50 protein-coding genes and 1 riboswitch are annotated in these 57671 nt (G+C 67.8%); of the genes, 24 read left to right on the forward strand and 26 right to left on the reverse strand.

Features of this window, described 5'->3' with window-relative positions; all coding sequences use genetic code 11:
* Positions 1-145, reverse strand: a 145-nt coding sequence (locus tag GVY64_RS15155) for a helix-turn-helix domain-containing protein (RefSeq protein ID WP_201298023.1), incomplete at its 3' end; no start/stop codon positions are given.
* Positions 146-943: 798 nt separating this feature from the next.
* Here GVY64_RS15155 and GVY64_RS15160 point away from each other — a divergent pair.
* On the forward strand, positions 944-1423 hold the full coding sequence (locus tag GVY64_RS15160) for a hypothetical protein (RefSeq protein ID WP_159841827.1): 480 nt from the start codon (positions 944-946) through the stop codon (positions 1421-1423).
* 594 nt (positions 1424-2017) lie between these two features.
* On the forward strand, positions 2018-2542 hold the full coding sequence (locus tag GVY64_RS15165; protein WP_159841829.1) for a hypothetical protein: 525 nt from the start codon (positions 2018-2020) through the stop codon (positions 2540-2542).
* Between the two features lie 391 nt (positions 2543-2933).
* On the opposite strand, the gene GVY64_RS15170 is transcribed toward GVY64_RS15165, so the two are convergent.
* From GVY64_RS15170 to GVY64_RS15180, 3 genes are all read right to left on the reverse strand, one after another.
* The gene (locus tag GVY64_RS15170; protein WP_159841831.1) at positions 2934-3356 is read right to left on the reverse strand and encodes a very short patch repair endonuclease; all 423 of its coding nucleotides are present in this window, start codon (positions 3354-3356) and stop codon (positions 2934-2936) included.
* A 134-nt stretch (positions 3357-3490) separates the two neighbouring features.
* Positions 3491-4168, reverse strand: a complete 678-nt coding sequence (locus tag GVY64_RS15175; RefSeq protein ID WP_236566851.1) for a GIY-YIG nuclease family protein — start codon at positions 4166-4168, stop codon at positions 3491-3493.
* A gap of 148 nt (positions 4169-4316) precedes the next feature.
* Entirely contained in the window at positions 4317-5507 is a 1191-nt protein-coding gene (locus GVY64_RS15180; RefSeq protein WP_236566852.1) for a DNA cytosine methyltransferase, read from the reverse strand.
* A gap of 664 nt (positions 5508-6171) precedes the next feature.
* On the opposite strand from GVY64_RS15180, the gene GVY64_RS15185 reads away from it, so the two are divergent.
* From GVY64_RS15185 to sigJ, 3 genes are all read left to right on the forward strand, one after another.
* Entirely contained in the window at positions 6172-6330 is a 159-nt protein-coding gene (locus GVY64_RS15185) for a hypothetical protein (RefSeq protein ID WP_159841835.1), read from the forward strand.
* 605 nt (positions 6331-6935) lie between these two features.
* Positions 6936-8129, forward strand: a complete 1194-nt coding sequence (locus tag GVY64_RS15190) for an NAD(P)/FAD-dependent oxidoreductase (RefSeq protein WP_159841837.1) — start codon at positions 6936-6938, stop codon at positions 8127-8129.
* Positions 8126-9046, forward strand: a complete 921-nt coding sequence (gene sigJ, locus GVY64_RS15195; RefSeq protein WP_159841839.1) for an RNA polymerase sigma factor SigJ — start codon at positions 8126-8128, stop codon at positions 9044-9046. Before GVY64_RS15190 ends, sigJ begins: the two co-directional genes overlap by 4 nt.
* A 42-nt stretch (positions 9047-9088) precedes the next feature.
* On the opposite strand, the gene GVY64_RS15200 is transcribed toward sigJ, so the two are convergent.
* Both GVY64_RS15200 and GVY64_RS15205 read right to left on the reverse strand, forming a co-directional pair.
* A complete protein-coding gene (locus GVY64_RS15200; protein ID WP_159841841.1) occupies positions 9089-9487 on the reverse strand; it encodes a PPOX class F420-dependent oxidoreductase in 399 nt (132 codons plus the stop codon).
* A gap of 93 nt (positions 9488-9580) precedes the next feature.
* Complete coding sequence (locus GVY64_RS15205; protein WP_159841843.1) at positions 9581-10057, reverse strand: DUF1772 domain-containing protein; 477 nt, start codon at positions 10055-10057, stop codon at positions 9581-9583.
* A 456-nt stretch (positions 10058-10513) separates the two neighbouring features.
* Here GVY64_RS15205 and GVY64_RS15210 point away from each other — a divergent pair, with 456 nt between their 5' ends.
* Positions 10514-11086 (forward strand): TetR/AcrR family transcriptional regulator, encoded by a 573-nt coding sequence (locus GVY64_RS15210; protein WP_159841845.1) that lies wholly within the window; start codon positions 10514-10516, stop codon positions 11084-11086.
* Between the two features lie 72 nt (positions 11087-11158).
* On the opposite strand, the gene GVY64_RS15215 is transcribed toward GVY64_RS15210, so the two are convergent.
* Positions 11159-11590: a MarR family winged helix-turn-helix transcriptional regulator gene (locus GVY64_RS15215; RefSeq protein WP_159841847.1), complete on the reverse strand. Its 432-nt coding sequence runs from the start codon at positions 11588-11590 to the stop codon at positions 11159-11161.
* A gap of 98 nt (positions 11591-11688) precedes the next feature.
* On the opposite strand from GVY64_RS15215, the gene GVY64_RS15220 reads away from it, so the two are divergent.
* The gene (locus GVY64_RS15220; RefSeq protein ID WP_159841849.1) at positions 11689-12111 is read left to right on the forward strand and encodes a GlcG/HbpS family heme-binding protein; all 423 of its coding nucleotides are present in this window, start codon (positions 11689-11691) and stop codon (positions 12109-12111) included.
* A 26-nt stretch (positions 12112-12137) separates the two neighbouring features.
* Here GVY64_RS15220 and GVY64_RS15225 read toward each other — a convergent pair whose 3' ends face one another.
* Entirely contained in the window at positions 12138-13052 is a 915-nt protein-coding gene (locus tag GVY64_RS15225; RefSeq protein ID WP_159841851.1) for an SDR family NAD(P)-dependent oxidoreductase, read from the reverse strand.
* 238 nt (positions 13053-13290) lie between these two features.
* Positions 13291-15744: an FHA domain-containing protein gene (locus GVY64_RS15230; RefSeq protein WP_159841853.1), complete on the reverse strand. Its 2454-nt coding sequence runs from the start codon at positions 15742-15744 to the stop codon at positions 13291-13293.
* Between the two features lie 469 nt (positions 15745-16213).
* On the opposite strand from GVY64_RS15230, the gene GVY64_RS15235 reads away from it, so the two are divergent.
* From GVY64_RS15235 to GVY64_RS15250, 4 genes are all read left to right on the forward strand, one after another.
* Complete coding sequence (locus GVY64_RS15235; protein ID WP_159841855.1) at positions 16214-17023, forward strand: alpha/beta fold hydrolase; 810 nt, start codon at positions 16214-16216, stop codon at positions 17021-17023.
* Positions 17020-18279 carry a PP2C family protein-serine/threonine phosphatase gene (locus GVY64_RS15240; protein ID WP_159841856.1) on the forward strand — a complete coding sequence of 420 codons (1260 nt, stop codon included), beginning with the start codon at positions 17020-17022 and terminating at the stop codon, positions 18277-18279. Before GVY64_RS15235 ends, GVY64_RS15240 begins: the two co-directional genes overlap by 4 nt.
* 350 nt (positions 18280-18629) lie before the next feature.
* The gene (locus GVY64_RS15245; RefSeq protein WP_236566853.1) at positions 18630-20213 is read left to right on the forward strand and encodes an MFS transporter; all 1584 of its coding nucleotides are present in this window, start codon (positions 18630-18632) and stop codon (positions 20211-20213) included.
* Between the two features lie 65 nt (positions 20214-20278).
* The gene (locus GVY64_RS15250; RefSeq protein WP_159841858.1) at positions 20279-20899 is read left to right on the forward strand and encodes a hypothetical protein; all 621 of its coding nucleotides are present in this window, start codon (positions 20279-20281) and stop codon (positions 20897-20899) included.
* A gap of 58 nt (positions 20900-20957) precedes the next feature.
* Here GVY64_RS15250 and GVY64_RS15255 read toward each other — a convergent pair whose 3' ends face one another.
* From GVY64_RS15255 to GVY64_RS15265, 3 genes are all read right to left on the reverse strand, one after another.
* Positions 20958-21380, reverse strand: a complete 423-nt coding sequence (locus GVY64_RS15255; RefSeq protein ID WP_159841860.1) for a PPOX class F420-dependent oxidoreductase — start codon at positions 21378-21380, stop codon at positions 20958-20960.
* Positions 21381-21504: 124 nt separating this feature from the next.
* Positions 21505-21960: a hypothetical protein gene (locus GVY64_RS15260; protein ID WP_159841862.1), complete on the reverse strand. Its 456-nt coding sequence runs from the start codon at positions 21958-21960 to the stop codon at positions 21505-21507.
* Positions 21961-22229: 269 nt separating this feature from the next.
* Complete coding sequence (locus GVY64_RS15265; protein ID WP_159841864.1) at positions 22230-23282, reverse strand: alpha/beta fold hydrolase; 1053 nt, start codon at positions 23280-23282, stop codon at positions 22230-22232.
* A gap of 241 nt (positions 23283-23523) precedes the next feature.
* Here GVY64_RS15265 and GVY64_RS15270 point away from each other — a divergent pair, with 241 nt between their 5' ends.
* Both GVY64_RS15270 and GVY64_RS15275 read left to right on the forward strand, forming a co-directional pair.
* On the forward strand, positions 23524-23982 hold the full coding sequence (locus tag GVY64_RS15270; protein WP_236566854.1) for a DUF2752 domain-containing protein: 459 nt from the start codon (positions 23524-23526) through the stop codon (positions 23980-23982).
* A 27-nt stretch (positions 23983-24009) separates the two neighbouring features.
* On the forward strand, positions 24010-24195 hold the full coding sequence (locus GVY64_RS15275; RefSeq protein WP_159841866.1) for a hypothetical protein: 186 nt from the start codon (positions 24010-24012) through the stop codon (positions 24193-24195).
* Here GVY64_RS15275 and GVY64_RS15280 read toward each other — a convergent pair whose 3' ends face one another.
* A complete protein-coding gene (locus GVY64_RS15280) occupies positions 24196-25542 on the reverse strand; it encodes a M1 family metallopeptidase (RefSeq protein ID WP_159841868.1) in 1347 nt (448 codons plus the stop codon). It lies immediately after the preceding gene.
* On the reverse strand, positions 25542-29450 hold the full coding sequence (locus GVY64_RS15285) for a Pls/PosA family non-ribosomal peptide synthetase (protein ID WP_159841870.1): 3909 nt from the start codon (positions 29448-29450) through the stop codon (positions 25542-25544). The genes GVY64_RS15280 and GVY64_RS15285 overlap by 1 nt, the downstream gene beginning before the upstream one ends.
* A 673-nt stretch (positions 29451-30123) precedes the next feature.
* Positions 30124-30237: riboswitch (SAM riboswitch) on the forward strand.
* A gap of 47 nt (positions 30238-30284) precedes the next feature.
* Here GVY64_RS15285 and GVY64_RS15290 point away from each other — a divergent pair.
* Positions 30285-31604 carry an aminotransferase class V-fold PLP-dependent enzyme gene (locus tag GVY64_RS15290; RefSeq protein WP_159841872.1) on the forward strand — a complete coding sequence of 440 codons (1320 nt, stop codon included), beginning with the start codon at positions 30285-30287 and terminating at the stop codon, positions 31602-31604.
* 21 nt (positions 31605-31625) lie between these two features.
* On the opposite strand, the gene GVY64_RS15295 is transcribed toward GVY64_RS15290, so the two are convergent.
* The 3 genes from GVY64_RS15295 to GVY64_RS15305 all read right to left on the reverse strand — a co-directional run bounded on the left by GVY64_RS15295 (position 31626) and on the right by GVY64_RS15305 (position 33156).
* Complete coding sequence (locus tag GVY64_RS15295; protein WP_442939589.1) at positions 31626-32177, reverse strand: flavin reductase family protein; 552 nt, start codon at positions 32175-32177, stop codon at positions 31626-31628.
* Positions 32178-32304: 127 nt separating this feature from the next.
* Positions 32305-32781 (reverse strand): YbaK/EbsC family protein, encoded by a 477-nt coding sequence (locus tag GVY64_RS15300; protein ID WP_159841874.1) that lies wholly within the window; start codon positions 32779-32781, stop codon positions 32305-32307.
* 54 nt (positions 32782-32835) lie between these two features.
* Positions 32836-33156, reverse strand: coding sequence for a 2-oxo-4-hydroxy-4-carboxy-5-ureidoimidazoline decarboxylase (locus GVY64_RS15305; RefSeq protein ID WP_159841876.1), 321 nt, complete (start codon positions 33154-33156; stop codon positions 32836-32838).
* Between the two features lie 193 nt (positions 33157-33349).
* On the opposite strand from GVY64_RS15305, the gene GVY64_RS15310 reads away from it, so the two are divergent.
* Complete coding sequence (locus GVY64_RS15310; RefSeq protein ID WP_159841878.1) at positions 33350-34171, forward strand: crotonase/enoyl-CoA hydratase family protein; 822 nt, start codon at positions 33350-33352, stop codon at positions 34169-34171.
* Between the two features lie 188 nt (positions 34172-34359).
* Complete coding sequence (locus GVY64_RS15315; protein WP_159841880.1) at positions 34360-34602, forward strand: hypothetical protein; 243 nt, start codon at positions 34360-34362, stop codon at positions 34600-34602.
* Positions 34603-34727: 125 nt separating this feature from the next.
* On the opposite strand, the gene GVY64_RS15320 is transcribed toward GVY64_RS15315, so the two are convergent.
* Positions 34728-35219, reverse strand: a complete 492-nt coding sequence (locus GVY64_RS15320; RefSeq protein ID WP_067469153.1) for an inorganic diphosphatase — start codon at positions 35217-35219, stop codon at positions 34728-34730.
* A gap of 217 nt (positions 35220-35436) precedes the next feature.
* On the opposite strand from GVY64_RS15320, the gene GVY64_RS15325 reads away from it, so the two are divergent.
* From GVY64_RS15325 to hpt, 4 genes are read left to right on the forward strand one after another with little or no spacing between them, the layout of a single operon-like run.
* Positions 35437-36876, forward strand: a complete 1440-nt coding sequence (locus GVY64_RS15325; protein WP_159842268.1) for a D-alanyl-D-alanine carboxypeptidase/D-alanyl-D-alanine-endopeptidase — start codon at positions 35437-35439, stop codon at positions 36874-36876.
* A 13-nt stretch (positions 36877-36889) separates the two neighbouring features.
* Positions 36890-37996 carry a zinc-dependent metalloprotease gene (locus GVY64_RS15330; RefSeq protein WP_159841882.1) on the forward strand — a complete coding sequence of 369 codons (1107 nt, stop codon included), beginning with the start codon at positions 36890-36892 and terminating at the stop codon, positions 37994-37996.
* A gap of 57 nt (positions 37997-38053) precedes the next feature.
* Positions 38054-39181 (forward strand): tRNA lysidine(34) synthetase TilS, encoded by a 1128-nt coding sequence (tilS, locus tag GVY64_RS15335; RefSeq protein WP_159841884.1) that lies wholly within the window; start codon positions 38054-38056, stop codon positions 39179-39181.
* A 1-nt stretch (position 39182) separates the two neighbouring features.
* Positions 39183-39737, forward strand: coding sequence for a hypoxanthine phosphoribosyltransferase (gene hpt / locus GVY64_RS15340; protein ID WP_040864524.1), 555 nt, complete (start codon positions 39183-39185; stop codon positions 39735-39737).
* A gap of 4 nt (positions 39738-39741) precedes the next feature.
* On the opposite strand, the gene GVY64_RS15345 is transcribed toward hpt, so the two are convergent.
* From GVY64_RS15345 to GVY64_RS15355, 3 genes are read right to left on the reverse strand one after another with little or no spacing between them, the layout of a single operon-like run.
* Positions 39742-40458: a cyclase family protein gene (locus GVY64_RS15345; protein WP_159841886.1), complete on the reverse strand. Its 717-nt coding sequence runs from the start codon at positions 40456-40458 to the stop codon at positions 39742-39744.
* A complete protein-coding gene (locus GVY64_RS15350) occupies positions 40455-43229 on the reverse strand; it encodes a protein kinase domain-containing protein (RefSeq protein ID WP_159841888.1) in 2775 nt (924 codons plus the stop codon). The genes GVY64_RS15345 and GVY64_RS15350 overlap by 4 nt, the downstream gene beginning before the upstream one ends.
* Positions 43226-45775, reverse strand: coding sequence for a serine/threonine-protein kinase (locus GVY64_RS15355; RefSeq protein WP_159841890.1), 2550 nt, complete (start codon positions 45773-45775; stop codon positions 43226-43228). Before GVY64_RS15355 ends, GVY64_RS15350 begins: the two co-directional genes overlap by 4 nt.
* Positions 45776-46004: 229 nt before the next feature.
* Between GVY64_RS15355 and GVY64_RS15360 the strand changes: the two genes are divergently transcribed.
* Positions 46005-47393 (forward strand): amidase family protein, encoded by a 1389-nt coding sequence (locus GVY64_RS15360; protein ID WP_236566855.1) that lies wholly within the window; start codon positions 46005-46007, stop codon positions 47391-47393.
* On the opposite strand, the gene GVY64_RS15365 is transcribed toward GVY64_RS15360, so the two are convergent.
* The 3 genes from GVY64_RS15365 to GVY64_RS15375 all read right to left on the reverse strand — a co-directional run bounded on the left by GVY64_RS15365 (position 47383) and on the right by GVY64_RS15375 (position 51128).
* A complete protein-coding gene (locus GVY64_RS15365) occupies positions 47383-48270 on the reverse strand; it encodes a LysR family transcriptional regulator (protein ID WP_159841894.1) in 888 nt (295 codons plus the stop codon). The genes GVY64_RS15360 and GVY64_RS15365 overlap by 11 nt on opposite strands.
* A gap of 423 nt (positions 48271-48693) precedes the next feature.
* Complete coding sequence (locus tag GVY64_RS15370) at positions 48694-49527, reverse strand: SDR family oxidoreductase (protein ID WP_159841896.1); 834 nt, start codon at positions 49525-49527, stop codon at positions 48694-48696.
* A complete protein-coding gene (locus tag GVY64_RS15375) occupies positions 49524-51128 on the reverse strand; it encodes an aldehyde dehydrogenase family protein (protein WP_159841898.1) in 1605 nt (534 codons plus the stop codon). The genes GVY64_RS15370 and GVY64_RS15375 overlap by 4 nt, the downstream gene beginning before the upstream one ends.
* 173 nt (positions 51129-51301) lie before the next feature.
* Between GVY64_RS15375 and GVY64_RS15380 the strand changes: the two genes are divergently transcribed.
* Positions 51302-52615 (forward strand): PucR family transcriptional regulator, encoded by a 1314-nt coding sequence (locus tag GVY64_RS15380; protein ID WP_159841900.1) that lies wholly within the window; start codon positions 51302-51304, stop codon positions 52613-52615.
* A gap of 15 nt (positions 52616-52630) precedes the next feature.
* Here the strand turns inward: GVY64_RS15380 and GVY64_RS15385 are convergent, their stop codons facing one another.
* A complete protein-coding gene (locus GVY64_RS15385) occupies positions 52631-52897 on the reverse strand; it encodes a DUF2277 domain-containing protein (RefSeq protein ID WP_063022195.1) in 267 nt (88 codons plus the stop codon).
* Between the two features lie 166 nt (positions 52898-53063).
* Here GVY64_RS15385 and GVY64_RS15390 point away from each other — a divergent pair, with 166 nt between their 5' ends.
* Entirely contained in the window at positions 53064-53897 is an 834-nt protein-coding gene (locus tag GVY64_RS15390) for a DUF1266 domain-containing protein (RefSeq protein WP_159841902.1), read from the forward strand.
* Here the strand turns inward: GVY64_RS15390 and GVY64_RS15395 are convergent.
* The gene (locus GVY64_RS15395; protein ID WP_159841904.1) at positions 53877-54821 is read right to left on the reverse strand and encodes a hypothetical protein; all 945 of its coding nucleotides are present in this window, start codon (positions 54819-54821) and stop codon (positions 53877-53879) included. The two genes, GVY64_RS15390 and GVY64_RS15395, sit on opposite strands and share 21 nt — an antisense overlap.
* Before the next feature lie 360 nt (positions 54822-55181).
* Here GVY64_RS15395 and ftsH point away from each other — a divergent pair, with 360 nt between their 5' ends.
* The gene (ftsH, locus tag GVY64_RS15400) at positions 55182-57569 is read left to right on the forward strand and encodes an ATP-dependent zinc metalloprotease FtsH (RefSeq protein ID WP_159841906.1); all 2388 of its coding nucleotides are present in this window, start codon (positions 55182-55184) and stop codon (positions 57567-57569) included.
* The last annotated feature ends 102 nt before the right edge of the window (positions 57570-57671 follow it).

Consider the following 57671-nt stretch of genomic DNA (forward strand, 5'->3'; position numbering starts at 1 on the left):
TCTCGTACCGGGTGATCCATTTGTGCACGCAGGTGCGGGATATACCCATCGCCGCAGCGATATGCGCCCTCGGCCATCCAGCGCGATAGCGCGCCACGATCAGCCTTTTGCCGTGAACAGTGGTGCGGGCATTACCGTGAGACACGAGAACCTCCGGGTCCGTGGGCGTGACCTTCGACAAGCCACACCCCACCCGGAGGTTCTCGCCATATCAACCCGACACGCTGTCACCAACGTCCTGACCGGGTACACCTAGATCCTTCAAGAAGGCTTCAACCGAAGAGGTGGTGACTTCCAGGAGCGAGCGCGCGAACCCGGACGGTCGAGCGCTACGACTTGGGGTGGGGCGCCGCGCCGTCGCTCGCAAGCGTGATGGTTGGTCCGCGACGCTCCCAATGCACCACAGGGAAGCGCGCCACGTGCCGGGGCACCCAAAAGGGGAAGGCTGCGCGGACGGAACTCCATCGGTGTGCCCAACCGAACCGGCCCGCCAGCCTTCCCCCCAAACCCCGAATTTGTGGCGCCGCAGCAACATCAAACCAGGGTGATCCCTTCACGGAAGGTCCCCATGCAGCCCGACACAGCCGAACCGCACGGCATGACATCACCCCTGCCGCACCAACCCGACGTGCACCTGATCGTGCGAATGCGCGGCCACACCCTGCACTACGCGGCATGCTTGGCTGCGGCCCTGGTGTTCCTGCAAGACGAGAGTGTCCGCCGTTGCACCGACGCCGTAGCCGTCGCCAGCGGCGCAACCGATCGGCTGCCCCGGATGCCATGCGAACGGCTATACGTCGAGAGATGACGGTTCCGGCCGAGCATCCGCGACTGCGACACTTACGCCTGTGTCCGCTGTTTGCCCGGTGACTTGCATGGGCGCAACACTGTAGTGCTCGATTCCGCGACCCCAGAGAGTCAGTACGAGGGAAAGGCCCAGCTTGTGGACGACGAACAGATCGGTTTCGATATGGAATTCGATGACAAAACCCAAGCATTCCTCGATTGGGTTGCGCCCGAACGCATGGAATCCGGGGTGCGCGCATTCCTCGCCGCCGCAATCCCGGATATCGCGGTTGATGCGGCCTGGTGGAAGCCGCCGCTTTCGACCCGGGTCATGGAAGCGGCGCAACAGCTGTTCGGCGAGGCCGGATTGACTGCTCCCGAAAACCGCGGACTCGCGGACGGGTTCGTCCGATTCCTGGGCGAATGTTATGTGCGGCGTGGCGGATTGCAATGGACGAATCGCCCCGAGTGGGGTCCGCCGCTGTACGCCGATTTCGGCCCGGCTGTGCAGGGGGACGGCACTCGAAGCATGGTGTCGATAGCGGAATATTTGTCCGATAGTGACGGTCCTCGATTGATCGAACACAACATCTCTGAGGCTGTGCGCGACGTCCGGAAATCTCGGACTACCAGATAACGCTCTGCCTCGCTCAATGTAAACGGGGTGGGCGCAGCCGTGCCCGACGAATACGATGCCGTCCGTAGAAGACTGGCCAATTACGAGAAAGGGCTGTATTTCGAACTCGGCAGGGCACACGAACTAGGGGAAACGCCAGAAAAAGGTTGGGTTCACCAGTTCAGGATGGAAACCAAACACGGTCCTCGCGTTCTGGATTCAGCACGAACACAAGGCCGAGGCGTTCAAGGTGTCGAACGGAAATCGGGCCGAGTCAACGAGGTCGATGCTCGCGCTCAGCTACGAAAGGACCGGGACGGACTCAATTCCGGCCGGATTACTCATGCGCGATGGGAACGGTGGCGGGTGAGAAGATTCCCGACAAAGTCCGCGAAGACCTGCGAGACATGGCACGTGATTTCGGTGACAAATTCCAGCACGTGATCATTTCCCGCGCTGACGCTCTGCGCGCTATGCAACTCGGCCGATCGCTGGCATCCAAGCAATTGGAACTGATCCGGCCGTACGAGCTGCAACGGGCCGATCGGGCGCGGGAACGGCTGGCGAAGATCCGCGAGATCGTGCGCGCAAGAGCGAGCCGAAAAATTTCGGAAGATGCAGCAGTTCCGGGAAGCCGCTGCCCGTGGCCGGGCGGATGCGCCGCAGCAAGTCGAACGCGACCGGCAAGCCCGCGCGGAGGCCGAGCGGGCCAGGCAAGCACGCCAGACACCGGAGCCCGAGCGGGCACGGATCGAACGGGAAGCCGCCGAACGGGTGGCGCAGGAGTTTCCGGTGCCGAGCCAGTATCAGGAACACGAAACCTCCGACACCGGAGAACATGCGGCGCGAGAGGCGGCCGACGCCGCCAGCGTGGAGCGCAAAGCGGCCGAGGCGCGCGCGGCGGCAGCCGAGAAGGAACGGGAGGCGGCGTTCAAGGCGCTGGACGAGGCTCGGAACGCGGCGTTCAAGGAGCTGGACGAGAAGGGCCGTCTGTCGGAGGTCGAACGACTTCTGTGGTTGGGACAGGCGCAGCACCCGCAAGCGGCGGTGCGGCAGCCGCCCGGTCACGCGCCGGGCGTGGCGCGTGGCGGCACCGGGCACGGGCAGGACCGCGCACGCGGAATAACTCGCGACCGATGATCATCCACAGCCGATCGGCTCGAGCGTGGTCGGCTCTGGTTAGGGGTGGGGTTCGGGTCGCACGCTGGGTTGTGCGGCAGCAGTGCCGCGCCCTCGCGTCCGCTCGTCCTACGGTGCAAGGGAGCATTCGCGGGTGAGTGGGTGCGGGATGTTTTCGAGATTCGTTGTAGCGCAGGGAGAGAAGTTGGCGCGTCCTACTGGGGAGAAGAAAAAGAGAAGGGAAGTAGGAAACCTCCAACAGAATTTGCCTAATTTCCCTCTACAGAATCAAGAACGGCGCGGCTACGCCGCGCCGCGCCAGGCACCCCGTCCTCGCTCCGCTGCGGGCGGGGCGCTGCTGGCGCGCAACCAGGGTGGGACATGAACCCCTCCCGGCCCCGTCGAGGCCGAGTCACCGTGAAGTACGTTCCCCTATGGTTTTGGCAATAGTCGCCGCAACAAGCGACGGGTCCTCGTGTTCCCAAAATCGAAGACTCCGCCAGCCGGCTGACTTGAGCATGGAGTCAGTACGCATATCGCGGTCCTGGTTACGCTCTATCTTCTTAAGCCAGTAATCTTGGTTCTGTCGCGGTAGTCGGTGATGGAGAGGACAACCATGCCAGTAACATCCGTCGATGAACACTGCCACCCTAGCCCTAGTAAAAACTAGATCCGCCGTGAAGCGTTGATCGAGGAGCGGCCGGGCTGCAACGCGATAACGTAATCCCATGGCGTGAACTGCGCGTCGAACCAACATCTCAGGCTTCGTGTCGCGCGACCGGTTCGACTGCATCGATGCGCGGACTGCCGCGCTGCTCGCCCAGCTCTCAACCACAACCCAACTGTAGCCTTTGGCGTGGTCGACCCCAAGTGGCGCGGGTCAATCCCACGTGCTCATCCGACGGGCACGCTGCCCTCAAAATGTTAGAAAAGGCTTGTCAGGATACCTTCAAGCGGAAGTGTCCATTATCAAAATTCCAGCTCTGCTGCCTCGCCGTCTGCGTCTTCGGGAGAGGATTCGTGCAGAACCGATCCCACCAGCCCCTCGATTGATATCGCTTCTGGGCGTGGAGTCGGACGGCCCTCCACGTACGCAAGTCGAACAGCTGAAAGGTAGGCAAGGCGAACTGCTTGAATGACTAGCACGCGGCGAAGTCCATCCGAGACCTCACCGCGTTCGTGGGCGACAGCAGCCAATCGCGCTATCGTTTCCGCACGTCGAGCAATGCGTACATCAGGATGTCCTCGCTCAGCGCGCGTTTCCTCGGTGATAAGGGAGAATCTGTAAGAATTAGGCAAATCTATGGAAGGGGAAATGGGTGGTATTTTCTCGTTGAGAATCGCCTTGAACTTACTAGCTTCGATAGCATTGAGGTAAGCGGTGTACTCGGCGGCATCAAGATATTCTTGCGCTTCTTTGAATGCGGCGGTCTTCTCTGGGTTTCGCTTATCTGCTCTAGTGGGTGCGTCGGCAAGTTCCCACAATGGCCACAATTCTATCTCCGCGACTTCGAAAGTGTCGAGGATCCTCATCGCCACGGCATCTGTGCGCTGGTTTGTGAGATGTCTACGAACACGGTAGCCGAGGGCTTCTTTGGTTTGGCCAACGTAGATGGGCTCTCCGTCGTAGTCGTAGAACGCATACACGCCCCAGGTGCTTTGCCCGTGTGATCGTCCCAAATGGTCGGTTGATGTAAGGGCTTTTTCAAGAAGGGATCTAAAGTCTTGGACTTGCTTTGCGGGAAGAGATTTTTTTATAGGCTTCGTACGTTTTGTGACGCTTGCCTTACTTCGACTAGACACTCAGCCCCTCCAGGGCAAGGTAAAGCTCGGGAGAAGTCATGCTTCCCTTGGCGAGCGGAATCAAGTAGTTCTTTGCAAGCCATGCAACCGCTGGAACGCACACTGCGTCGCCGAATCCAAAGAGCGCCTGATTGGTTCGAGCTGCGTCCAACTTATAGTTTTCGGCTCCCATTAGGCGTGCATATTCCCGCGGCGTCATCCACCGAACCTTCACGGACCCCCTGCCCATACGCACAACGGCTTGCTTGCTCGAGCCGCCGCGAGCTGTTCGCAGGCATCCCGAAATATCGTCAGATCTGATTTCCCATCGCGGGATTCCCTGTCGGGTGCGACGGTAGGCGGTACGATAACTCACGGTTTTGGCGTACTGCATCTGGCGAAGCCGCTCAGTTTGTGTATCCGAGAGCGACTCAATAAATGCGTCCACGCGCAAATCGTCCCACCAGTCGCACCCTTGCCGCTGCACAAGCTTGCTTAATCCCTCGGTCAACGGCGGCGGGGGGGCTTGTAGCGCCGCACGGTGGGTCTTAAGAGTCGGGTCGCCAAATGGGGCTTGCAGCCAATCCGGACGCAGCTCGCTATTTGGATCATGCACGTCCTCAGGTGCTTCGAGGCTGGCTACGAGAAACATCCGCGGGCGCGATTGGGCAACGAACCGGCGCGCATCGAGGGAGAGGACATCCACCGAGTAGCCGAGGCGGTTCAACTCGCGAATAGCCTCCGCGAGATCCTCGCCAGCGTGGGAAGTAGCGAACCCGACCACGTTTTCAACGGCAACTACACGGGGCTTTCGTTTCCCCATCTCACCAAGGATCCTTGTGAACTCCCAGAATGTGGATGAGTGGGTGCCGCGCAATCCTTTTCTGTTACCTGCGAGCGACAGGTCGATGCACGGGAAGGACGCCCACGCAATGTCGACAGCGGGCACGTCGCCGCCTCGTACCTTACCGATGTCTCCATGGACCAGGTGATCTACTTTGTCCTCGAAGTGCGACCTGTAGAGGTCTACCTTGTCGGCGTCGAAGTCGTTGGCCCACACCACGGTGGCACCAGCTTCCTCCAGACCAAGACGCGCAAGACCGATACCAGCAAAGAACTCCGCAACCGTTACCTGTTTGGTCTTGCTGCTGCTTCCATCCACAACATGAAGATGGGAACGCTTGTTCGAACTCCTGGCTGCCACGTCCCTCATCGTAGGGCACATAGGCATGCTCCTCTCAGAGGCGCAGCGTAGTGACGCCGTCTCCAACGCGTCGCCTCGATCTGTCGCCGCCGGGGGCGACTGTCAAGCCACTACTGCCGCTAGTGGCGCGCGTCAGAGGCTATGGGTTTGGCGGATGCACCGAGTTTGTCTTTGAGGCAGCGAGGGTTTCGGCTCAGCACGTCTCGTTGAGCGGCACGTGACCTCAACAGGTGACGCGAGGCCTGTGCCCGTCGTTGGCGTCTAACTAACGTCGGTGCTGCCGCGCCCCTCCGGGGCTTGCCACCCAATGCGACCGCTGCTGTACGGCCACACAGCGGCGGTCGCAAACTTCCCTGGTCGTTCTCCTGTGCTGCCTATACGCGCTGTGGGACGATCAGCAGGTTGCGCAACAGAGGTCGGGAGCTGGCGAAGGCGAGTAGCGGCCGGACGTTGGTTAGCACTTCCTCCCCTATGGGATGGCCCAGCCTTGGGCGGGCCTCGGCACAACGCGCCGCTACTGCTTCAGGCTCGCGTCAGGCTTTGCCGACGCGGGAGTCGGAACGTGAGGCTATGCCCACGTGGCCGATGGCAACCCAACTCAAACCATCAGGCGACTGGGCATCCGGCTGTTGGGTTGGTTCCTGGCCGCCGCAATCAGGGAGGCATGAGCATGGGCAAGGACGGCACACCCATGGATCACGAGGCCGCCGACCGCATCGCGGAAGCCGCGGAACGCGATCCGGACAGCCCGACCGCCACGAGCGGTTTCGCGGACCGTGCAGAGGCAGCCGCCGACCGCAACGACGAGGACGACGACTGCTAGTAGGCCCAGTTACCGGGGTCGGAACCTTCGACCCCGGCAACTCAAGATCGCCACCGATTTGCCACAGGATCTAACTGCTCGGCGTGTCGTACGTTCGACACGCCGCTGTCGTGTGTGCTCCGACCCCCAACTTAATCCCAACTAATTCCACGCCCGTCCCGGGCATCGAACGCATATTCGGTAGTCGACAGTCCCTGACAGTAGTTGTTTCTGCTGGTCACATCGGTGAGGCTGGCATCGTTGACAGTCACCGGTCGTCCGTGGTAGCCGTGTCGACCTGTAATGAAAAGGTCGGGGGTTCGATTCCCCCAGGCGGCTCAAACAAAAGACCAGGTCAACATACATCTCGATGCCCTGGAACGGGCATGGTGTCCTGACTCGATCTCGAGGTGACGTGTCTTCCGGCAGCCGTAGGATTCACCGCGGCCCCCGGACTCCACTTGCGGCGCCGCCTCCTCGTAGTACCGCGACACCCACGCAAGCGTCGAGAGTGCTCGATGAACTTCCAGCACTGCTGTTCCCGCTGGTCGAGCCCGGCCTGGCCCAGCGACTGTGATATGGGTCACTTCATGTCGGATTCGGGTGGTGGCGTGTGTCTGAAGGGCATGACTGATTTCAACACCATCATCAAAGTTGTCGTTCTCGGCGGCGGTTATGCCGGTGCGGTGGCGGCCAATCGGCTGCGGCTGCGTCGCGACGTCGAGATCACGCTGGTCAACCCGCGACCTGAGTTCGTCGAGCGGATGCGGCTACATCAGTTCGTGGCTGGTACCCACGAGGCCGGTATCGGCTACGACACGCTGCTCGGCCCGGGCGTGCGGCTGGTTGTCGACCGAGCCGTCCGTATCGATACCGCTGCCCGCACCGTGGAGTTGGGCTCGGGTCGCGAACTCGACTACGACTACCTCGTCTACGCGGTCGGTAGTACCGCGGCGATGCCGGCGTCGATTCCCGGTGCGGCCGAGTATGGATACCCCATCGCCGAACTGGAGCACGCGCAACGGCTGCGCGACGCTATCGGCGAAGTGCCCGCGGATGCGCCGATCGTCGTTGTCGGCGGTGGGCTCACCGGCATCGAGACGGCCGCCGAACTGGTCGAGCAGGGCCACACCGTCACATTGGTGAGCGGAGGTAGATTGGCTGCGAGCTTCTCTGACCCGGCTCGGCGCTCGGTCGCGAAGTGGCTGGCCGAGAACGGAGTCGAGGTGCTCGAGAACGCACGGGTAGCTGAAGTGCGGCGTGATGCCGTGGTGCTGTCCGATGGCAGTGCGCTGCCCAGTGCAGTCACGATCTGGACCGCGGGATTCGGTGTGCCCGATCTGGCTTCGCGTAGCGGCCTGCGCACCGACGCGCTAGGCCGGTTGCTCACCGACGAGACGTTGACCAGCATTGATGACGACCGTATCGTCGCCGCCGGTGACGCAGCCGCTCCGTCGGGTCGCCCGCTGCGGATGAGCTGCTATGCCGCGCAACCCTTGGGCGCCCAAGCCGCCGACAATGTGCTGTCCCGCATCGCGGGCGTCGAGCCCGCCGTGCTGGATGTGGCTTTTGTGGCCTGCACAGTGGGATTGGGTCGCCGCGCCGGCGCGATGCAGTTCAGCCGTCGCGACGACACTCCGGTGAATCTGTACATCAGTGGGCGTGTGGCGGGGTTGATCAAGGAAAAGGTGGGTCTGGCGGGTCCGGTGGGAACCATCCGTAAGGAGGCGCGCAAACCGGGCGCGATCCCCTCCTTCATGGGCCTGGGCAGGCGGAAGGATATTCGAGGAGCCGAGCCGGAGGCGGTGTCGCACTCATGACCGGGACCGACGAGCACACCGAGCGTTTCCTGCATTTGCGACCACTGCTGTTCACCATCGTGTACGAGATCCTCGGCTCCGCGACCGAGTCCGACGATGTGCTGCAGGACAGTTATCTGCGGTGGAGAAGCGTGGATCTGGCAACTGTCCGCGACACCAAGTCGTATCTGGCGCAACTGGTCACCCGGCAGGCCCTCAATGCGTTGCGGGTCAGTGCCAGTCGCCGCGAGGAGTACATCGGCCCGTGGTTGCCCGAGCCGCTGCTGCTCGCCGACGGTGACGCTTCCGCCGATGTCGTGCTCACCGAATCGGTGTCGATGGGAATGCTGGTGGTATTGGAAACGCTCACTCCCGCGGAGCGGGCAGTATTCGTACTGCGCGATGTCTTCGGCTTCGACTACGCCGAAATCGCCTCGGCCACGGGCCAATCCGTCGACGCCGTGCACCAGATGGCCCGTCGTGCCCGCAACCACGTCCAGGCGCGGCGCAAGCGGTTCGGTCCTGTCGACACCACCAGAACCGCCGCGGTCACCGAACGATTCATGACCGCCGCCACCACAGGTGACATGGAGGGCCTGCTGTCGATCCTCGCCCCCGATATCACCTGGACCACCGACAGCGGCGGCAAGGTGACCGCACTCCGAGAGTTGGTCATGGTCGGCGCCGAGCGAGTGGGCGCCGTACTGATGGCGGTCTTCCGGTACGCGCAGCGTCGCCCGGACGTCCGGATCGAGGCGGTGAACTGTAACGGCCAGCCCGCACTGGCCTGCTCTATCGGCGACAACCTGGAAGCAGTGCTGGTGTTCGAAATCGCCGACGGCAAGATCATCAACGGCTACGGCATCCGCAACCCCGACAAACTGGCAGCCCTCGACATCCCCCGTGTCATCAGCCGTACCGCCACGCCGCGACCCTGACCGCGCACAGCTTCCGACGTCGGGATCGCCCACCATGCCTGACTATTCGGCGCGGCGACTGGTGAAGTCGAAGGATCCGCCGTCGATACCCCAGGAGATGATCCGGTCGGGATGGATCCGAATGATCGAGCGTTCTTGGGGAGGGAACGGCGGTTCCTGATCCTCGAGCGCCTCGGCCGTGCCTCGTATTTCGATGCCGCGAATCACGTACGGCTCGAGTGAGACCTGCTGATCGACAACGAAAGACACTCGACTGCCCGCTTCGACGTTGCGGTACTTGCGGCTGGTGCGCATGCGCATACCGCCTATGTCGATCGTGCCGTCGGCATTCACCCGATAACTGGTCGGGTTGTTCTGTACGACGCCGTCGGGCGACACCGTGGCCAGCCGACCGATCCCGGCTTCCGCGAGAAACCGCTGTTCGTTACTGGTGAAGGTCATGTCAGTACTCCTCGGTGAATTCGATGTCCGGCGATCAGCCGGAGGTTGTCTGATATGGGAAACGCAAGCTGTCGCCTGCCGGGTGCTGTGAGATCAGAACAGGATCAGCGCTGCGCACAGGCCGGCAATGGCGATGAACTGCAGGCTGACCCGGTACTTCAGAATGCTGTCCCACTTGTCCTGCAGTGCACGGGCATCGGCCGGAATGATGCCGCTCTGCGCAGCGGCGGTCTGCTGGGAATTGATCGGCTTGGCGATGCGGACGTAGAACGCGAGCCAGGTGAGTAGTGCCGCCACCGTGATCCCCGCCGCCACGGCGGCGCCGATCTGCCCGGCCCACAGCGCGATCAGCAGTGTCAGCACCGCGGTGACCACATCGACCGCCCCGACGACCGGCATGCGCTTGTCGCCGTAGTAGTGACCCCATCCCGCGCTGACGGTCACGGTCGCGTCATCGAGCTTGCGGTACACGGACCGGGTGATCACGGCCACGGAGACATCGGTGCCATAGACGATGGCGTTGGAGAGAACGGCTGCGGCGGCGATGAGCTGGCCGGTGACTAGGAGCATTCTCGACTTCCCTCCAAAATTCTAGCGTCGTTAGGAACTGGAGCAACGGTAACATCCGGTCGCTATATTGTCTAGCCTTGCTAGTTTTCAGAACGCCGCCATGGGGTCCGCGCTCAGATCGGTCGGCCGGGCATGGGGTCCGGCCGAGCGGACGCTGTCGCCCGGCAAGCCGGACGTCGAACGTCGGTAGATCTTCGGTCTGCTGGATTCGCTGGTCCTGGGCTCATTACGGTCCCGTTCTCGTCGTCGCGTCCCGGGCAGCTGACCGCGTCGGGGTCGGCGATCGACGGCGCCTCGCGACCCCCTATCTCGACGCCGGTGGCCTGACCTACTGCCCGCTGATACCGCCGCGGCTCGGTCGCGGTACTACTGGCACGCCGCGGCCGGCCGCGAAAACGGAAAGTTGCGTCCAAATCTAGTGACACTAGATTGTCAAGCGATGCTAAAGTCGCCTTCATGGGGATCCAGACGCGACGAGAGCGGGAACGCGCCGAACGGCACCGCCTGATCATCGACACCGCTCGGGAGTTGGCCGAGTCGCAGGGCTGGGACGCGGTAACTGTGCGCAGGCTGGCGGAACGGATCGAATACAGCCAGCCCGTGCTGTATTCGCACTTCGCGGGCAAGGACGAGATCGTCACGGCGGTCGCCGAGGAGGGCATCGCGGAGATGGCCGCTTGGAGCCGCGCGGCATTGGAGTCCGCGGGTGGCGAGCCGCGCGCAGCGTTGGCGGCGGTGGCGCGGTCCTACCTCGACTTCGCTACCGCGCGGCCCGCGCTCTACGACGCGATGTTCCTGATGAAGGTGAACCTCACGTTCGGCGAGAATGCCTCGCAGCCGCTGCGGGACGCGTTCGCCGTCATGTTCGCCGCCTTCTCGCCGTTCGCGGGCGAGCACGATCCGGAGACATTCACGGAGGTCGGTTGGAGCGCCCTGCACGGCCTGGCGACCCTGGACCGCGGCGGACGTCTGCGGCCGGCTCAACGGGACGCTCGCCTGGCGGTGTTGGTCGACCAGTGGACCCGGTAGACCTCTGTCGTACCAGTCACTGTGCCACCGGCGGCGAGGCCCGTATACGGCGCACGGACCTGAGCGCAAGATTCAATGGAGCATGCGGAGGAGTAGGGCGGCGAGGTGGTTCCGGTCGGTAGCCGATAAGGCGTTGAGCAAGTCGTCCTGAACCGCCGAGAGTGCCGAGTCGAGTTCTTCGAGCCTCCGTTTTCCCGTCCGGGTCAAGGTGATCAGGTTGCGGCGTCGGTCGCGGGGATCCGAGGTGCGTGTGACATGACCCTGCTCGGTCAGTTCCGCGAGCATGGTGTGCATATCGCTCTGGTCGATTCCGCACCGTTGACCGATCCGTACCTGACTGTCCGGACCGAACTCGTCGAGCGCGGCGAGGATCGCGAAATGGTAGGCGCGCCCGCCGACCGTGGCCGTCGCCTCGCCGATGAGCCGGTGCGCGCGTGCCGCGGCCTTGCTGATCAGCCAGCTCGGTTTGCTGCGCAGGCGGGTAGGGGTTTCCTCCAGCTCCATGCGCGGAAGCTTAGCCAATTCCTTGGGTTGCCCCACGGAATCGAGTATTCTTGGGCAGACCAAGCTTGGTGGACCCAAGGAACATGGAAGGTGAAGCGATGTCACTCACTTCGGAGCATGCGCGGGCTGTGAGTGCCCGAGTGCGCGAGCATGCCGCGGGACTCGGAGCGCGGGTCTCGGTTGCGATCGTCGATGGCGGTGGGCACCTGCTGGTTCTCGATCGCATGGACGGCGCGCCACCGTTGTCGGCTCGTGTGGCGCCGGCGAAAGCGTCCAGTGTGGCGCTGTTTCACCGCGACGGCAGCGAGTTGGCGCGACTGCAACAGGCGTGGCCCGCACTGTTCTCGCAGATGGATCAGGTGGCGGGGATACCTGTCATCGCGGGCGCGGGTGCACGGTTGATACGTCGCGGCGATGCCGTGGTCGGTGCGATCGCAGTCAGCGGCGGCTTGCCCGAGCACGACGACGAGTGCGCCGAGGTCGGGATAGCCTGGCTCTCGGCCGCACGGGCCGTTCGCTGACCGACCACGGCCGCGGGAGGCAGCGATCAGACGGGAAAGGTGACTCCCGTCAATTCCTCCGAAACCTTCCACAAGCGTTGCTGGATCGCCGTGTCATGCGATTGCGAACTGGATTCGACGATCTTCGGATAGCCGCGGGTCTCCAGGAATCCGCCCGGTCCGTAGTACTGACCGCCGAGCACGCCGGGATCGGTGGCTGCGCGGAGTATCGGCAAGGCGCCCATCGCCGGCGTCTGTGTGACGATGGGCGCGACAACAGGCACGAGCGCACGCAGCGCGGCGGGCATGTTGCGCATCAAGTCGGTGTTCGCGGCGCCGGGGTGGGCCGCGACCGCGATCGTGGTACCGGTACCGGACAGGCGGCGTTGCAGTTCGTAGGTGAACATCAGGTTCGCCAGCTTGGACCGGCCGTAGGCCGCCACCCGGTTGTAGGAGCGTTCCGCTTGGAGATCATCGAAGTCGATTCGCGCCCGGATCCGATGGCCGACACTGCTGACCGTGACCACCCGTGAGCCCGGCATCGGCAGCATGTGGTCGAGCAGCAGGCCGGTGAGCGCGAAATGTCCCAAATGATTCGTGCCGAATTGCAGCTCGAATCCATCGCTGGTGGTCTGCCTCGGCGGGTACATCACCCCGGCGTTGTTGATCAGGAGGTCGATCGCGGCATGGGCGGATTTCAGCTGTTCGGCAGCGGTCCGCACGGATGCCAGCGAGGTCAGATCGAGCTGTTGGACGGTGGTGTCCGCGCCGGGAACCGCGTCGGCGATACGGTCCGCGGCATGTTTGCCCTTGTCCACATCCCGCACCGCCAACACCACCGCCGCGCCGTGCGCGGCGAGCGCCCGGGCTGCCTCGAACCCGAGTCCGCTGTTGGCGCCGGTGACGACCGCGAGCCGTCCCTTCTGGTCCGGTATGTCTTGCTCGGTCCACCTGTTCGCCATTTTTCCTCCCGAAGATGGTCGGTCCGTTGGTTCCTCCGACGAGCCCGGCGGGGGTGGGACCCACACTCACACCGTCGCGCGCCCGGTGCGGTTGCGCAAGGGCGGCGTCCCCACGTTTCGGGCTGACGTCATGGACGCCCCGGTCACATGAATATCTTCACGCGTCGGTCAGGCAGGAGACCGAGGCCGATGTCGGTCGTGATCGACGCCGTTGACCGGCCGAGATCGGCGCACGGCGTCAAAGGCTCGGGCGGCGGGCGCCGCGGCGCCGCGGGCGCAGCTGGTAGAGGCGGTACCAGGCCAACGCGAGGAAGATGGCGCCCAGCCCGGCGACGACTCCCATGTCCAGTAGCCACGTGCCGAGGGTGTGTTTCCACAGTGGGTCGGGCGCGCCTTCGTGCGGGGAGAGCGTGTCCAGGTCGACGGTGGCGGCTCCCGCGCCGAAGCCCCACCGTGACGGCGACAGGTAGGACAGTTGCTCCAGAACGGGTGTGCCGGGTAGCCGCACAAGACCGCCGGTGAGCACCAGCTGCGCCATCGACAGCACGATCAGCAGGGGCAGCGTCTTCTCCGACGTGTTCACCATCACCGACACCAGCAAGCCCAGCGCCAGCGATGCGATGCCGAGCATCGCCATCGCCAGGATCAGCTCCAGCTCGGCCGAGGTGAACAGACCTTTCGCCGGCATGCTCACACCGATGGTGCCGATCACGAACAACACCGCCGCCTGCAAGGTGGTGATCACACCCAGGACCAGGAATTTCGACATCAGATAGACCCCGCTCGACAGGCCGGCCGCGCGTTCTCTGCGGTAGATCGTCTGTTCCTTGACGATCTCGCGAATCGCGTTGCCGGTGCCGACGAAGCAGGCGCCGAATGCCAGGATCATGAGCTTGGTCGGGGCATCGACATTGCTGCCCGGCGCTCCGGCGAAACCCTCGCCCGAGGGCACCGCGGCGATCAAACCACCGAGAATCAGCGGCATCACGCCGAGCAGCGCCAGATAACTTCGGTCCGAGGCGATTACCGCCAGATAGCGCCTGCACAGGGTGCTGAGCTGACTGAGTTTGGACTGCGGCGCGGGCGGCGGCGCCGGTGGCCGCACTTCCGCCGGACCGACATCGTCGGTCAGCCCGACCGCCACGTAATCCTGGAAGCGGGACGAAGTCTGGAATTCTCCGGCCCAGTCGCGGTCCTCGTCGCGGTCGAATGCCTGGAACACCTCGGCCCAGCTGCGCTGCCCGAAATGCTGCAATCCCTCCGCGGGGGGCCCGTAGTAGGCGAGCCTGCCGCCGGGCACCAGAACCAGCAAGCGGTCGCAGGCATCGAGATTCGCGACGCTGTGCGTGACGACGATGACGGTGCGTCCGTCGTGCGCCAGCTCGGCCAGCATTTCCATGACCGTCTTGTCCAGGCCGGGATCGAGGCCGGAGGTCGGTTCGTCGAGGAACAACAAGGACGGTTTGGTCAGCAACTCCAGCGCGACGCTGACGCGTTTGCGCTGCCCGCCCGAGAGCCTGTCGATGCGGGTGTCGGCGTGCCGTGCCAGACCGAGTTCGTCGAGGACCTCGTCGACCCGCTGCTCCCGCTCCTCGCTCTGGGTGTCACCGGGGAAGCGCAGTTCGGCCGCGTACAGCAGGGCGCGCCGCGTCGCGAGCTGGCTGTGCAGGATGTCCTCCTGCGGAACCAGCCCGATCCGGTGCCGGAGCTCGTCGTAGTCGGTGTACAAGTCGCGTCCGTCGTAGCGGACCGTCCCCTCCGTCGCGGGCCGCAATCCGGTGACCGCGCCGAGCAGCGTGGACTTGCCCGCCCCACTGGGGCCGATGACGCCCACGAGCGAGCGCTCCGGGATCGGGAAACTCACCTCATCGAGCAGCACCTTGCCTTCCGCGGTCCGCACCACCAGGTTCTGCACCGAGACCGACACGTCGCCGGTGTCGACGAATTCGCGCAACTCGTCGCCGACCAGCCGGAAGGTGGTGTGTCCCATGCCGATCAGATCGGACTCGGACAGTTCCACGGACTGGACCCGGGAGCCGTTGACGTAGGTTCCGTTGTGGCTGTCCAGGTCGACGATCCGGTACCGGCCCGGGCCGATCACCTGCAGTTCGGCGTGCCGGCGGGAGACCATGAGATCGGGCACGACGATGTCGTTGTCGGCGGCGCGCCCGATCCGCAGCCCGCCCGTGGTGATCCGGACGACCGAGCTGGGCGGCGCTGCCGCCGAGGACGCTCGCGAAACCCGCCGGGGCAGGGCGGAATGGAACTTGGTGACCGTCGCTTCGTCGTCGAGGGCGTAGCCGGGATCGCGGACGACCATCGTGTCGCCACCGGGATCGCCGTCGGTCGTGGGGCCTGCCGGTGACTCCAGTGTGCAGCTCAGCTGCTCACCGTCCATGGCGTGACCCAGCTGGAATGTCTCGTCGTGGTCGATCACCATCCGGTCGACCCGGTGACCGTCGAAGAAGGTCCCGTTGAGACTGTGCGCGTCCTCGATCTCCCATCCCTCCGATCCCCGCTCGAGGACGGCGTGCAGCGAAGAAACGCGAGGATCGGTGACGACGATATCGGCGGCCGGATCGCGGCCGATATTGTATGAACCTCCGGCGCGAAGCCGATAGACGCGTTCTCGCGTCTGCACCACGAGGACCGGCGCTTCGGGGAATTTCGTGGAGGATCCTTCACCCGCCATTACGCGAGTATACGACTTCGCCACACTGTCGCCGCAATAGTCGGGCACCGGCCATATCGTCGCGAATGCGCCCGTCGCGGGCCCCGCGATCGGCGTTAAAAGCTATCCCTACCTGCGCGAATCCTGTCCTGAAACGGAAACCGGACGACACCTTGCTTGGTGGCGGATGTCGGATAGGGAGTCACCCTGTTCGACTGGACGAGGTATTCCGATGCAATTCTCAACGAATTCGGAAGCCCGGCTCGACGAGGTGGGAGCCGAGGATCGAATTGGATTACTTATCGGCATCAGACGGAGGAAGCTGATATCGAATCGTGTCCATGGGTTGCCGGCGATTGCGTCTATCGCGCCGCCGCCCACGATCCCGGCTCGGGCTGCCGTTCACTACGGCCACCGCGGCGCGGGTAGCCGCTGCCGGGCAGAATGCCTGTGACGGGCGTTCCCGCGAATTTTCTGCGAAGGTGTCTGTGTGGAGGTACTGAGCAGGAACCACGTGACCGTGCGCGGCAAGACCGGCGCGCCGGTGGTCGTCCTCGCCCACGGCTTCGGATGCGACCAGCACATGTGGCGGCTGGTCGTACCGGTGTTGGAGCAGGATTTCACCGTCGTCCTGTTCGACCACGTGGGCGCGGGTCGCTCGGACCTGTCGGCGTGGAATCCGCGGCGTTACTCCAGCATGGACGGCTATGTCGAGGACATTCTGGCGCTCGTCCGCGAATTGGGGCTCGGCCCGGTGATCTTCGTCGGGCACTCGGTGAGCGCGACGATGGGAGTGCTCGCCGCCGCTCGCGAGCCCGCGGCATTCGCCGGGCTGGTGCTGGTGGCTCCCTCGCCCTGCTTCATCGACGATCCGGTCACCGGATATCGCGGCGGCTTCAGTGCCGCCGACATCGAGGAGCTGCTGGAGGCGCTGGATGCGAACTACCTGGGATGGTCGGGTGCGATGGCACCGGTCATCATGGGCAACCCGGATCGGCCGGAATTGGCCGAGGAACTCACCAACAGTTTCTGCCGCACCGACCCGGAGATAGCGCGAGTTTTCGCCCGCGTCACGTTCCTCTCCGACAACCGGGCCGATCTCGACGCGGTGAGCGTGCCAACGCTGATTCTGCAATGCTCCGACGACGCCATCGCCCCGCGCGAGGTGGGAGCGTTCGTCCATGAACGAATCCGGGGTAGCAGCCTGGTCATGCTGACCGCGACCGGCCACTGCCCGCAGCTCAGCGCTCCGGCGGAGACCGCCGCCGCTATCGCCGCCTTCGCTACAGAAACCGGATGACGAGCACGGCGGGCGACCGAGACGGCGGTAGTACGCTCGGCGCGGGTACCGATGACGACGCGGCGTTCGCCGCGTTGCTCGAAGACAGCGTCGAGGACCTGTACGAGAACGCGCCGTGCGGATACCTCTCCACTTCGCTGGACGGTCGCATCGCCAAAGTGAACGCCACGCTGCTGCGCTGGCTGGGCAGGCGGCGCGACGAACTGGTCGGCCGCGCACACTTCTCGGACCTGCTCACCGTGGGCGGTCGCCTCTATCACGAAACCCATTTCGCGCCCTTGCTGCGCATGCAGGGCGAAGTCCGCGGCATCGCGCTGGAGATGAAAGCCGCCGACGGCCGCCGACTACCCGTCCTGGTCACATCGCAGGTCAAGGCCGGCAGCCAGGGACAGCCGCTGCTGATTCGCACCACCGTCTTCGATGCCCGCGAGCGCCGCGACTACGAGAGCGAGCTGCTGCGGGCCCGGCGCGAAGCCGAGCAGGAGCGCGAACGCCTCCAGCGTCTGAACGCCACTCTGCAGACCACACTGCTGCCACCCGAACTTCCCCAGGTGCCCGGACTCGAGGTCGCCGCGTACTACCACATCGCCTCCGCCGACGAGGTCGGCGGCGACTTCTACGATCTGTTCCCCATCACCGGCGACACGTGGGGAATGTTCCTGGGTGATGTCTGCGGAAAAGGCGCTCCCGCAGCATCACTCACCTCACTGGCCCGCTACACACTGCGGACGGCCACCGCCTACACCCACGACCCGGCCGCTGTGCTCGACGGGCTGAACACCACCCTGACCGAGCGGTACCACGGCCACAACCCCCGGTTCTGCACGATCATCTTCGGAATGATCAGACCCACTCCCGGGCACGGGGGTTGCGACGTCACCCTGGCCGGCGGTGGGCACCCGCCGGCGCTGCTCTTGCGGGCCGACGGCAGCCTCGAGGAGATGCACACCCGCGGCGGACAGCTCATCGGGGCGATTCCCCACGCCCGGATCGTGACCAGGAGCTTCCGGCTGGAGGTGGGGGACACGCTGCTCCTCTACACCGACGGACTCACCGAAGCGCGCACGAGCCCGAATGGTGGTCGCTATGGCGACCGCGCCCTCCTCGAATTCGCGGGCGCGCTGGCGCCCGTCACGGCTTCCGGCGGCATCGAAGCCCTGCGAGAACTGCTCGCATCCTTCGGGTCCGGAGTGGAGGACGACACCGCTCTGCTCGCCGTGCACGCGCTACCCCCCTTGCCGGGCACGGCCCGCTGAGTCGCGGACGGCGCAGCGGAGGCGGGCGGGCCCGACCGCCGATGGGTCCGACCTGGGTGGATACCGGCAAACCGGCTGCGCGGTAACGACATAGGCGCCGCGGCCAGCATAAGCAGGCGCTGTGACGGGGTTCAATGTACCGCTGAATGGTGGCACAATTCACAACGACGCAGTATTCCATGTAACCGGGCGTTACCAGGTCCGCTCAGGGCGGTGAGGAGCGAAGCCAGTGCAGAGGTCGAGACGCGGTCCCGGGTTTTCTCCGCGCCGGCGCGCGGTGGCGGATCCACTCTCGACACCCACACGGGCCTGTGCACGAACCGGCTCTTCCGAATCAAGGTGATCATCAAGTGCTGGAAACGCGAACCAAGGTAGTCCGAAGTCTGGTGCCGGCCCGGATGGACCGGCTGCCATGGACCAAGTTCCACTGGCTCATCGTCGTCGGGCTGGGCGTCTCCTGGATCCTGGACGGCATCGAGATCCAGATCGTCAGCAGCATGGGTGGACCGCTGCAAGACGCCGGAACGCTGCATCTGACGTCCGGACAGGTCGGCGCGATGGCGTCGTGGTATCTGGCCGGTCAGGTCGTCGGCGCGCTCGTCTTCGGCCGGCTCACCGACCGGCTCGGTCGCAAGAAATTGTTCATTCTGACCCTGGCGATCTATCTGATCGGCAGCGGCTTGGCTGGCTTCTCCTGGAACGCGTGGTCGCTGTACTTCTTCCGCTTCATCGCGGGCACCGGAATCGGTGGCGAGTACACGGCGATCAACTCCGCGATCGACGAGATCATGCCGTCCAAATACCGGGGCCGGGTCGACATCGCGATCAACGGAACGTACTGGGGCGGCGCCGCTCTGGGCGCGGCGGCCAGTCTGGTGCTGTTCAACGAACAGCTCATTCCCACCGGCTGGGGATGGCGAATCGGGTTCTTCATCGGACCCGTCCTCGGGCTCATCATCATCTTCCTGCGCAGGCACATCCCGGAGAGCCCCCGCTGGCTGCTCACCCACGGTCGTGCCGAGGAAGCCGAGCGGACCGTCGACGAGATCGAAGCGCAGGTCCGAAGCCGGGGAATCGAACTGCCTCCGGTAGACGAGAGCAAAGCCTTGGACATCGTGGACACGGATCGACTGTCCTATGTGCAGATGGGGCGCATCTTCTTCGGACGGTATCCGTCTCGCTCCTTCCTCGGCTTCACGATGATGGCCACGCAGGCATTCCTGTACAACGCGATCTTCTTCACCGTCGGGTTGGTATTGATCAACTTCTACGACGTGCCGGCCCACCATACGGGTTACTACTTCTTCCCCTTCGCCGTCGGTAACCTGATCGGCCCCTTGGTGCTCGGCCCGCTCTTCGACAGCATCGGCCGCCGGAAGATGATCTGCGCAACATATCTCGGATCCGGTTCGCTGCTTTTCCTCTCCGCGTGGGCATTCAACGCGGGCATCCTCAACGCCACCACGCAGACCCTGTTCTGGTGTGTCATCTTCTTCTTCGCTTCGGCGGGGGCGTCCTCGGCCTATCTCACGGTCAGCGAGATCTTCCCGCTGGAACTTCGCGGTCAGGCCATCTCGTTCTTCTTCGCCATCGCGCAGGGCGCCGGTGGAGTGGTCGCGCCGTTCCTGTTCGGGCACCTGGTCGGCGGCGCCGACAACCCGAACCCGGACCGGTTCCCGCTCACGGTGGGGTACCTCATCGGCGCCGGATTCATGATCTTCGGCGGCCTGGTCGCCTGGTTCTTCGGCGTGAACGCCGAAGGCAAGTCCCTCGAGGACATCGCCGATCCGCTCTCGGCGGCCAAACCGGCGGATGCGACCGCGGAACCAGCCGCCGTGGAGGACCCTGCCCTCGCGGTCCGGACAATCGCAGCAGTAGCCAGCGAGCCGCTATCTGACGGCTCGTCCGATATCGATGCATTGAAGGCGGACTAGCGATGGTGCAGCCGACTCCTTGGCAAGGGGGAAACAATCCGCGCTCCCGGGCAGGTTCTCCCCGGATGCAACCGGTCGGGACTCTGCTCCAGGACAACTGGGGGTTCATGCTCGCGGCCGTCGGAGCCGCCATCACGTTCACCCTGTTGTTCAAGCCCTGGCTGACCACCGGGGGACCGGACGGCACGATCTGGAGCAACGCCTTCGGCCAAACCCACATCACCACCACCCTCGTGGGTCTGTGGTCGAAGAACCCCCCGGCTCACTCCAACCTCAGCGGCAAGTGGGCGCTCCTCGCCACCATCGCGATCTTCCTCACCGTCCTGGCGGCGCTGATCAATCTGTGGGCCCGCACCGAAGCGCTTGCCCGCTTGACGACGGGCGCCGCGGTGGCGATGGCGCTGTTCATCGCGTTCACCCTGATCTACCTCAACGGAAAGGGGCCGGAGCTGCGCTCCATGATCGGGTCCGGCCCGCCCACCGACCTCGGCACGCAGGTCGGCTTCGTGATCCGATGGGCATCGGGCAACGGGCAATACCCGCTGCCGGGCCGGCGAACGGTCGAGTTCTCCACCGCGAAACTCACGGGCACCGCGCTGGTGGCCGGGGCGACGGCGATGTTCTCTGCCGTGGCGGCCATCGCCCAATGGGTTCGGCGAGAGAAGGCCCGCCGGAACTCCGGCTGAGCCTGTCCCTCCCGGGCGAGAAGCGGCGACGGGCTTCGACCGCGAGAGGCGGAAGCGGCTAGGAGGCCCAGGGGCCGATGCCGCCGACTTTGTCGATGCGGATACGCGTGAGGTAACCGGGCGGGGCGTCCGGCGGAGGAAACTCGACGCCCGGGGCGGCCAAAGTCTTGGCGAGTTGCCTGAGCAATTCCGGGGCACCGCCCTCGACGACGCGGGCGGTGCCGGTGATCGAAAGGTAAGGGCGCATGACCTCGCCGCGTTCTGCGGAAAGGATGGTCACCGCCACGCGCGGGTCGCGGCGGACGTTGCGGATCTTTTGATAGACGCCCAGGTGCGCGGTGACGAGTTCGTCGCCGTCCGGTGTCGACTGCAGAGCCACCCAGACCACCGAGACCTGCGGGCTGCCGTCGGGGTTGAGCGTGACCAGCGTGGCGTCGGCGCCGGACCCGATGAGTGAACGAGCGTCGTCGTCGAGTTTCATGTCTGGTTCTACCGCGTGCTCGGCGTATTCATTCCCAGCCCGGCGGGACTGGTTGCCGTGTCGGTGCTTCGCGGATGCCGAAAGCATCGATCCGGCAGAGCCCGTGCGACGGACTCCGATCCGGCTACGTGACTACGAAGATTCCCTTTCCCGGGACATGGGGAGCGTCGGTCGCGATGAGGACTTCTACTCGGCCGAGACCGGACGGAATGCTCACCGGGACCCACGAACCGGCGACGTTCTCCTCGGCCGGCGTGTTGTCGTCGAGCCGGATCGGGGGCAGGGTGCCCAGCGCGCCGGTGTCGGAGTTGCGCCAGGAAACCGTCACCGTCACGCCGCAGGTGCCGCCGGGACGGTCGGGTGTGTAGACGAACTCCGGATGAATCCACAGGGTGGGCACGCCGGAGTAGTTGCGGTTGGAGTCGTAGTAGGCGGCGATCATGCCGATGCCCGCGCCGCCGCCCCCGCAGAGCGTGCGCGCAGGGGGGACGCCCAGCGGAAGCGCGGAGGCCGCCGGAATGCTCGCACCGAGTGCGCCGAAGGCCAGAACAAGGACAGCCACACCACGCCAGACACCCACCGCTGCTCCCTTCGTCGGAACCCGAAACTGTCTGACTGCTGTGTCGACCTGAGTTCGCCGAATGTTAACGGGAGTAGGGGAAAAACGCGCCGGAGGCCTCGAATTCGGCGTGGGCACGCCGGAATTCCGTGGTGGGCGACCGGGGCTTCAGAATGCGATCTTGTTGCAGTATCGAGGCGGCAAACGTAGGAGCGTAGTCGGCCTCGGGCTTCGTGGAAGCCTGCTCTCGGGCCGGGCGTCGTCGCCCGGCCCGAGAGCAACGGTCAGGGTCAGCCCGCGGCCGCGTCGCGCAGGTGGGCGCTCTGGGCGATGGCGGCCAATTCCGCGTTGAAGCGGTCGGCAGCCTCGATGTTGCCCAGGTGGCCGGTGGGCCACACGTGGTACGCGGCCAGGTGGCCTGCTTCGGCGAGCGCATCGGCGATGCGGCGTGACATGCGCTCGGGCAGCAAGCGGTCGTGGGCTCCGGCGATCACCGTGGTGGGCACGGTCAGGGAGGCGGCGGCCTCGGCGAGGTCCATGTCGGCGAGCGCGGCGGCGTGCCTGCCGCGCGTGAGCGGTCGGCACGATCGCACGATGCCCAGTGCGAACTCCACCTGATCCGCGGTCGCGTGCGGCGTCATCACGCGGGCCTTGAGCAGCGCACTGGTGGGCCAGCCGCCCGGCAGCGGGACCGGGGCGGTGAGCAGTGTCTCGGCGACGATCATGGGTATGCGCACGGCGGCTCCCAACACGGTGATCGGGCGGTCCGCCAGCGTGAGCGGCTTGTTCAGCAGCGGGAGCAGATCGGTGTCGTAGCGAATGTTGCCCGACGTGGTGTTCAGCAGAACGGCGGCCGCGGCCTGCTTGCGGACCTGCTCCGGATACTGCGCGGCCCAGGCTTGAATGGTGATGCCACCCATGCTGTGGCCGACCAGCACGGCTCGCTGACCGGGGCGGAGCGTGGCATTCAGCACGGCCGACAGATCGTCGGCCAGCGACTCTTTGCTGGGGGCGGTCTTGCCGAGTTCGCTGGCGCCGTGGCCGCGCTGGTCGTAGCAGACCACGCGATACCGGTCGGCGAACGCGTTGATCTGTGGGTTCCAGTACTCGATGCTGCAGCTCCAGCCGTGGATCAGCACGATGACATCGCCTTGGGCGGGGCCGTAGGCATGTACTCGCAGGCGGGCGCCGTCCTTGGTGGTGACCGGGATGACCGCGTGACGGGCGGTGGGCCTGTTCAACGACGCGGTCCGGAAGGTTCGGGACCGCAGTCCGGCACGGTAATCGGCGGTGAGCGCACCGTTATGCGCGTCCGCCAGCGTCCTCATCGACTTCGCCAGCATCGAGCACTCCTTTGTGTTCACCGTCACCGTACAGTGCAAGCAGCGCTGCTTGCTAGTGTTAGCGCCGTACGACGGTGTTCCTGGTCTATATCGGGGAGTACCCCCGGATTCGATACCCCAAAAGATCGTTCCGGCAGAAAAAATCGTCAGTGCTTTCTTCAGGTGCGCATCACGGGTGCGCAATCGCAGGACTGCGGCGCTGCCGTGGCGGCCGTCCGCACTGCCCGGTTACGGTTGATTCGTGGACATCGCGCATCCTGCCTCCGGCCCCGTGACGGACCCGGGAACTCAGCCGAGAAGCGGTTGGCGCGGGGCGGCGCTTCCGCTGCTCGTCGCAGGTCTCGGCGTGGGTGTCGGTGTACTGCTGCACGTCCGTGATCCGCACGTCGAAGGCTCCTACGGCACCTGTCCGGTCTACGCGCTGACCGGCTGGTACTGCCCCGGGTGCGGCGGGATGCGCGCGGTGCACAACCTCACCGACGGGCACCTCATCGATGCGTTGCACAGCAACTTGCTCGCGCTTCCGCTGGTCCTGGCCTTCGCGGTGTGGGTGCTGGATTGGACCGTCCAGGGGTGGCGCGGCCGGAAGATGCGGCTGCCGTCGATCAGCCGAACCACCATGTGGACGTTCTTCGCCTTGCTGGCGATCTACACCGTCGTACGGAATACGCCGTGGGGAACCTTGTTTACACCGGTGTAACAACCCGGTACGGGGGCATCCGAAAGTATGAACGATTCGCTGAAGACCAGGGTGCGGCAGAAGTTGCAGCGCCAGCTCATCGAGGACCCGCGCGATACCGAGCACGACGATCCCCGCCAGATCGCGGTGGCGACCGATCTGGACGCGCTGGCGAGCGTGCCGGAGGACGATCCGCTCGTCGAGGAACTCGCCGCGCGTTACCTGGTGTTCTGATCAGGCCGTCGACGCGCCGCCGTAGGGCGGCAGCTGCGGTAGTCGCTCGGCGAGCAGCCAGCTGTCCCACAGCGGACGCAGCGACACCAGGCTGTAGTGCCCCGCCAGGTCGGTGAATTCCTCGGTGGTCACCGACGAGTGGCGATAGCGAATGGTCCACTCCCGCAGCAGGTCGAAGAACGTCGAGTCGCCGAGTTCGAGGCGCAAGGCGTGCAGCGTGAGCGCACCCCGTTTGTAGACACGATCGTCGAACATGCGTTGCGGTCCGGGATCACCGATGACGATGTCCTGGGGCTCGCGGGAGAGATTGTGGCGCGCGGCGCGGCCCAGCTGATCGGCGGTGGGTCCGCCCGCGGCTTCCGACCAGATCCATTCCGCGTAGCAGGCGAAGCCCTCGTGCAGCCAGATATCGCGCCACTGGCGGATGGTCAGGCTGTTGCCGAACCACTGATGGGCGAGCTCGTGCGCGACCAGTCGTTCGGCGCCGCGGCGGCCGTCGCAGTGGTTGGCGCCGAAGATGGACAGGCCCTGCGCCTCGATCGGGATCTCCAGCTCGTCGTCGGTGACGACCACGGTGTAGTCCGCGAACGGGTACGGGCCGAACCTCTCGCTGAAAACCTCGAGCATCCTCGGCTGACGCGCGAAGTCGTGATCGAAGTTCCCCCGCAGCCGCGGGGGCAGGATCGCGTGCATCGGCACCGCGGAATGTGAGGAATCGATGCGGTGCCTGCGATAGTGACCGATCTGGATGGTGGCCAGGTAGCTCGACATCGGTTCGGGCTGCTCGTAGACCCACGTGGTCTGACTGGACTTGCTCTGCTTGCGCACCAGGGTTCCGTTGGCCACCGCGTGATACGGCGAATCGGTGGTGATCGAGATCCGATAGCTGGCCTTGGAACTCGGGTGGTCGTCGCACGGGAACCAGGAGGCCGCGCCGTTGGGCTGGCTGGCCACGAGCGCGCCTTCGGTGAGTTCTTCCCACCCGACCTCGCCCCACGGCCCGCGCACCGGTTTCGGCGTGCCGCCGTACTGCACCACCAGCGAGAGCACGCCACCCGCCGGGATCCGCTGCTGCGGCGTGATCACCAGTTTGCCGTGCTGATGGGTGTACTTCGCGGCCTTGGCGCCGTTGACCGACACCTTCGAGACGCTCAGCGCCTGGGAGAGATCGAGTGCGAACCGGGGGCGCACCTCGGTGGTCACCGCCGTGATCGCGGCGCGGCCGGTGAGCCGGTTGGCGGAGACCCGATAGGCCAGCTCCAGCTCGTATCGGGAGACCCGATACCCACGGTTGCCGTTCTGCGGCAGGTACTCGTCGATGGGGGCTTCGTAGAACTTGCCCGTCATCAGCGCGCCCCGGGGTCGCCCGTGAACCAGGGCGCGATCGGGTTGCCCCACCAGCGCGTCGCGGCGGGCACCGCGTCACCGCGCATGACCAGGGAGGCCGGGCCGATGGTCGCGCCGTCGCCGAGCGCCGAGGCGGGCAACGCCACGCAGTGCGGACCGAGGGTGGCGCCCGCGCCGAGGGTGACGGTGTCCATGGCCATGATCCGGTCGTGGAACAGATGGGTCTGCACCACACAGCCGCGTTCCACGGTCGCGCCGTCGCCGAGAGTCACCAGGTCCGCCTCCGGTAGCCAGTAGGACTCGCACCATACCCCGCGCCCGATCTCGGCGCCGAGGCCGCGAAGCCAGAGGTTCAGTACGGGCGTCCCGGTCGCCGCGCGCGCGAACCACGGCGCGGCAACCGTTTCCACGAAGGTGTCGGATACCTCGTTACGCCAGACGAACGAGCTCCACAGCGGATGCTCCCCGGTGCGTATCCGCCCGACCAGCAACCATTTGGCGGCCACGGCGCTCGCTCCCGCGACGGCGCCTGCGGCCAGCAGCACCACTCCGCTGAGCAGCCCGGCGGCGAGGTGGCCGAAGGTGTGCGCGAGCCACGCGAGGGTGCACAGCACGCCGAGTCCGATCGCGAAGGTCACCAGCACCGGGAGCAAGCGGCAGGTCTCGACGAGGGCGCGGGCGACGCGCAGGCGGGCCGGTGGATCGAAGGTGCGCGCGGTGTCGGCGTTCTCCGCCGCGCGGCGCAGCCGGACCGGCGGGCTGCCCAGCCAGGACGAGCCCGGCTTGGCCTTGGACGGCGCCGCCGACAGCACCGCGACCAGCCCGTTCTTCGGGACCCGGCGGCCGGGGGCGGTCATTCCGGAATTCCCGAGGAAGGCGCGCTTGCCGACCTTCGCCGCACCGATGTGCAGCCAGCCTCCGCCGAGTTCGTAACCGGCGATCATGGTGTCGTCGGCCAGGAAGGCCCCGTCGGCGACGGTGGTGAACTTCGGCAGCAACAGCACCGTGGACGCCTCCACGCTCTTGCCCACTTTCGCGCCGAGCAAGCGCAGCCACACGGGGGTGAGCAGGCTGGCGTACAGCGGGAACAGGAAAGTGCGCGCGGAGTCCAGCAACCGCTCGGTGGCCCATGCCTGCCAGCCGACGCGGCTGCGCACCGGGTGGTAACCCTCGGTCAGGCCGATGCTCAGCAGGCGGACCGCGACGATGGTCGCCGCCGCGTAGACGCCCAGGCTGAGCAGCGTGGCGAGGGGGAGGACGGCGAACGCGCGCGCGGCGCCGCCCGCCAGGGTGCGGGTGTCGCGAACGAACCAGGCCAGGAACGTGCCACCGGCGCCGATGCCGAGAATGGGCACGGCGGCCAACGCCATCGACGTGACGCCGAAGATCGCGACCCAGTGCCGGGCTCGATCGGGCGTGTGCGCGGGCCAGCGGTGCTGGGCCTTGCCGACCTTCACCGCGGGCGAACCGGCCCATTCCTGTTCGGCCTTCACCTTGCCTGACACCGCCGAACCGGGCGCCACCTCGGCGTTCCTGCCGATCTTCGTGCCGGGTAGCAGAATCGAACGCGAGCCGACCACCGCGCCGGGGCCGACGGTGATCGGACCCAGATGCACCACGTCGCCGTCGATCCAGTATCCGGACAGGTCGACTTCCGGTTCCACGCTGCATCCGTCGCCGAGCTCGAGCATGCCCGTGACCGGCGGAAGGCTGTGCAGGTCGACGCCCTTGCCGATCTTCGCGCCGAGTGCGCGAGCGAACGGCACCATCCACGGCGCTCCGGACAGGTTCTCGGCGCCGCTGGCCTCGGAGAGACGGACGGCCGCCCACAGCCGTAGATGCATCGAACCGCCGCGCGGATAGCGGCCCGGCCGGATGCCGCGCAGCAGCAGCCGCGCGCCGGCCACGCAGATCGCCATGCGGCCGGGCGGTGAGATGAACAGCAGGAACGCGGCCAGCGTCCACCACCAGGACAGCTGCGGCAGCCACGGCAGCGAGCCGGACCAGGCGGCGATGTTGCCGACGATCGCCAGCCAGGTCAGCCACTGCAGGCCGGTGAGCGTGGTGAGCGGGATGGTGGCGAGCACCTGCGCGGCTTGCGCGAGCACCGGCGTGGGCCGCACCGTCCGCTCGGCGACCGCCACCGCGGGCGTGGTCTGCTCCAGCAGGTCGGCCAGCGCGCCGAGGCGAGGATGGTCGTAGACGTCGGCGACGGCGATCTGTGGATACCGTTCGCGCAGCGCGGTGACCAGCTGCGCCGCCGCGAGCGAACCGCCGCCCAGGTCGAAGAAGTCCGCGTCGAGGTCGCTCGCCTCCGCGCCGAGAATGGCGTCCCACAGTCCGGCGACCCACAGGGCCGTGCCGGTCAGCTCGTTGTCGTCGTCCTCGGCGGCGTTGGGCAGAGGCCACGGCAGCGCGTCCCGGTCGACCTTGCCGGAGGTACGGGTGGGCAGCTCGTCGACCACCGCGAGCCGGGGCACCAGCGGCGCCGGGAGACGCTCGGCGAGGACGGCGCGCGCGGCCTTGGCATCGAAGTCCGGGCCGGGCCCGGTCAGATAGCCGACCAGGAGCTTGTTGCCCGCCTTGGTGGTTCGAATGGCCGCCGCCGCGCCCGTGACGCCGGGCAGATGCTGCAGAGCGTTGTCGATCTCGCCGAGTTCGATGCGCCGTCCACCCAGCTTGATCTGATCGTCCGCGCGGCCGAGGAAAACGAGGCCGACGCTGTCGTTGCGCACCAGGTCGCCGCTGCGGTATGCGCGCTCCCAGCCGACGGAGGCCAGTGGCGCGTATTTCTCGGCGTCCTTGACCGGGTCGAGATAGCGCGCAAGACCGACGCCGCCGATCACCAATTCCCCGGATTCGCCCTCGGCCACCGGGTTACCCGCCTGGTCCACCACGACCAGGTCCCAGCCGTTGAGCGGCAGGCCGATCCGGACCGGCCACCCGCCGTCCAACCGTGCGGCGCAGGCGACGACCGTGGCTTCGGTGGGGCCGTAGGTGTTCCAGACCTCGCGCGCCGAATCGCCGTTGCCCGCGAGACGTTCGGCGAGTTCCGGCGGGACGGCCTCGCCGCCGAAGATGAGCAGGCGCACCGCCTCCAGGGCCTCGACCGGCCAGGTCGCCGCCAGGGTCGGGACGGTCGAGACCACGCTGATCTCCCGCCGCACCAGCCAGGGGCCGAGATCCGCGCCGGTGCGCACCAATTCGCGCGGGGCAGGCACCAGGCATGCGCCGTTGCGCCAGGCCAGCCACATCTCCTCGCAGGACGCGTCGAACGCGACCGAGAGCCCCGCGAGTACCCGGTCACCGGGACCGATCGGAGCGTCGCGGAGGAACAGGTCGGCTTCGGCGTCGACGAAGGCGGCCGCGTTGCGGTGGGTGACGGCAACGCCTTTCGGCGTGCCGGTGGAACCGGAGGTGAAGATGATCCAGGCGTCGTCGCCGGGGCTGGGCAGTGTCGACCAGGTCTGCTCGCGCTGCTGCTCGGCCGCGCGGATGCCCGCGGCCGTGGTCTGGATGCCCGCCGCGGTCACGATCGCGGTGACCTGCGCCTCGCCGAAGACCAGCTGCGCGCGCTCGTCCGGGTCGTCGGCGTCGACCGGCACGTACGCGGCGCCGGAGTACAGGACGGCGAGGATGGTCACGTAGAGGCCGCGGGTGCCCGACGGCATGCGCACGCCCACCCGATCGCCCGGTCGCACGCCCGCCGTGGCGAGACGAGCCATGGTCTTCTCGATCTCGACGACCAGCTCCAGATAGGACAGCGCCACGTCGCCGTCATCGATGGCGGGGGCGTCGGGATGGGCGAGCGCCGTCGCGGTCAGGATGTCGACGAGCGTTCTCGGTTCGGGTGCGTGGTCGCCGCGCGACAACGGGCGCGCCGGCGCGTCGACGTCTGTCTCGAGCATGGTGCTCTGCGCACCTCCCATCGACTTGCCTCACACTTTCGGCCTTGTTGTGTCATATCTGGGTTACCAAAGGGCAAACGCCACGATGGCCAGTTGTCCACGGTACCCGGGGTTGTCGTCGTTTGTTGTTCACCGGACCGGTCGCCGGATCGGCCGGTGGCGTGCTCGTTGTTGCAGGTGGGCCGGGTATTTGCCGCTCCGGCAGGGCAACCCGCTGGTCGGGGGTTCGCCCTCGGGTTCGCCGGGAGATCGCTGGATCGAAAGTGTGATTCCGCTCATCGAAGCGGCGCGAACTCCGCCTTGTGTCCGGGCTCGCGGCGACGCATGTTTCAACCGGTCGCGGAGGGAGTCCGAGCAGCCCGACGCCGATCGGGTCGGAAGGCCGAAGCGGGCTCGACGAGGGCGCCAGGAAGTCACACCGCGCGCAATCGCACTCGCGTCGGCGTCGCATCGGCCCATCGGTAACCGCCGAGCGAACCGAGCGGGGTATGCCGTCCGCGCGGGAGCCGGAGGCCGAGCGACACGACGAATCCCGCGGCGGGCGCGGCTCGCGTGTCATCCTGGGGGTGCTTGTAATGACTCGCGCGCGGTGGTTATCTCCACGCGGTGCTCATGGGGACTCGGGGTCGAGCGTGGTTGACAGTGCCGGGGCGCTTCTGCCACTCTCGGGTCAGGTCATGAGTGCCAGCGCGAAGCCCCGGCTTGCTGGCCGGCAACCCTCCTCCGCGGTGGGGTGCTCCGGGTGACGACCCGGCCGCCGCCCGACCGGGCGCGGCAAGCGCGGGCTCGATGAATCATTCGATCGCGGGTCCTCTAGCCGACGGGATTCACGTGATGACTACTGCTGTCGACAACACCTGTGCCGCCCTCGCCCGAGTCTCCGGTGACGAACTGCGCGTGCCCTTGGTGCAGGGCGGAACCGCCACCTACGCCAACTTCGACTACGCGGCAAGCGCACCGGCATTGGCCCAGGTCACCGACCGGGTGCAGCAGCTGCTGCCGTTCTACGCCAGCGTGCATCGCGGCGCGGGGTACGCCTCCCGGATCTCCACCGAGTGCTACGAGGCCGCCCGCGGGTCGGTCTCCCGCTTCCTCGACGCCGCCGACGATCAGGTGGTGGTCTTCACCCGCAACACCACCGACTCGCTGAACCTGCTCGCGTCCTGCGTCCCCGGCGACACGGTCGTGCTCGACATCGAGCACCATGCCAACTTCCTGCCCTGGACCAGGCGAGGCAGGCGCGTGGTGCAGGCCGCCGACACGGTCGAGGAGACCATCGGCAGGCTGGTCGCCGAACTGTGCAGCAGGCCCGCCGCATTGCTCGCGGTGACCGGTGCGTCGAACGTGACCGGCGAGGTGCTGCCGCTGGAGCGGCTGGCCACCATCGCGCACCAGTGCGGCGCCCGGATCCTCGTGGACGCGGCTCAGCTGGCGCCGCATCGGCGGATCAGTCTGCGCGACACCGGGATCGACTATCTGGCGTTCTCCGGGCACAAGCTCTACGCGCCGTTCGGCGCGGGTGTGCTGGTGGGCAAGCGGGATTGGCTCGACGCGGCTCGGCCCTATCTGGCGGGCGGCGGCGCGGTCCGCGAGGTGCGCACCGACGAGGCCGAATGGGCGCAGGCGCCGCAGCGGCACGAAGCCGGGTCGCCGAACGTGCTCGGTGCCGCAGCCTTGGCCGCCGCCTGTGATGCGCTCTGTGCCATCGACGCCGAAACCCTTGCCGCGCAAGAACACCGGCTCGCCGACCGCCTGCGCGACGGCTTGGCCGCGATTGCCGGCGTCCGGTTGTTGCGCATCTGGATCGACAGCATCGACTCCGTCGGCATCGTCGCGTTCACCCTCGACGACTTCGCTCCCGGCCACGTCGCCGCCTATCTCTCCGCCGAACACGGCATCGGCGTCCGCGACGGTCGTTTCTGCGCCCACCCCCTGCTCACCCGCCTCGGCTTGGACGGCGCGCTGCGCGCCAGCATCGGCCTCGGCACCACGTCAGCCGACGTGGACCGCCTGATCGAGGCGATCGCCACCCTCGCGCGCACGGGCCCCACCTGGAATTACGCCGCCGAGAACGGCGTCTGGAATCCCACCCCGGAAACGCGCCCCTTCACCTCCACCGCGCCCACCGGCGCGGCTCCCTGCCTCGTCGGCTGAGGACGCCCGCACTCCGCGGGGTCAGTCGCCGAGGGCGGTCGGCCGGTAGTAGCGCCCGTTGTAGTACAGCAGTGGTGCGGCGGCGGGCTTCTCGTCGGTGTTGTCGTGGACCCGGGTGACCAAGCCGACGACGAAGGTGTGGTCGCCGATGGGGATCAGCTGGTGCACGGTGGCGCGCAGCCAGATGGGGGTGCCGTGCAGGACCGGTTCGCCCGTGTCGAGGGTCGTCCACAGGCTGCGGTCGGTGAAACGCTCCTCGGCGGTCCGGGAGAACCGGTGGGCCAGGTGCTGCTGGTGTTCGCCGAGGAAGTGGATCACGACGGACGCGGCGTCCAGCATGGCGGACAGACTGGAGGAGGTGTGCGCGATGTTGAACGACACCAGCGGCGGGTCCAGCGACAGCGAGGCGAAGGATGTCGCGGTGAAGCCGACCGGTCCCCGTGGCGAAGTCAGCGTGACGACGGTGACGCCGGCCGGGTAGTGGCGCATGGAGGCGCGATATTGCTCCGCGGTGATGCCGCTCAGATCATCGGGGACCCGCAGATCCGTCTCGGGTCGTGGTGCGTCGGTCACATCACGAAACTACGCCCCACCCCGGCCGGCGAGTGGCGGCATACGTTGCCCGACCGTCGGCGCAACGCCGGACCGGCGACTCGCGGGCACGGGCAGCGGGATACGCGCCCGACGTGATTCGCGCGAGTCAGTCGACGTCGATGGGCAGGCCCGCCGTGATTCGCAGCAACTCCGGAAACGAGGTGCGGAAGACGGTGTTCGGATGCCCGCCCGCGGCCCAGAGCTCCCGGTGGCGCGCCAGCGCGTTGTCCACCCAGGTAGGCAGATTGGTCGGGTGGCCGACCGGTGCGACACCGCCGATCGGCTGGCCGGTCGCTCGGCGCACCATGTCGGCGGAGGCGCGGGTCAGTGTGCCCTCCAGGCGCGCGCCGGTCTTCGCCAAGTCGACCTGATGCACCCCCGAGACCAGCAGGAGCACCGGGTCGTCGTCGAGCAGGAACACCAGGGATTTCGTGATCGCCCCTACGTCGACGCCGAGCGCTCGCGCGGCGTCCGCGGCGGTGTGCGTCGGCTCCGGCTTGGCGACGATGAGACCGTGATGACCTCGGGAGATGAGGGTATCCGCGACCCGGCAGGCGACCGGTGGCAATGACGACCTGCGCATCTCACCAGGGTAGAGCGAGTGCGGGCGGTATGCCGGGCGAGTCGCGCGGTCCGCTCAGTATTCCGGGTAGCCCTCGGGCGGCCCGAGCATTCCGGCGATCTGCGCACGGGTGATGCGCGCGAGTTCGGTCACGCTGCGCGTGGAGACCGATTCGTGTGCAACGGCTTCGAAGGCGCGCTCGAGATCGCGCTGGGACAGTGCGAGCAATTCGACGTCCGCCATGGTCAGCAGCGCGTCGTGATCAGGATAGGGGCGGGCGTCGGCCAATCGCTCCGCCCACGTGACGTTGCAGCAGCATTCGTACAGTGCGTGAATCGCGCGACCGCGCGGCAATTCGTTGAACCGGTCCAGGCCGATTCCCCGGTGCATCAGCATGAGCTTCTCCGAACCCGATGACTGAGGTCTGCCGATGGGACAATGATCCGCCGTCGCCGCGGCAGGCAACCAGCGCACCGCCGGCGAATTTGCACAGGATTTACACGCTAGGCGATTTTGCCGGTGAGTCCGGAAGCCACGCAGGTCACCGGGTCGGGACACGGGCTCCGATCTGTCTCGATACGCTGTACAAATGACAGATTGGCAGGCTTTCACCGTCGAAACCAAGGATCACGTCGCGCAGGTGACGTTGATCGGCCCCGGCAAGGGCAACGCGATGGGTCCCGACTTCTGGCGCGAGCTGCCGGAGGTGTTCGGGCAGCTGGACGCCGATCCCGAGGTGCGGGCGATCGTGCTGACCGGGTCGGGCAAGCATTTCTCCTACGGCTTGGACCTGCCCGCGATGAGCGGCACGTTCGGCCCGCTGCTGGCCGATCGCGCCCTGGCCGCGCCGCGCACCGACTTCCTCACCGAGGTGCGCAAGATGCAGGCCTCGATCACGGCCGTGGCGGACTGCCGCAAGCCGGTGATCGCGGCGGTGTCCGGCTGGTGCATCGGCGGCGGACTGGACCTCATCGCGGCGGCCGACATCCGCTACGCCAGCGCGGAGGCCAAGTTCAGCCTGCGGGAGGCCAAGGTCGCGATCGTCGCCGACGTGGGCTCGCTGCACCGGCTGCCCGGCATCATCGGCGAGGGACACCTGCGTGAGCTCGCCTACACGGGCAAGGACATCGATGCCGCTCGCGCGGAGAAGATCGGCTTGGTCAACGACGTCTTCCCGGACCAGGAAGCGGCGCTGGACGCGGCGCACGCCACCGCCCGCGAGATCGCCGCGAACCCGCCGCTGGTGGTACAGGGGGTCAAGGACGTGCTGGATCAGCGGCGCAAGGACGAGATCGCCGCGGGACTGCGCTACGTCTCCGCGTGGAACGCCGCGTTCCTGCCCTCGGAGGACCTCACCGAGGCGATCAAGGCCGTTTTCGAGAAGCGCACGCCCGAATTCCGCGGCCAGTGACATCGGCGGTGCGCCCGCACCCGAGCGAGCGCGCTGTGCCGAGCCACCAAGGGTGGGTACCGAGGGTGGGCAAGGTGATTCGCCTCAGGGTTGCCTTGCCCTCACCCTAGGGGTGGCTGTGCGGGGCGCCGCTCGTCCATATCGTTTGTGACGTCGGAAATTTCGCCTCGCATTCAGGAGCAAGAACAATGCGTATCAAGTCCTTCCTCGCCGCTGGTCTGCTGGCCACCGCTGCCGTCGCCGGGGTGTCGACGGCCGCATCGGCCTCGGCCGCGCCGGTTTACCAGGAGGTCGCCTACGGCGGCACCTATGTCGGCACCTACGCCACGCTGAGCGCCTGCCGGGCCGACGGCGAGTCGCCGAGCACCGGCGGCTACTACTGGGAGTGCATCGAGTCCTGGGACGGCTGGGACCTGTACATCTACTACTGAACCAACTGACACCGAGAAGGGGCATCCGGTATCCGGGTGTCCCTTTTCGCCTTTCGTAGCGCGAAAGGCAGAGCGGGGAGTCCGGGCCTACCGGACTCCCCGCTCGCGTTGTGCCGGAAAGGCTTTCAGTGCCCGCCCTGGTCCTTCAGGCGCTGGATGGACGCTTCCACCTCGGCCTCGGCCTCGGCCCGGCCCACCCACTCCGAACCCTTGACGTACTTGCCGGGCTCCAGGTCCTTGTAGCGCTCGAAGAAGTGCTTGATCGCGGCCAATTCGAACTCCGGGACGTCCTTCAGATCCTGGATGTGGTCCCAGCGCGGGTCACCCGCGGGCACGCACAGGATCTTGTCGTCGCCGCCTGCCTCGTCGACCATCTTGTACATCGCGACCGGGCGGGCCTCCACGATCACGCCGGGGAACACCGAATCGGGCAGCAGGACCAGCGCGTCCAGCGGGTCACCGTCCTCGCCGAGGGTGTTCTCGATGTAGCCGTAGTCGGCGGGATAGACCATGGACGTGTACAGGAACCGATCGAGCCGGACCCGGCCGGTCTCGTGATCGACCTCGTACTTGTTCCGGGAACCCTTGGGGATCTCGATGGTGACGTCGAACTCCACGCCATCTCCTTCGTGCATCGGGGCCGAGCTCGGCGACTCGGCTGCTTTTCGGCGACTGCCGACTCGGCCGCTGCGGAGTGTGCCGACTCGCCAGGTTGTTCGGGGGAACGGTTGCGCAACGAGGATAGTGTGGTCGTCGGGGACATGGGTGCGGCAGGCGGCTGCTGCGGGAATCGGTCAGGAGAGCGGCGGCGACGTGTTTGGTGGCAACGAGAACATCGGTGGGCTGGCCGCCCGGCGGCGCCGCAACAGATGGATCTGGATCTCGAGCACGATGGTCGTACTGATCGTCGCCGCCGCCGTGGCGCTGCTCGCGGTGCGTCCGTGGACCCCGGAATTCCGGCACGGTGGTCTCACCGTCGCCGCCCCGCCCGATCCGGTCGAGCCCTCGCCACAGGTCGGCCCGGCCCGGTCCACCGATTCCGCGCCGAGTCCGGCCGGTATCGCCGCGGCGCTGGCCCCGGTGATCGCCAATCCGGACCTCGGCGCGTTCGCCGGGCAGGTGACCGACCCGGGCAGCGGGACGGTGCTGTGGAGCGGCGACGCGAACCGTCCGATGATCCCGTCGTCCACCGCGAAGATCCTCACCGCGGCGGCCGCTCTGCTCACCCTGCCCGCCGAGCACCGGGTGACCACGAAGGTCGTCGCCGGTGCGGCGCCGAACGAAGCGGTGCTGGTCGGCGGCGGCGATCCGACGCTCACCGCGCAGCCGGACGGCAAGGGGTACTACCCGAACGGGCCGCGCCTGTCCGACCTGGTGAGCCAGATCAAGTCCGCGGGTCGCGCTATAGACACGATCGTCGTCGACTTCTCCGCCTACACCGGCCCGGCCATGGCGCAGGGCTGGGACCCGGTCGACATCCCCGAGGGCTCCATCGCCCCGATCGAACCGGTGATGATCGATGGCGGTCGCCTGCAGCCCTTGGTCGAGTACTCGCCGCGCACCGCCACGCCCGCGCTGGACGCCGGTCGGCGGCTGGCGACCGATTTGGGGCTGGACCCCGCCAAGGTCAGGACGGGTGTCGCGCCCGCAGGCGCCGCCGAGATCGCTTCCGTGCGGTCGGCGCCACTGCGCGACCGGCTGCGGGACATGATGGTCTACTCCGACAATGTGCTGGCCGAGACGATCGGCCGGGAGATCGCCACGGCCACCGGCGGCGCGGCGTCCTTCGCCGGTGGGGTCACCGCGGTGCGCGCGGCGTTGAGCAAGGCCGGTTTCGATCTGTCCGGGCTGGATATGCACGACAGCAGCGGGCTTTCGGTCGACGACCGGATTCCCGCGCGGTTGCTCGACCGCGTCGTGGCGACCGCGGCCGAGCCCACCGGCGCCACGGCGGTGAAACCGGCCGGTACCAAGGCCGAGCCCGAGACCGACCGGGTCGCGGCCACCTTGGCGCCGATGCTCGACGCCCTCCCGGTCGCGGGCGCTACCGGGTCGCTGACCAGCCGCTACGTCACGCGGGACCGCCAGGGTGCCGGCTGGGTGCGGGCCAAGACCGGAACTCTGTCGGTCTCCAGCGCGTTGGTCGGGTATGTGCTGGACGCCGATGGGCGGGTGCTGACCTTCGCTCTGATGTCGAACGATCGACCACCGGAGGTGAGCAGGCCCGCGTTGGACGCGATCGCAGGCACGCTGCGAAACTGTGGATGCTCCTGACGGGTGGTTGATCATGACCCAGCAAGGTTCCGAGACAGTCGAATTCGGCTCCGCCGGCGCGGACGAGCGGCGTAAGGGCCGCTCGGGTCTGTCCGGTGTGGTGGATTGGCGTCTGGCGGCGCGAACCGGCTCCGCGCTGGTGCCCGCCGGTCCGCGCACCTCGCGCTATTCGGCCGAACAGGTGGTCGCCGAACTCGCCGAGTCCTCCGTGCGGGCCGAGGCGCCGGTTCGCGAGGTCAGTGGGTTGCTGGACGACCGGCCGGTCCCGGCGGCCCGGATCGTCGACCGCCCGGGTTGGATCACGGCCGCCGCCGACTCGATGGCCCAGCTCACCGGGACCGGCCAGGTGCGGTTGGACCGCAAGCTGGCGGGCAAACCCGCCGGAGTGCAAGCGGGTGCGATGCTCGCCTTCCTGTCCACCGCGATTCTCGGTCAATACGACCCGTTCACCGGCTCCGACGGCACCCTGCTGCTGGTCGCGCCGAACATCGTGGCGGTCGAACGGGCGCTCGGGGTGTCGCCGAGCGATTTCCGGCTGTGGGTGTGCCTGCACGAGGTGACCCATCGGGTGCAGTTCTCCTCCGCGCCCTGGCTCGGCGACTACATGCGCGCCAACGTCGAGGTGCTCGGCGAGGTCGCCGACGAGCCGCTGAGCGACATGCTGGCCCGCCTGGTCGACGAGGTGCGCGACCGCCGTCGCGGGACCACACCCGACGACCCGGCCGCGCGCGGCGTGGTCGGTCTGCTGCGCGCCACGCAGGCGCCGCCGCAGCGTGCGGCGCTGGACCGTCTGCTCATGCTCGGCACGCTGCTGGAGGGGCACGCCGACCACGTCATGGATGCCGTCGGTCCCGCGGTCGTACCGTCGGTCGAGCAGATCCGCACCGCGTTCGACCAGCGCCGCAGGCGTCCGACCAACCCGGTGCAACGCATCCTGCGGGCCCTGCTCGGCGTGGACGCGAAGGTCGCCCAGTACGTGCGCGGCAAGAAATTCGTGGACGAGGTGGTCGGCGCGGTGGGGATGACGCGATTCAACACCGTGTGGACCGACGCCGAGACCCTGCCGCGCACCGACGAGATCGAGCATCCGCAGCGCTGGATCGAGCGCGTGCTGGTCTGAGTGGTTCCGCGCCCCGTGGTGGTTCGCCGCTCGTGGTCGGGCCGGTAGGCTGCGCCCATGGGGCGTGCGCCAGGAACGACACCCGGGCGCTTCGGGTCGGAGACCGGGTCTTCCGGTCCCGGGCGTCCGTCCGCGCCCGCCCGGTTGCCCGAGACCGCTGCCGTGCTCGCCGTCCGCCGGGCGGTCCGCGACTGGCTGGGCAGGTTCGGGCCGCCCGAGACCGGGGAACAGGCCGTGGCGGTAGCGTTGTCCGGTGGCGCGGATTCGCTGGCCCTCACCGCGGCGGCGGTAGTGGAGACGAACGCGGTGGACGCGCTGGTGGTCGATCATCGCCTGCAGTCCGGATCCGGCGCGGTCGCCGCCGAGGCGGCGGCGCTGGCGCTGGCGCTCGGCTGCCGGTCCGCGCGCGTGCTCGCGGTCGAGGTCGGCACCGAGGGCGGCTTGGAAGCCGCCGCGCGCCGGGCCCGCTACACCGCGCTGGACTCGGCGCGCGCGGGTTTGCCGGTGCTGCTCGGTCACACCCTCGACGACCAGGCCGAAACGGTGCTGCTCGGCCTCGCGCGGGGCTCCGGTGGCCGTTCGATCCAAGGGATGGCCGCCTGTGCCGAGCCGTGGGGACGGCCGCTGCTCGGCGTGCGCCGGGAAACCACCCGGCAGATGTGCGCCGACCTGGGCGTGACGCCGCACGACGATCCGCACAACGCGGCGCCGGAGTTCACCAGGGTCCGGCTGCGCACCGAGGCGCTGCCGCTGTTGGAGCAGATCCTCGGCGGTGGCGTGGCCCCCGCGCTGGCGCGCACGGCCGAGCAGTTGCGCGAGGACGGCGCGGTGCTGGACGTGCTCGCCGCCGACCTGCGGCACACCGCCGGTGATGGGCAGGCGCTGGTGATCGAGACCCTCGCCACTGCGCCCGCCGCGCTCCGCAAACGGGCGATCCGGGCGTGGCTGCTCGACAACGGGGCGAAAGCCCTGACCACGAAGCATTTACAGGCAGTCGACGAACTGGTTACGGCTTGGCGCGGGCAGGGCGGCGTCGCGGTCGGCGGAGGAAGGCCGGGTAGCAGGTTGGTCGCCAGGCGCGAACATGGCAGGCTGACACTGCGGCTGGACGAGGACGGCATCGGACCGATGACGCAGACCGAACCGGCCCAACGGGCTCACCACCACGGAAGGGAATCCAGCTGACGTGTACGGGGATGACATCGCGTCGGTGCTGATCACCGAGGAACAGATCGCCGCCAAGACCCAGGAGCTGGCCGAACTCATCGCCAAGCGGTATCCCCCGGACGCTCCCGAGGGCGATCTGCTGCTGGTGGGCGTGCTCAAGGGCGCCATCTTCTTCATGACCGACCTGGCCAAGGCGCTGCCGATCCCGACCCAGATGGAATTCATGGCCGTCTCGTCCTACGGGTCGTCGACCTCGTCCTCGGGTGTCGTGCGCATCATGAAGGATCTGGACAAGGACATCGCGGGCCGCAACGTCCTCATCGTCGAGGACATCATCGACTCCGGGCTCACGCTGTCATGGCTCAAGCGGAACCTGTCCACCCGCAACCCGGCCTCGCTCGAGGTGGTCACCCTGCTACGCAAGCCCGACGCGTTACGCACGCCGGTGGAAGTCGCGCACGTCGGCTTCGACATCCCGAACGAATTCGTCGTGGGCTATGGCCTCGACTACGCGGAGCGCTACCGGGACCTCCCCTACATCGGCACCCTCGACCCCAAGGTCTACGGCGGCTGAGGCGTCAGCCGGGCAGGATGCCGAAAATCGTTGCCGGAGAGCCGGAACCGCCACGATAGAGCGGTCCGCCGACCAGCACCCATGCCCCGGTCGCGGGCAGCGCGGCCAGGTTCGCCATGCACTCCAAGCTGATCCGGCGCTCGCCGTAGAGCAGCTTGGACACTGCGTACGTCTGGTCGGTACCCACATCGGGGCCGAAGGTGTCGATGCCGAGCGCGCCACGGCTGCCGAGCCTGCCGCTGCGCAACAGCCATTCCACCGCCTCCACGGCGAACCCGGGCTGCCGACCGGCCGACTCGCCCGCGCCGATGAACTCCGGTGTACCCCACTTGGCGTCCCAGCCGGTCCAGGCGATCACCGCCGCTTCGTCCGGGATCCGGCCGTGACCTGCCTCCCAGCGCGTCAGATCGTCGACCGTGATCGCGTAGTCGCGGTCGGTCGCGCAACGGTGCCGGACATCGATCTTCACGGCGGGCAGCAGCAGGTCGTCCGGCTCCAGCTCGTGCGCGGCCAGTCCGTCGGCGCGGAAATGGATCGGTGCGCCCCAATGGGTTCCGGTGTGCTCGCCCTGCCGGATGTAGCGCAGGTAATAGCCGTGGTCGGCGATCGTGGCCACCACGTCGGTGCGGAACTCGGGGTCCTCCGGATACAGCGGCGTGGTGGCCGGGTCGTGGACGTGCGACAGATTCACCAACCGTCCCAGTGGGCGCGGTGTGGTCATCGAGTCCGCTGCGGGATCGCCCTGGCCAGCGCGAGCAGATCTGCTTCGAGGATGCGGAACAGCCGATAGGTCAGCACGAATGCCAGAATGCCACCCACACTCAGCACGCGCACCGGAACGATCACCAGCTCCAGGTCGGCGGCGTCGACGAAGGTCGCGCTCGCCACGCCGAGCAGCGGGACCGACGCCGCGACACCCAGATAGAAGTTGCCGCGCCGGGCCAGCGCCCGCAACTGGCGTTCGTCGTCGGGCCCGATGCCGCCGCGCACCAACAGCTGTGGATAGATCGACCGCACCGCGTAGACCATGATCGGGAAGAACGGATAGGCCAGTGCGATGGCCGCGCACACCACCTGCGCGGCGAAGAAATGCAGGAAGGTGCCGCGCGGCAGGTCGACGCCGGAGAAGGCCAGTCCCAGCGGCCAGATGATGCCGGCCGCCAACCAGAAGCCGAAGGGTATCCACACCGCCCAGTCTCCCATCAGCAGGGTGTCACGGCGCGCTTTCGCCAGCGTGCGCGCCGAATAACCGCGGCCGTGGCCGAGGCGGTAGGCGATGGCGAGCGGCCGCCGGGTCATGAACAACAGCAGCAGCGCGGCGACCGGGAACGCGACGACATTGTTGATCAATCCGACCGTCGCGAACTTCTCCTGGTCGGCGGCCGACATCCGGTCGATGATCAGGGCCTGGTTCAGCTGGATGTTGTAGAAGCTGGCCAGCACGTTGGGCACGCCGACGCACAGCGCCGCGACGGGAAGCAGCCAGCCCCTGGCTCGGTGCGCGAGGCTGCCGGGCGGGGGATCGACCAGATCGCGGGCGCGGGTGTCCAGGCACAAGTCGAGTTGTGCAGCGAGTTCCGCGCCGCCGCGCCAGCGGCGTCGGGGGTCCTCGTGCAGGCAGTCCAGCAGTACGCGGCGCAGCGCGGCGGGGGTGTCTTCCGGCAGGCGCGCGAGCGCCGCCTGCGAGACACCCGCGCGGCGCACCGCGAGCATCGCCGCGTACGTCTCGGTGTCGGGCCCCTCCTCCTCAGGGGGCGGATCGTCGAAGGGCGTGGCGCCGGTCAGCATTTCCCACAGCAGCACACCTAGGGAGTAGACGTCGCTGGCGTCGCCGGGGACGGGCGCGCCGGGATCGAGATAGGCGGCCAATTGTTCGGGGGATCGGTAGGCCAAGGCGTCGGGCGCGCCGGGCCCGCGCGGCGCGGGAACGCGCGTCGCCGACTCGCCGAGGGCGAAATCGGCGAGTTTCGGAATGCCCTCCGCGGTGAACAGCACGTTCGCCGGCTTGATGTCGTGATGTAGCACGCCCTGGTGGGCGGCGTAATCCAGCGCGTCGGCCAGCCGCCTGCCCACCCATGCCACGGTCTCCGGCCAGCTCAGCCGAGCGATCTCCGAGCGCACGCTGGAATCCGCGGGCCGGATCTCGCCCTTGGCCTCCATGGCGCTGTCCACCGCGCGCAACAGGAGGGTGCCGCCGTCGGACACCGGGCCGCGACGGCGTTGTTCGAGCAGACCGACCGCCGTGCCGCCGGGAAGGTACTGCATGTAGACCAAGCGCGGCAGGACGGTCGTCCGGGGTTCCGGGGCGAGGGCCGTTCCGGAGCGCGCGGACGTGGCGTCGTCCGGGGGACCGGCGATGGTCGCGTCCGGATCGACCGATCCTTCGTTCACCGCCGTGTCGGAGTGAGCGTGAACCGCCGCGCCGGGCTCGGCGGATCGTCCGGAATCGGGCGTCCGAGGACGGTCAGAGGGGAGCGAAGGGGACCTGTCGGGCTCGGCGACGATGGTCTCGTCATCGACGGTTTCCCCGGCGACGACCGTGGCGTCGTCCAGGACGGACGGCTGGGTAACGGTCGCGCCGTGGCTTTCGGCGACGCGCGGGCGAGACTCGTCGTCGCCGGGGCGGCTCGGCGTCCGGAGGGGTGCGGCCGCCGCGACGGTGGCTTCGAGATCCATGAGGGTGTCGTCATCGCCGGGGCGGCCTGCGGTCCGGCCGGGCGGGGTGGCGACGGTGGCGTCGAGACCGAACGATTCGGTGGCCGAGGTGTCGAGGTCGGAGAGCGGCGCAGCGAGTGTGACGTCCACGCCGTGGCCCCCGTTCGCGGGGGTTGCCGCCCTGGTGCGCGTAGGCGCGGCGTCGGCGCCGAGCACCCGCTGATCGAAGACGCGCACGATGTGGGCGTGGTCGAGCTGGGCCATCGTGCGCGGCGCGCCCGCCCGGCCCGCCGAGAACCGCACGGCGACCAGCCGCTGCATAGAACGCTGTCTGGCCAGGAAGACGCGGCCGAGCAGCCCGGAGCCCAGGTCGGTGAGCAGATCGAAGTCATCGATTCGGTGGCCGGGCGCGAGGTCGGCGAGCGCCGCGAGGAATTCGCCCGGCATGACGTCGACGTCGTCGTCGGAATCGGCGAAGTCGGCGAGGATCTCACCGACCGCGCCCGCGAGATCCGGGTAGTCGCCGAGGAAGCCTGCCAGCGGCAGCTGTCCGCGGCGGCGGCGTACCAGGAATTCTTCGCACACGAGATCGACCAGCTCGGGGCTGTCGTCCACCTCCGGGAATTCCGCGCGGTATTCCGCGACTCGTTTGCCGAGCCCTTCGCGTTCCCAGCGCCGCCGCAGATCCACCCGGATCAGATCGATGAGCACGGCCAAGCGAGCCTGCGTGCCATCGGGCACGTAGTCGCGGATCTGGGGCGGTAACCGGTCGCTGTGAAGGCTGCGCTGCCAGTCGGCGGTGAACCGGGCGACGGCATCGGTGCGCGGGAAACTCACGTGCCGGACTCCGCGACGGTCGTGGTCGCTCGGACGGACCTGGTCTCGGTGGTTCGCGTTTCGGCGGCTTCGGGATCGACCACTCGCTCCAGCGCTCGCAGATCCGCTTCCAGCGCACGGAACAGCAGATAGGTGCCCACGAACGCGATTATGCCGCCGACGCACAGCAGCCGGACCGCGAAGATCACCGACGGGATGTCGGAGGGCGGCAGGAAGGTCACGCCGGCGACCGCGAGCAGCGGCACCGACGCGGCGACCGCGAGGTATCCGTTGCACCGCCGGTCCAGGCCGCGCAGCCAGACCGCGTCCTCGGGGCTGATGTCCCCGTGCCGCAGGAACAGCGGGTAGATGCAGCGCACCATGTAGAAGGTCAGCAGGAAGAAGGGATAGGCCACGGCGATCGCGCCGCACACAACCAATGAGGAGAAGAAGTGCACCACCGCGCGGGCCGCTATGTCTCCGGTCGACACCTGAAGCGCGATCGGGAAGATCACTCCGGCCAGCACCCATAGCGAGAAGGCCACGACCACGGCCCGATCGCCCATCAGCAGCGCGTCCTTCCTGGCGCGCCGCAGGGTGTCCGGGTCGTATCGTCGTCCTTTGCGCAGACCACGCGGCACCGTCAGGACGTATCTCGCCATGTACAGCACGACCGCGATGCCGGCCGGGAAGAAGATGGCGTTGACCACGCCGGTGATGATCAGGAAGGTCTGCTGGGCGTCCTCGGTCATCCGGCTGATGATCAGGTGTTGGTTGTGCTGGATGTTGTACAGCGACGCGAGCACATTCGGCAGCGCCACCGCCAGCAGCGCGACCGGCACGATATACGGGCGCAGCCGCCGCCGCCAGCTTTTCGGCGGGGGGTCGACCAGGTCGCGCGCGCGCTCGTCCAGGCACATCTCCAGTTGCCTGGCCAGGGTCGCACCGCTGGACCAGCGGTCGGTCCGCTCCGGCGCGAGACAGGTCAGCAGCACACGGCACAAGGCGGCCGGGCAGTCGGGCGGAACCCGTTGCAGCGCCACCTCGTCCACGCCGGAGCTGCGCCGCTCCAGCATGGCCTCCAGCGTGGTGTCGTCGCCTTGCTCGCCCGCGCCCGCCGTCCGGTCGTCGAACGGCTTCGCGCCGGTGAGCAGCTCCCACAGCACCACGCCCAGCGAATAGATGTCGGCGCGAGTGTCCAGGTCGGCGGCGCTGCGGCCGAAGCTCGGGTGGCAGGCCTCCAGCTGTTCGGGCGACATGTAGGCCAGTGAGCCGCCGAAGTAGGCCACCGGGCTGGTGCCCTCCACGTTGCGGCTGAAGCTGATGTTGAAGTCCGCCAGTTTCGGTACGCCTTCCGCGGTGAGCAGGACGTTGGCCGGTTTCACATCGCGGTGCAGCACGCCGTGCGAGGACGCGTAGTCCAGCGCCTCGGCCAGCCTGCGGCCCAGCCAGGCCACCGTCTCCGGCCAGCTCAGCCGGGCGAGTTCGGCGCGCACACTGGAGTCGGTCGGCCGGATCTCGCCCTTCTCCTCCATGGCCGCGTCCACGGCGTCCAGCAGCAGCTTGCCGCTGCGCTCGGCGGGCGGGGTCGCACGCACCCAGCGCAGCACGCCCAGCAGCGTGCCGCCGGGGAGGAACTGCATGTAGAGCAGCCGCAACCGGCGTGCGGCGCCCTCGGCGTCGTCGAGCAGCCGCTGATCGAAGACCCGCACGATGTAGTCGTGGTCCAGCTGCGCCAACGTCTGCGGTTCGGTGCCGTGGTCGCTGGAGATCTTGACCGCGACCAGCCGCTGCAGCGAGCGCTGCCGGGCGAGGAAGACTCGGGCGAACGCGCCGCTGCCCAGACCGGTCAGCAGATCGAAGTCATCGATCTGCTGGCCGATCTCGATGCGGTCGAGCGGGTCGGGCCGGCTCGGTCCGGTGCCGATCGTCGTGGGCACGGCGGTCGCCGTACCCGTCAGATCGGCGGCGGTCGTTCTGGTCACCTCGGAATCACGAGTGGACTCGGCGGTTCGGTTCAACGCGGTGTCATCGAGATCGGCGCCGGTATGAGCGAAGACGGTCTGGGTGGCGTCCTCCTGTGTCGCGCGGCGGGTGCTCTGATCGATCTCGTCGGCGTTCAGCAGCTCGCGCAGTTCCTCGGCCTGACGTGGATATTCCCGCAGGCATTCACGCGGATCGACCCGTTCGCCGCTCTGGCGGCGGATGACGAACTCCTCGTACACCAGACCGGCCGGAATATCGTCGGAAACGAGTTCGGGAAATTCGGCGCAGTAATCGGCCAGGCGCATGCGCGCGGCAGGCCGCGTCGCGTCGCTCGTGGTGGCCCGGCGGCGATGCAGCCAACGATTGCGCAGGTCGACGCGAATCAGCTCGAGCAGCGCCTCGCGACGCAGGGTGCTGGCATCGGGCAGGTATTCGGCGATGACCGGCGGGCGCCGGGTCGATTTCCAAGCCGCGGAGAACGCCGCCACCGCGTCGGATTCGGCGCGCGACAGCTCACCACTCCTGGCACGGGTGGAAATACCTGTGCTGGATTCGGAACTTCTCTCAGAGTTCGCACTCATGTCGGGACCTATGGCTCGGCGGACGCCGCAGAATCCGCATCGGTCGTTGCCGGATGGGCCGAAAATTTCCCGCCACACCCGACACCATCATCCCCCGCGCCGTATTCGAAATGATAACTTGCGGCTCGACAGTGGATCACCCGATTTCGACAACGACGCGACGGGGGATGACCAGCACATGTCTGACGAGGCCGCAACCGTGGCGGACAGCTCGAAAATCAGCGAACCCATGCTTTCCCGACCGTTGGCGACCGCTGCCGAAGCGCGGCCGAACAGCGCCGGGGGCACCGAGAACGGTCTGGAACGCGGCCCGGCAGCGACGATCGCGGCGTGTGTGCGCGACGGCCTGTTGCATCCCGGCCAAGTGGCGGCGGATGCCGGGACGCGGATCTCGGCGGCGAACCGGACCTGCCTCGCGTTCACCGTGCTGCGCGCCGAACAGGCGATGGCCGAGTCGGCGAGCCTGACCGAGCGCGACGACCTCGACGTGTTGCCCATGGCCGGTGTCCCGGTCGCGGTCGAACACGGCGTACCCATCGCGAGCGAGCCGGTGCCGTGGGGCCCGGCGGCCGCCGCGGATGACCCGGTGGTGGCGCGGCTGCGCGCCGCGGGCGCGGTCGTCATGGGTCTGGTCGCGGCGCCCGAGCTGAGCCGCTGGGCGACGACCGAAGGCTCGGAGCGTGTCATCCGCAATCCCTGGAACCCGGCGCGGAACGCCGGAAGCGCGGCGGGCGCGGCCATCGCGGCCGGGCTGGTTCCGGTGGCGCACGGCTGCGACGGCCTGGGTGCGGTGCGGGTGGCCGCCGCATGCTGTGGAGTCTTCGGGATCAAGCCGGGGCAGCACATGGTGCCCGGCGCAGGCGCCTGGTCGGGTCTGGTCGAGAACGGTGTTCTGGCAACCGGTGTGGACGACGCCGCGCTGGCGTTGTCGGTGCTGGCGGCGCGGCCGGATCTGGCCGAGCTGGATCCGCCCGGCCGACTACGCATCGCCCTGGCCGTGGATCCACCGTCTCGCCTGCTGCGCGTCGACAGGCATTGGACGGCCGCGGCCCGCCGAGCGGCCGCGGTGGCCGCGGCGGCGGGCCATGTGGTCGAACCAACCGCCCTACCGTACGGAAACGCACTGTTCGCGGCGTCCCTACGCTGGCTGGCCCTCGGTGCGCGCGATGCTCCCGCGCTACCCGAGCCCGACCAGCTATCCCGAAGAGCCCGCCGTCGACTGGCCCTCGGCCGGACGGTGCATCGGTTTCGGCTCGCGCGCCCCGCACAGATCGATCGGGTCGAGGCGCGACTACTGGAGTTCTTCGAGCGTTACGACGTGGTGATCACTCCCACGCTCGCCGCCCCGCCACCCCCGGCGCGGGCCTGGCACTTCCGCAATCGGCCTGCCACTCTGCTCGCCGGCGCGCGATTCGCCCCCTTCACTCCGCTGTGGAATCTGGTCGGCTGGCCCGCCGCGTCCATCCCGATGGGCATCCACCCCGGATCGGAAACGCCGGTGGCCGCCCAGCTCGCGGGGCCGCCCGGCAGCGAATCCACCCTGCTACGGCTGTCCGCGCAATTGGAGATCCGCTGCCCCTGGCAGCGCACCGCACCCGAAGGCCGATTCAGACGCTGACCGGCGACTGCTGCGCCGCGAAGCCGCCTTCGACGGCACGACCGGCGAACTCGAGGATGGTCGGCCGGTTGTCGTCGGCCCGCCAGGCCACGGCGAGTTCGCATGGCGCGAGCCCCGACACGGGCCGCGCGGTCAGCCCCGGCCAGCGGTACATCGGCACGTTGTTCTCGGCGAGCAGGCACACGCCCAGACCGAGGCTCACGGCTTCCAGCTTGTCCTCGGCGGTCGCTGCTTCGGCGCCGATCTTCGGCGCCCGCCCGCCGCGTCCGTCGTTGCCGAGCCAGAAATCGCGGACCGCACCGGCTTCGGTGGGCAGCGCGACGAACGGTTCGTCGAGCAGATCGGCGAACTCGATGGTCTCGGAGACGGCGAGCGGGTGGTTCTCCGGGAGCAGCACCCAGCGCGGTTCGGTGCGCAGCACCTGCCATCGGTAACGACTCTGGTCCGGCAGCGGGAGCCAGACCAGCGCGAGGTCGGCCTGCCTGCCCGCGAGCCCGCTGGAGGGATCCGTCCACGAGGCGGCGTGCAGCGCGAGGCGATGTCCGCTCGCGCTCTCCAGATCGCTGAGCAGCCCGCGGCCGAGCGCGGACTGGATGCCGACGCGCAGCACCTCGCCGGCCTCCTGCAGCGAGACGTTGGTGACCTCCCACAGCTCCAGGATCTTGCGAGCGCCTTCGAGCAGTTCCTTGCCCGCGACGGTCAGCGCGACGCTGCGCTGATTGCGGTCGAACAGGACCACGTCGAGCTGACGTTCCAGCTGCCGGATCTGACGCGACAGGGTGGGTTGAGCGATGTGCAGCCGCTGAGCGGCGTTGGTGAAGTGCAGTTCCTCAGCGACGGCGACGAAATACCGCAGGTCGCGCAAGTGCGGGTCCATAGCCCCTTGCTATCAGAATCAGTCCGGAATTTCCAGCCTTATCAGGCCGAAAAGTTCGGATACGGGCACCGAAACAGTCGGCAGGTTTGTTAGGGACAGCATATTGCTTGTGCTGGTGCACCGCACCCAGCGGTTGGCGAATTTTCGGCACGCGGCCAGCGTCGACCGTCCTGGTTCCGCACTTGGGCATTTGACCAGCATGGATGATGCGGTTCGAGTGTCGGCTTCGGCGGATTACGGCCGCCCGGATGCCAATGGAATGCGGCTGAGAATTTGCCGCTGACCGGCTATCCGATGGAAGCGATACTTTGAGTGATTTTCATCACAATCTGGTCCGAGGGCGGCGCTCGTTCTTCCCCCGGACACGACGAGGCGCCGCGCCCGAGACGAATCCCGGCCACGGCGCCCCGGCTGTACCGAAGCTCACGCGCCGCGGGCGCGCTCCTCGTATGCCTTGCGCTTGTCGGCGTCGACGTCGGCGAGGAATGCGCGGCCGGAGCCGAGCGCCCGCCCGATGCTGTCCCCGACCGCTTCCGGTAGCAGGCCCACGAACTGGGAGATGAACCCGGCCACCGCGGTCACCCTGACCTTCGACTTCGGCGCGACGATCAGCTTCGCGACGGCGTCGGCGATCTCCTCGGGCTCGGCGGCGCGCATCAGCTTGGGCGCGGTGACGCCGGAGCCCAGCTCGGTGTTGGTCAGTGTGGGCAGCACCGAGGAGAAGCGCAGGCCGGTGCCGCGATACTCCTCGCGCAGCGTGTCGGTGAATCCGAGCACCGCGTGCTTGCTGGCGTTGTAGGTGGCCAGTCCCGGGATGTGCGTCTCGCCGGCCAGCGAGGCGATGTTGATGATGTGCCCGCTGCCGCGCGGCAGCATCCGGCGCAGCGCGAGCTTGGAACCCAGGATCACGCCGTAGACATTGATGTCCAGGATGCGGCGGGTCAGCGGATCCGGCTCGTCCACCAGCTTGCCGGTCGGCATGATGCCCGCGTTGTTGATCAGCACGTCGATCGGGCCGAGGGTGCGCTCCACCTCGTCGAGGAAGCCGTCGAACGAGTCGTGATCGGTCACGTCGAGCCTTCCGTACAGCTCGAAACCGCGCGCCGTGCCCGACTCCTTGACCGTGGTCTCGTCGATGTCGCCGATCGCGATCTGCGCGCCGAGTGCCTGCAGCGCGGTCGCGGTGGCCAACCCGATGCCGCGCGCGCCGCCGGTGATGACGACGACTTTGCCGCGAATCTGCTTCGCGTCGGTCACTTGGCGTCTCCCTTCAGTTTCAGCAGGGCGGGCAGGTCCAGGCGGCGCAGACCGCGCGCGCCCGCCGCGCGCATCGCGCCGAGTGCGAACAGCAGCTTCGGCATCGAGTACGGGTACCAGAACAGTTCCTTCTGCTGGGTCGGCAGGATCGGCGTGGTGATCGCCTGCTGGCGGCAGTACTTGCGCACGCCGTTCGCCCCGCCCCAGCGGGCGCCGACGCCGGACAGGCCCCAGCCGCCCATCGGCAACGCGTAACTGAACAGGTTGGCGAAGACGTCGTTGATGTTGACCGCACCCGTGTTCAGCTGCCGGGCTATCCGCTCGCCGCGCTCCTTGTCGCCGGTCCACACCGAGGCGGACAGTCCGTAGACGGAGTCGTTGGCCAGCCGGATCGCTTCGGACTCGTCGGCCACCTTCATCACCGGCAGTGTCGGGCCGAAGGTCTCTTCGGTCACGCAGGACATGGTGTGGTCGACGTCCACCAGCACGGTCGGCTCGAAGGCGGTGCCGAATCCGGCCCGCTTGCCGCCGGTGAGCACCTTGGCGCCCGCCGCGACCGCCTCCTCGACGTGACGCTGCACGATGGCCACCTGATTTTCGTTGGCCAGTGCGCCCACGTCGTACTTCGACTCGCGCCCGTCGAGGCCTTGACGCAGCGCCTTGACGTTGGCGGTGAGCTTGGCGACGAACTCGTCGTACACCGCCGCTTCGACGTACACCCGCTCCACCGAGATGCAGACCTGGCCGGAGTTGAACATGCCGCCGAAGGCGATGCCGTGCGCGGCGCGGTCGAGGTCGGCGTCGGCCAGGACGATGGCCGGGTCCTTGCCGCCGAGTTCCAGGCTGTAGGGCACCATGCGCTGCACACAGGCGGCGGCGATCTTGCGTCCGGTCGCGGTCGAGCCGGTGAACTGGATGTAGTCGGCGGAGTCCACCACGGCCGCTCCGGTCGCGCCCGCGCCGGTGACCACCGCGAAGACCGGCGGAGCTCCGATCTCGGCCCAGCCCTTCGCCAGTTCGAGCGCCGACAGCGGAGTCACCTCGGAGGGTTTGAGCAGCACGGCCGCTCCGGCGGCCAGCGCGGGGAACACGTCCATCACCGGCATCGCCAGCGGGAAATTCCACGGCGTGATGACGCCGACCACCGGATAAGGCCGGTAGACCGTGGTCAGCCGCTTGACCCGCGCCAGCGGGCTGTGCGGCGACGGATGGTCGTCGGCGAGGAACTTGGCCGCGCGGCGCGCGTAGTAGCCGATCAGGTCGGTCGCGAAACCCGGGTCGATCAGGGCGTCCACCCGGGGCTTTGCGGTCTCCGACTGCAGTACGGTGGCCAGCCGGTCGGTGTTGTCGATCAACCAGTCCTGGAACTTCAGCAGCCAGACCTTGCGTCCTTCGGGACCGAGTGCCTCCCACTCCGGCTGGTACAGCCGCAATTCGCGGACCTTGGCCGCGACCGCGTCCGCGGTCTCGTCCGGCACCGTGCCGACGACCTCGCCCGTGCCGGGATTGCGCACCTCGATGACGGCGGGGCCGTCCTTCTTCGCGGTCGTTTCGCGTGCCTGCGCCTTTTCGGCCGCGGGCGCTGGTTCGGTGTTGGTCACTGCTGCTCTCCCACTGACGTCGTGTTGAACCGCGGTCTGCTGACTGCTGTGAGGCAGGCCACTGAACTATGATCGTGACACAATCCGCACAGAGTTTCTTGGCCCGAGTTGTCAAGGAAAACAGGCGATTTTGTTTCCCCGAACCAAAGGATGCCGAGCCGAAGGAGAGGGCGATGACCGTTGGGCCTTCGCCGGGCGGCGCGGCCCGGCCGAGCCCGGCGCCGGACGAGGTGCGCGACTGGCTCGCCGAGTACGTCTACGAGACCACGCGCGCCGAGGCGCTGGAGCGGATCGTCACCCGGCTCGACGACGTGATCATCGCGCGCATCCCCGAACTCGCCGATCGCGATATGCGCCGCGACCTCGCGGCCAGCACCCGGGCGCACGCCAGGATCGTGCTCAGCCGCCTGGCCAGCGACGCCTTCGAGTTCTCACTGCCGGAGGAAGCGCACGCGTTCGCGCGCAGCGTGGCCCGGCGCGGCTTCGAACTCCGGTTGCTGCTGCGGGTGTACCACGTGGGCATGGAGGCGGTGCTGGACTACATGACCGAAGTCGTCGAACAGCGCCGGACCGCGCCGGAACTCGAGCGCGTCGTCCTGCTGCGGCTGTTCGAGCGGGCCACCAAGTGGATCAGCACCTCGGTCGAACTGCTCACCGACACCTACATGGAGGAGCGTGAGCAGGCGCTGCGCGCCGCGCTCAACCGGCGAGCCGAGACCGTCCGCGCCTTGCTGGACGGCGACGACGTGGACGTCGATCAGGCGTCGCTGCGGCTCGGCTATCGGCTCTCCCAGCAGCACCTCGCATTCGTGCTGTGGACCGACGAACCGACCGGCGAGCCCGTGAGCGTGGACGCGGAGGCGACCGGCTTGCTGGACCGGGTCGCGGCGCGGCTGGCCGCGGCACTGGGCAGCGGTCGGGTGCTCACCGTCCCGTCCGGCGCCACCGCCATGTGGGCGTGGGCGGGCTCGGACGACGGGGAACACGGCGCCGAACTCGCGGCGCCGGGCGAAGTGGAGCGGCTGGCCGCGGCACAGGTGGAGGCGCCGGTGCGGGTGGCGTTCGGCGTGCCCGCCGGGGGGATCGCGGGCTTCCGCCGCAGTCACCGTGAGGCGGTCGCCGCACGGCAGGTCGCCGAGCGCGCGCCCGCGGGCGGCCCACGGGTCACCGGGTATCGAGCGGTGGAGATCGCCTATCTGGCCGGCGCGGACGAAGCGGCCATGCGGGGGCTGGTGGAGCGGGAACTGGGCGCGCTGGCGGCCGGGGACGCGAACGCCGCGCGCCTGCGCGAGACGCTGCACGCCTATCTGCGCAGTCAGCGCAGCCCGGAGGCAACGGCGAAAGTGCTCGGGGTACACAAGAACACGGTCCGCTACCGCGTGCAGCGGATCGAACAACTGCTGGGATATCCGATCGAAGAGCGCGGCTTGCCGCTGGAGATCGCGCTGGTGTGCGTCGCCGTCTACGGCGCCGACGCCCTGCCCTGAACCCGCGGCCGCCGGTTACTCGCCCGCCATGGCCTCGCGCGCGGCGATCCGGCGCAGCGGTGGCTCGGTGGTCGGCGCCACTCGGCGATCGGGTAACTCCGCGAGCAAGGTGGTGGTCGCCTCTGCGATGGCCGCGACGGCCTTGTCGACGGCCGATTTGGTGGTCGAGCTCAGGCCGGACACGCCACCGACCTTGCGCACGTACTGCAGTGCGGCGGCATAGATCTCCTGCTCGGTTGCGGCAGGTTCCAGACCACGCAGGACGGTGATGTTTCTACACATGCGAGAACACTAGCTCCAGATCACGACATGCGTGCGGGCAAGAAGCAAGCGCGACCGAAATCGATTTCACCCGGCGGACCCGCCGTCGGTCCGCGCGGCGGACGGACATGGGCGGCCATCGGCGAATCCCGCGCGCCCCCCGCCCGGGATGGGGAACAATCGGGACATGTCTGCGCGCGGTGTACCCACCTTGACGACGTTTCCGTACGCGGAGCTGGACGAGCGGGAGGAAGACCACTGGTCCGGCGCCGCGGTATCCGACGACGAACTGCGGGCACTCGCGCTGGGAGCCTTCTACTCGGCGCGCTGGGACGCCTTCCATGACGCGCTGCTGCTCGGTCCGGAACGCGCCCATCCGCTCGGCGATCGGCGGGAACTCGCGATCGACACGCTCACCGGCGCGTGGGGCATCACCGACGGCACCGAGGCGCAGGCGTCGATGGAGCAGCTGCTCGACGGTATGCACGCCCCGCTCTACGCATTGGTGCATCCGCTGGTGACGGCGTCGATCAACGCCAGCGAGCGCGATCGTTTCGGGGAACGGGCCGATCGGCACCGGGCGTTCCTGCGGCAGGTCGGCGCGTTCCGGGGGATGGACAATCCCGAGGCGCTGGTGCGCGACTACGACATCTGGTCGCAAGCGATCAAGATCGGGTTCACCGATCATCTGGCCCGGCCGCTGCCCAGTGACATCCACGCCTGGGACCTGGCCAGGGTGGTCGCGGTGGCGAGGATGGCCTACACCGCCGGGTATCTCGACGCCGACGTGGCTTGGAGTTATCTGGCGCGCGCCCTGCCGCTGGCGCAGAGCAAGTACCGCAACTGGCGTCAGTTCGGCGACGCCTACCTCACCGGCTGGACCTACTGGCAGGCCTGCGAGGACCTGGCCGAGCTGAAGAACGGCGGCGTCGACCGCCGCAAGGAGTTGCTGCGCCTGTGGCTGCGCCCGACCAGCCCGTGGCGGCGGATCGAGCTGAACTCAGCTCCCGTCGGGGAGTGAGCGCAGGATCCCGCGGCCGTAGCGCTGGAACTGCGCGTCGTCGACCATGCCCAGGGAGTGCCGCTCGACCAGCAGCTCCCACTCCGAATACAACTGGGCCACACCGGGGTCGGCGGAGCCCGCGGCGCCGTCGGCGGATTCTCGGCGCACCGCGAAGTTCAGCGCGCAGGTGACCCGCTCGGTGTCGGCGCGGTCGGCGCCCGCGAAATGCAGGGTCCGGCTGCCGTCGTGCACCTCGATGCCGGTCGCGCCACGCCCGGGACCGATCTCGCCGCGGCCCGCGGTGGGGGTGTCGGTGACGCGAGCCCACACGACCACCGGAATCGGGAGTTCGTGCGCGTAGCGGCCGTCGCCGATCGCGATGAACAGCAGCCGCGTCGTCGTCGCGGCGAGCAAGCCGGAGCCGTTGCCCGCGGGCGGCTGCGCGGCCACCACGGCGGTCTCCAGGACGTACTCCTCCGGCGTCACGTAACGATGCAGAGCCGCTATCGCCTGCTTCGCCTCGCGGCGCGGCGACATCCGGCGCGTCGCCCGCTCCACGTCCGCGCGAATGGGCCCGCCACGCCCCCAGGTGGGCGCGGGCGGGCGCAGATCCGGCGCCGCCACGTCGATGCGCTGGGTGGCCATGATGTGCGCGTTGATCCGGTCGACGATCTCGGTGGCCGCGGGGAAGTCGTGCTCGGCGATGATGACCGGAAGGGGGGTGCGGTCCGCGGGCACGCCGGTGAGCACAGGCGTCGGGTAGCGCAGATAGATCTCGATGACGACCGCGTCGTCCGCGCGCCGGTTCAGCCGGACCTTCAGCAGGTCGGAGACCGGGACATCGAGCACGCGTTCGCCGTCGGAGCCGGGCCGCAGGACGATCAACCTGCCGCGGCCGTGTCGCAGTATCGCTGTGGGTGTCCGTAACTCGACTATGTCCATACCCCCTGCGCTCGTGTCTGGTCTGCGGCGCTCCCGGGGCGTTTCGTGGTGTGCGAGCTACCGCCTACGTGCCCGTCGCTCGCGCCGCGAGGTTGTGTCGTCGCTCACGATAGGCCGAACATGCCATGATTGTTGCCACTTGGAGGAAGCCGGACCGGGGACATCGGGAACCACCGTCGGCCCCCGGCCGTTTACCTCTTTAACTGCACCTGCAGCCGAACTGCGCGATGTATCGAGTAGACCGTACGCGGTAACGTGGCTTGTCCGCATCCGAACCCCCGCGGAACCGGACGCGCCAGACGCATCGCTAGGCAAGAACCGGAGACACCGGAAAGGACTGGCCGCCCCGGCCGACGCTCTATGAACCGCAAGACTGTGTTTCGCACCCTGGCCATAGTCTCGGGCGTTTTGCTCGTGATCTATGCGTTCAGCTACTTCGGCAACGACACGCGGGGCTGGAAGAGCGTCGATACATCGGTTGCCCTCAGCCAGCTCGAGAACAAGAGCAATGTGCAGAACGTCCAGATCGATGATCGCGAGCAGCAGCTGCGCATCGAGCTGAAGGACGGCAACGACGCCACCGGCGGGCAGAACAGAATCATCGCGAAGTATCCGGGCGGCAGCGAGACCTCCGCCCAGATCTTCTCGGCCGTGAAGAACTCCGGCGCCCCCTACAACACCGTCGTCAAGCAGGAGAGCTGGTTCACCCAGATCCTGCTGTTCGTGTTGCCGATGGTCATCCTGCTCGGCCTGTTCATCTTCGTGATGGCCAGGATGCAGGGCGGCGGCCGTGGCGGCATGATGGGCTTCGGCAAGTCGAAGGCCAAACAGCTGTCCAAGGACATGCCCAAGACCACGTTCGCCGACGTGGCCGGAGCCGACGAGGCGGTCGAGGAACTCTACGAGATCAAGGACTTCCTGCAGAACCCGGTCCGCTACCAGGCCCTCGGCGCCAAGATCCCCAAGGGTGTGCTGCTCTACGGCCCGCCCGGCACCGGCAAGACCTTGCTGGCCCGCGCCGTCGCCGGCGAGGCCGGTGTGCCGTTCTTCACCATCTCGGGTTCGGACTTCGTCGAGATGTTCGTCGGCGTCGGCGCCTCCCGGGTGCGCGACCTGTTCGAGCAGGCCAAGCAGAACAGCCCCTGCATCATCTTCGTCGACGAGATCGACGCGGTCGGCCGCCAGCGCGGCGCGGGCCTCGGCGGCGGTCACGACGAGCGCGAGCAGACCCTCAACCAGCTGCTGGTCGAGATGGACGGCTTCGGCGACCGTACCGGCATCATCCTGATCGCCGCGACCAACCGCCCCGACATCCTGGACCCGGCCCTGCTGCGTCCCGGCCGGTTCGACCGCCAGATCCCGGTGGGCAACCCGGACCTCGCCGGTCGCCGCGCCATCCTGCGGGTGCACTCGCAAGGCAAGCCGATCTCTCCGGACGCCGATCTGGACGGCCTGGCCAAGCGCACCGTCGGCATGTCCGGCGCCGATCTGGCCAACGTGATCAACGAGGCCGCACTGCTCACCGCCCGCGAGAACGGCGCGGTGATCACCGGTGAATCGCTGGAGGAATCGGTCGACCGGGTGATCGGCGGTCCGCGCCGCAAGAGCCGGATCATCAGCGAGCACGAGAAGAAGATCACGGCCTATCACGAGGGCGGTCACACCCTGGCCGCCTGGGCGATGCCGGACATCGAGCCGGTCTACAAGGTCACCATCCTGGCGCGCGGGCGCACCGGCGGTCACGCCATGACGGTGCCCGAGGACGACAAGGGCCTGATGACCCGCTCGGAGATGATCGCCCGACTGGTCATGGCCATGGGCGGCCGCGCGGCCGAGGAACTGGTGTTCCACGAGCCGACCACCGGCGCGTCCTCCGATATCGACCAGGCCACCAAGATCGCGCGCGCGATGGTCACCGAGTACGGCATGAGCGCACGGCTGGGCGCGGTGCGTTACGGCCAGGAGCAGGGCGACCCGTTCCTCGGTCGCTCGATGGGCATGGGCTCGGACTACTCGCACGAGGTGGCCGGCGCGATCGACGAGGAGGTGCGCAACCTCATCGAGGCCGCGCACACCGAGGCGTGGGCGATCCTCAACGAGTACCGTGACGTGCTCGACGACCTGGCCACCGCACTGCTGGAGCGGGAGACCCTGCACCGGAAGGATCTCGAGCAGATCCTCGCGTCGGTGCAGAAGCGCCCGCGGATCACCGCGTTCAACGATTTCGGCGAGCGCGTCCCCTCGGACAAGCCGCCGGTGAAGACTCCGGGCGAGCTGGCCGCCGAGCGCGGCGAGTCGTGGCCGCCGGAGCCGGTGGCACAGCCGGTGGCCGCGTCGGCGCAGCGTGAGCCGCAGGCCGCCAACGGTTACCCGCCGCACGAGAGCGGATACGGCGCTCCGCCGCAGTATGCCCGCCCGCCCGCACCCGGCTACCCGCTGCCGCAGGTGCCCGCTCCGGCCTATCCGCGCCAGGGCACGCATGGTTCGCGGCCCGACTACGGCGCTCCGGCCGGCTGGTCGGCTCCCGGCTGGCCCCCTCGGGACGAGCCGCAGCAGGGGCAGTCCGGCTGGGGCGACCCGCAGCAACCGCGGCACGGCTACCAGCAGTGGGGCCCGCAGGGTGCGCCCGAGGGCGGTTACGACCGGGACGGGTACGGCGATCGCGGTGGTTACGATGAGCCGCGCCGCGTCGATCCGCACGGTGAAGGCGACAACGGTGATTGGGATGGACCGAACGGTCGTCACTGATCGGTGACGATTAGGCTCGACCATCGGGGGGTGCCGAGAGATTGCCGGCGCCCCGGGAGTTTGGAGGTGTCCTCGATTGTCGCCGAACGAGCATGGCGGTGG

The sequence above is a fragment of the Nocardia sp. CY41 genome, assembly GCF_009829325.1.
In the GTDB taxonomy this organism is placed as follows: domain Bacteria; phylum Actinomycetota; class Actinomycetes; order Mycobacteriales; family Mycobacteriaceae; genus Nocardia.

Excerpts from the sequence above, each read along its gene's own strand:
- GVY64_RS15230 (WP_159841853.1), bottom strand. The coding sequence starts at position 15,744 with ATGGCGGGTGAAGGATCCTCCACGAAATTCCCCGAAGCGCCGGTCCTC.
- GVY64_RS15380 (WP_159841900.1), top strand. The coding sequence starts at position 51,302 with ATGACCGTTGGGCCTTCGCCGGGCGGCGCGGCCCGGCCGAGCCCGGCG.
- GVY64_RS15345 (WP_159841886.1), bottom strand. The coding sequence starts at position 40,458 with ATGACCACACCGCGCCCACTGGGACGGTTGGTGAATCTGTCGCACGTC.
- GVY64_RS15300 (WP_159841874.1), bottom strand. The coding sequence starts at position 32,781 with ATGCGCAGGTCGTCATTGCCACCGGTCGCCTGCCGGGTCGCGGATACC.
- GVY64_RS15220 (WP_159841849.1), top strand. The coding sequence starts at position 11,689 with ATGTCACTCACTTCGGAGCATGCGCGGGCTGTGAGTGCCCGAGTGCGC.
- GVY64_RS15185 (WP_159841835.1), top strand. The coding sequence starts at position 6,172 with ATGAGCATGGGCAAGGACGGCACACCCATGGATCACGAGGCCGCCGAC.
- GVY64_RS15390 (WP_159841902.1), top strand. The coding sequence starts at position 53,064 with ATGTCTGCGCGCGGTGTACCCACCTTGACGACGTTTCCGTACGCGGAG.
- GVY64_RS15165 (WP_159841829.1), top strand. The coding sequence starts at position 2,018 with ATGCAGCAGTTCCGGGAAGCCGCTGCCCGTGGCCGGGCGGATGCGCCG.
- GVY64_RS15250 (WP_159841858.1), top strand. The coding sequence starts at position 20,279 with ATGCAACCGGTCGGGACTCTGCTCCAGGACAACTGGGGGTTCATGCTC.
- GVY64_RS15385 (WP_063022195.1), bottom strand. The coding sequence starts at position 52,897 with ATGTGTAGAAACATCACCGTCCTGCGTGGTCTGGAACCTGCCGCAACC.
- GVY64_RS15190 (WP_159841837.1), top strand. The coding sequence starts at position 6,936 with ATGACTGATTTCAACACCATCATCAAAGTTGTCGTTCTCGGCGGCGGT.
- GVY64_RS15275 (WP_159841866.1), top strand. The coding sequence starts at position 24,010 with ATGAACGATTCGCTGAAGACCAGGGTGCGGCAGAAGTTGCAGCGCCAG.
- ftsH (WP_159841906.1), top strand. The coding sequence starts at position 55,182 with ATGAACCGCAAGACTGTGTTTCGCACCCTGGCCATAGTCTCGGGCGTT.
- GVY64_RS15225 (WP_159841851.1), bottom strand. The coding sequence starts at position 13,052 with ATGGCGAACAGGTGGACCGAGCAAGACATACCGGACCAGAAGGGACGG.
- GVY64_RS15240 (WP_159841856.1), top strand. The coding sequence starts at position 17,020 with ATGACGAGCACGGCGGGCGACCGAGACGGCGGTAGTACGCTCGGCGCG.
- GVY64_RS15215 (WP_159841847.1), bottom strand. The coding sequence starts at position 11,590 with ATGGAGCTGGAGGAAACCCCTACCCGCCTGCGCAGCAAACCGAGCTGG.
- GVY64_RS15310 (WP_159841878.1), top strand. The coding sequence starts at position 33,350 with ATGACAGATTGGCAGGCTTTCACCGTCGAAACCAAGGATCACGTCGCG.
- GVY64_RS15205 (WP_159841843.1), bottom strand. The coding sequence starts at position 10,057 with ATGCTCCTAGTCACCGGCCAGCTCATCGCCGCCGCAGCCGTTCTCTCC.
- GVY64_RS15365 (WP_159841894.1), bottom strand. The coding sequence starts at position 48,270 with ATGGACCCGCACTTGCGCGACCTGCGGTATTTCGTCGCCGTCGCTGAG.
- GVY64_RS15210 (WP_159841845.1), top strand. The coding sequence starts at position 10,514 with ATGGGGATCCAGACGCGACGAGAGCGGGAACGCGCCGAACGGCACCGC.
- GVY64_RS15315 (WP_159841880.1), top strand. The coding sequence starts at position 34,360 with ATGCGTATCAAGTCCTTCCTCGCCGCTGGTCTGCTGGCCACCGCTGCC.
- tilS (WP_159841884.1), top strand. The coding sequence starts at position 38,054 with ATGGGGCGTGCGCCAGGAACGACACCCGGGCGCTTCGGGTCGGAGACC.
- sigJ (WP_159841839.1), top strand. The coding sequence starts at position 8,126 with ATGACCGGGACCGACGAGCACACCGAGCGTTTCCTGCATTTGCGACCA.
- GVY64_RS15265 (WP_159841864.1), bottom strand. The coding sequence starts at position 23,282 with ATGCTGGCGAAGTCGATGAGGACGCTGGCGGACGCGCATAACGGTGCG.
- GVY64_RS15330 (WP_159841882.1), top strand. The coding sequence starts at position 36,890 with ATGACCCAGCAAGGTTCCGAGACAGTCGAATTCGGCTCCGCCGGCGCG.
- GVY64_RS15355 (WP_159841890.1), bottom strand. The coding sequence starts at position 45,775 with ATGAGTGCGAACTCTGAGAGAAGTTCCGAATCCAGCACAGGTATTTCC.
- GVY64_RS15255 (WP_159841860.1), bottom strand. The coding sequence starts at position 21,380 with ATGAAACTCGACGACGACGCTCGTTCACTCATCGGGTCCGGCGCCGAC.
- GVY64_RS15285 (WP_159841870.1), bottom strand. The coding sequence starts at position 29,450 with ATGCTCGAGACAGACGTCGACGCGCCGGCGCGCCCGTTGTCGCGCGGC.
- GVY64_RS15290 (WP_159841872.1), top strand. The coding sequence starts at position 30,285 with ATGACTACTGCTGTCGACAACACCTGTGCCGCCCTCGCCCGAGTCTCC.
- GVY64_RS15360 (WP_236566855.1), top strand. The coding sequence starts at position 46,005 with ATGCTTTCCCGACCGTTGGCGACCGCTGCCGAAGCGCGGCCGAACAGC.
- GVY64_RS15280 (WP_159841868.1), bottom strand. The coding sequence starts at position 25,542 with ATGACGGGCAAGTTCTACGAAGCCCCCATCGACGAGTACCTGCCGCAG.
- GVY64_RS15200 (WP_159841841.1), bottom strand. The coding sequence starts at position 9,487 with ATGACCTTCACCAGTAACGAACAGCGGTTTCTCGCGGAAGCCGGGATC.
- GVY64_RS15395 (WP_159841904.1), bottom strand. The coding sequence starts at position 54,821 with ATGGACATAGTCGAGTTACGGACACCCACAGCGATACTGCGACACGGC.
- GVY64_RS15305 (WP_159841876.1), bottom strand. The coding sequence starts at position 33,156 with ATGCTGATGCACCGGGGAATCGGCCTGGACCGGTTCAACGAATTGCCG.